This is a genomic window from Cytobacillus firmus (assembly GCF_023715565.1).
In the GTDB taxonomy this organism is placed as follows: Bacteria; Bacillota; Bacilli; order Bacillales; family Cytobacillaceae; genus Cytobacillus; species Cytobacillus firmus_C.
Genome location: NZ_JAMBOJ010000011.1, coordinates 1 through 57,671 on the forward strand (window position 1 = coordinate 1; position 57,671 = coordinate 57,671).

Annotated in this window: 56 protein-coding genes and 2 riboswitches (1 of these 58 running past the window's edge); of the genes, 9 read left to right on the top strand and 47 right to left on the bottom strand. The window is 40.3% G+C overall.

The genetic code is table 11. The features are described 5' to 3' along the window. The first annotated feature begins 2 nt into the window (after nucleotides 1-2). Complete coding sequence (locus M3205_RS25890; protein WP_396105258.1) at nucleotides 3-89, top strand: IS3 family transposase; 87 nt, start codon at nucleotides 3-5, stop codon at nucleotides 87-89. Nucleotides 90-161: 72 nt separating this feature from the next. Here the strand turns inward: M3205_RS25890 and ptsG are convergent, their stop codons facing one another. The 8 genes from ptsG to M3205_RS05960 all read right to left on the bottom strand — a co-directional run bounded on the left by ptsG (nucleotide 162) and on the right by M3205_RS05960 (nucleotide 13,080). After that, nucleotides 162-2,222, bottom strand: a complete 2,061-nt coding sequence (gene ptsG, locus M3205_RS05925; RefSeq protein WP_251169066.1) for a glucose-specific PTS transporter subunit IIBC — start codon at nucleotides 2,220-2,222, stop codon at nucleotides 162-164. 217 nt (nucleotides 2,223-2,439) lie between these two features. Then, on the bottom strand, nucleotides 2,440-3,282 hold the full coding sequence (gene glcT, locus M3205_RS05930) for a glucose PTS transporter transcription antiterminator GlcT (RefSeq protein ID WP_251169067.1): 843 nt from the start codon (nucleotides 3,280-3,282) through the stop codon (nucleotides 2,440-2,442). A 122-nt stretch (nucleotides 3,283-3,404) separates the two neighbouring features. Then, nucleotides 3,405-4,733 carry an NCS2 family permease gene (locus tag M3205_RS05935; protein ID WP_251169068.1) on the bottom strand — a complete coding sequence of 443 codons (1,329 nt, stop codon included), beginning with the start codon at nucleotides 4,731-4,733 and terminating at the stop codon, nucleotides 3,405-3,407. Between the two features lie 128 nt (nucleotides 4,734-4,861). After that, nucleotides 4,862-4,963, bottom strand: a riboswitch (purine riboswitch). Between the two features lie 86 nt (nucleotides 4,964-5,049). Further along, entirely contained in the window at nucleotides 5,050-6,570 is a 1,521-nt protein-coding gene (gene guaA, locus M3205_RS05940; RefSeq protein ID WP_251169159.1) for a glutamine-hydrolyzing GMP synthase, read from the bottom strand. A 216-nt stretch (nucleotides 6,571-6,786) separates the two neighbouring features. Continuing rightward, nucleotides 6,787-6,888: riboswitch (purine riboswitch) on the bottom strand. 70 nt (nucleotides 6,889-6,958) lie between these two features. Next, the gene (locus tag M3205_RS05945; protein ID WP_251169069.1) at nucleotides 6,959-9,163 is read right to left on the bottom strand and encodes a transglutaminase TgpA family protein; all 2,205 of its coding nucleotides are present in this window, start codon (nucleotides 9,161-9,163) and stop codon (nucleotides 6,959-6,961) included. Then, nucleotides 9,163-10,377 (bottom strand): DUF58 domain-containing protein, encoded by a 1,215-nt coding sequence (locus tag M3205_RS05950; protein WP_251169070.1) that lies wholly within the window; start codon nucleotides 10,375-10,377, stop codon nucleotides 9,163-9,165. Before M3205_RS05950 ends, M3205_RS05945 begins: the two co-directional genes overlap by 1 nt. A gap of 1 nt (nucleotide 10,378) precedes the next feature. Continuing rightward, nucleotides 10,379-11,335, bottom strand: coding sequence for an AAA family ATPase (locus M3205_RS05955; protein WP_251169071.1), 957 nt, complete (start codon nucleotides 11,333-11,335; stop codon nucleotides 10,379-10,381). A 284-nt stretch (nucleotides 11,336-11,619) separates the two neighbouring features. Then, nucleotides 11,620-13,080 (bottom strand): esterase/lipase family protein, encoded by a 1,461-nt coding sequence (locus tag M3205_RS05960; RefSeq protein WP_251169072.1) that lies wholly within the window; start codon nucleotides 13,078-13,080, stop codon nucleotides 11,620-11,622. Between the two features lie 167 nt (nucleotides 13,081-13,247). Between M3205_RS05960 and M3205_RS05965 the strand changes: the two genes are divergently transcribed. Next, nucleotides 13,248-15,161 (top strand): DUF2207 domain-containing protein, encoded by a 1,914-nt coding sequence (locus M3205_RS05965; RefSeq protein ID WP_251169073.1) that lies wholly within the window; start codon nucleotides 13,248-13,250, stop codon nucleotides 15,159-15,161. Between the two features lie 41 nt (nucleotides 15,162-15,202). Here M3205_RS05965 and M3205_RS05970 read toward each other — a convergent pair whose 3' ends face one another. The 20 genes from M3205_RS05970 to M3205_RS06065 all read right to left on the bottom strand — a co-directional run bounded on the left by M3205_RS05970 (nucleotide 15,203) and on the right by M3205_RS06065 (nucleotide 39,430). Continuing rightward, entirely contained in the window at nucleotides 15,203-16,885 is a 1,683-nt protein-coding gene (locus M3205_RS05970) for a transglutaminase domain-containing protein (RefSeq protein WP_251169074.1), read from the bottom strand. 109 nt (nucleotides 16,886-16,994) lie between these two features. Continuing rightward, nucleotides 16,995-17,552, bottom strand: a complete 558-nt coding sequence (locus M3205_RS05975) for a DUF5381 family protein (protein WP_251169075.1) — start codon at nucleotides 17,550-17,552, stop codon at nucleotides 16,995-16,997. A gap of 177 nt (nucleotides 17,553-17,729) precedes the next feature. Continuing rightward, on the bottom strand, nucleotides 17,730-18,287 hold the full coding sequence (locus tag M3205_RS05980) for a DUF5381 family protein (protein WP_251169076.1): 558 nt from the start codon (nucleotides 18,285-18,287) through the stop codon (nucleotides 17,730-17,732). 98 nt (nucleotides 18,288-18,385) lie between these two features. Beyond that, nucleotides 18,386-19,405 (bottom strand): hypothetical protein, encoded by a 1,020-nt coding sequence (locus M3205_RS05985; protein WP_251169077.1) that lies wholly within the window; start codon nucleotides 19,403-19,405, stop codon nucleotides 18,386-18,388. Nucleotides 19,406-19,447: 42 nt separating this feature from the next. Next, on the bottom strand, nucleotides 19,448-19,816 hold the full coding sequence (locus M3205_RS05990) for a hypothetical protein (RefSeq protein WP_251169078.1): 369 nt from the start codon (nucleotides 19,814-19,816) through the stop codon (nucleotides 19,448-19,450). 28 nt (nucleotides 19,817-19,844) lie between these two features. Continuing rightward, the gene (locus M3205_RS05995; RefSeq protein WP_251169079.1) at nucleotides 19,845-20,633 is read right to left on the bottom strand and encodes a hypothetical protein; all 789 of its coding nucleotides are present in this window, start codon (nucleotides 20,631-20,633) and stop codon (nucleotides 19,845-19,847) included. A 26-nt stretch (nucleotides 20,634-20,659) separates the two neighbouring features. Beyond that, nucleotides 20,660-22,231 (bottom strand): T7SS effector LXG polymorphic toxin, encoded by a 1,572-nt coding sequence (locus tag M3205_RS06000; RefSeq protein WP_251169080.1) that lies wholly within the window; start codon nucleotides 22,229-22,231, stop codon nucleotides 20,660-20,662. Between the two features lie 12 nt (nucleotides 22,232-22,243). Then, the gene (locus M3205_RS06005) at nucleotides 22,244-22,513 is read right to left on the bottom strand and encodes a DUF5344 family protein (protein WP_251169081.1); all 270 of its coding nucleotides are present in this window, start codon (nucleotides 22,511-22,513) and stop codon (nucleotides 22,244-22,246) included. A gap of 26 nt (nucleotides 22,514-22,539) precedes the next feature. After that, a complete protein-coding gene (locus M3205_RS06010; protein WP_251169082.1) occupies nucleotides 22,540-22,932 on the bottom strand; it encodes a YwqH-like family protein in 393 nt (130 codons plus the stop codon). 146 nt (nucleotides 22,933-23,078) lie between these two features. Then, on the bottom strand, nucleotides 23,079-23,558 hold the full coding sequence (gene essA, locus M3205_RS06015; protein ID WP_251169083.1) for a type VII secretion protein EssA: 480 nt from the start codon (nucleotides 23,556-23,558) through the stop codon (nucleotides 23,079-23,081). Beyond that, nucleotides 23,548-26,400 (bottom strand): type VII secretion protein EsaA, encoded by a 2,853-nt coding sequence (gene esaA, locus M3205_RS06020; protein WP_251169084.1) that lies wholly within the window; start codon nucleotides 26,398-26,400, stop codon nucleotides 23,548-23,550. Before esaA ends, essA begins: the two co-directional genes overlap by 11 nt. Beyond that, nucleotides 26,397-30,869, bottom strand: coding sequence for a type VII secretion protein EssC (essC, locus tag M3205_RS06025; protein ID WP_251169085.1), 4,473 nt, complete (start codon nucleotides 30,867-30,869; stop codon nucleotides 26,397-26,399). Before essC ends, esaA begins: the two co-directional genes overlap by 4 nt. Nucleotides 30,870-30,890: 21 nt before the next feature. After that, nucleotides 30,891-32,216, bottom strand: a complete 1,326-nt coding sequence (essB, locus tag M3205_RS06030) for a type VII secretion protein EssB (protein WP_251169086.1) — start codon at nucleotides 32,214-32,216, stop codon at nucleotides 30,891-30,893. 15 nt (nucleotides 32,217-32,231) lie between these two features. After that, nucleotides 32,232-32,471 (bottom strand): ESX secretion system protein YukD, encoded by a 240-nt coding sequence (gene yukD / locus M3205_RS06035; RefSeq protein WP_251169087.1) that lies wholly within the window; start codon nucleotides 32,469-32,471, stop codon nucleotides 32,232-32,234. Nucleotides 32,472-32,551: 80 nt separating this feature from the next. Next, entirely contained in the window at nucleotides 32,552-32,845 is a 294-nt protein-coding gene (locus M3205_RS06040) for a WXG100 family type VII secretion target (protein ID WP_076262160.1), read from the bottom strand. 474 nt (nucleotides 32,846-33,319) lie between these two features. Continuing rightward, a complete protein-coding gene (locus tag M3205_RS06045) occupies nucleotides 33,320-34,318 on the bottom strand; it encodes an ABC transporter substrate-binding protein (protein WP_251169088.1) in 999 nt (332 codons plus the stop codon). Nucleotides 34,319-34,476: 158 nt separating this feature from the next. Next, a complete protein-coding gene (locus tag M3205_RS06050) occupies nucleotides 34,477-35,667 on the bottom strand; it encodes a M14 family zinc carboxypeptidase (RefSeq protein ID WP_251169089.1) in 1,191 nt (396 codons plus the stop codon). A 184-nt stretch (nucleotides 35,668-35,851) separates the two neighbouring features. Beyond that, complete coding sequence (locus M3205_RS06055; protein ID WP_251169090.1) at nucleotides 35,852-37,351, bottom strand: glycine betaine ABC transporter substrate-binding protein; 1,500 nt, start codon at nucleotides 37,349-37,351, stop codon at nucleotides 35,852-35,854. Between the two features lie 99 nt (nucleotides 37,352-37,450). Next, a complete protein-coding gene (locus M3205_RS06060; protein ID WP_251169091.1) occupies nucleotides 37,451-38,572 on the bottom strand; it encodes an ABC transporter ATP-binding protein in 1,122 nt (373 codons plus the stop codon). Between the two features lie 225 nt (nucleotides 38,573-38,797). Further along, nucleotides 38,798-39,430: a hypothetical protein gene (locus M3205_RS06065; protein WP_251169092.1), complete on the bottom strand. Its 633-nt coding sequence runs from the start codon at nucleotides 39,428-39,430 to the stop codon at nucleotides 38,798-38,800. An 83-nt stretch (nucleotides 39,431-39,513) separates the two neighbouring features. Between M3205_RS06065 and M3205_RS06070 the strand changes: the two genes are divergently transcribed. Next, complete coding sequence (locus M3205_RS06070; RefSeq protein ID WP_251169093.1) at nucleotides 39,514-39,747, top strand: hypothetical protein; 234 nt, start codon at nucleotides 39,514-39,516, stop codon at nucleotides 39,745-39,747. On the opposite strand, the gene M3205_RS06075 is transcribed toward M3205_RS06070, so the two are convergent. From M3205_RS06075 to M3205_RS06100, 6 genes are all read right to left on the bottom strand, one after another. After that, on the bottom strand, nucleotides 39,744-39,932 hold the full coding sequence (locus tag M3205_RS06075) for a hypothetical protein (protein WP_251169094.1): 189 nt from the start codon (nucleotides 39,930-39,932) through the stop codon (nucleotides 39,744-39,746). The two genes, M3205_RS06070 and M3205_RS06075, sit on opposite strands and share 4 nt — an antisense overlap. 190 nt (nucleotides 39,933-40,122) lie before the next feature. After that, entirely contained in the window at nucleotides 40,123-40,374 is a 252-nt protein-coding gene (locus tag M3205_RS06080) for a hypothetical protein (protein ID WP_251169095.1), read from the bottom strand. 20 nt (nucleotides 40,375-40,394) lie between these two features. Further along, nucleotides 40,395-40,652: a hypothetical protein gene (locus tag M3205_RS06085; RefSeq protein WP_311315716.1), complete on the bottom strand. Its 258-nt coding sequence runs from the start codon at nucleotides 40,650-40,652 to the stop codon at nucleotides 40,395-40,397. A gap of 105 nt (nucleotides 40,653-40,757) precedes the next feature. Next, complete coding sequence (locus M3205_RS06090) at nucleotides 40,758-40,961, bottom strand: hypothetical protein (RefSeq protein WP_251169096.1); 204 nt, start codon at nucleotides 40,959-40,961, stop codon at nucleotides 40,758-40,760. 165 nt (nucleotides 40,962-41,126) lie between these two features. Then, nucleotides 41,127-41,615 carry a YxiF family protein gene (locus M3205_RS06095; RefSeq protein WP_251169097.1) on the bottom strand — a complete coding sequence of 163 codons (489 nt, stop codon included), beginning with the start codon at nucleotides 41,613-41,615 and terminating at the stop codon, nucleotides 41,127-41,129. After that, nucleotides 41,608-42,375 carry an HNH/endonuclease VII fold putative polymorphic toxin gene (locus tag M3205_RS06100; RefSeq protein ID WP_251169098.1) on the bottom strand — a complete coding sequence of 256 codons (768 nt, stop codon included), beginning with the start codon at nucleotides 42,373-42,375 and terminating at the stop codon, nucleotides 41,608-41,610. Before M3205_RS06100 ends, M3205_RS06095 begins: the two co-directional genes overlap by 8 nt. A gap of 366 nt (nucleotides 42,376-42,741) precedes the next feature. Between M3205_RS06100 and M3205_RS06105 the strand changes: the two genes are divergently transcribed. The 3 genes from M3205_RS06105 to M3205_RS06115 all read left to right on the top strand — a co-directional run bounded on the left by M3205_RS06105 (nucleotide 42,742) and on the right by M3205_RS06115 (nucleotide 44,821). Continuing rightward, on the top strand, nucleotides 42,742-43,101 hold the full coding sequence (locus tag M3205_RS06105; RefSeq protein ID WP_251169099.1) for a YwqH-like family protein: 360 nt from the start codon (nucleotides 42,742-42,744) through the stop codon (nucleotides 43,099-43,101). Nucleotides 43,102-43,114: 13 nt separating this feature from the next. Beyond that, on the top strand, nucleotides 43,115-43,402 hold the full coding sequence (locus M3205_RS06110; RefSeq protein WP_251169100.1) for a YwqI/YxiC family protein: 288 nt from the start codon (nucleotides 43,115-43,117) through the stop codon (nucleotides 43,400-43,402). Nucleotides 43,403-43,636: 234 nt separating this feature from the next. After that, nucleotides 43,637-44,821, top strand: coding sequence for a DUF4317 domain-containing protein (locus tag M3205_RS06115; RefSeq protein WP_251169101.1), 1,185 nt, complete (start codon nucleotides 43,637-43,639; stop codon nucleotides 44,819-44,821). Nucleotides 44,822-44,982: 161 nt separating this feature from the next. Here the strand turns inward: M3205_RS06115 and M3205_RS06120 are convergent, their stop codons facing one another. From M3205_RS06120 to M3205_RS06135, 4 genes are all read right to left on the bottom strand, one after another. Then, on the bottom strand, nucleotides 44,983-45,306 hold the full coding sequence (locus M3205_RS06120) for a VOC family protein (protein WP_251169160.1): 324 nt from the start codon (nucleotides 45,304-45,306) through the stop codon (nucleotides 44,983-44,985). A 792-nt stretch (nucleotides 45,307-46,098) separates the two neighbouring features. After that, entirely contained in the window at nucleotides 46,099-46,641 is a 543-nt protein-coding gene (locus M3205_RS06125) for a ribonuclease FAU-1 family protein (RefSeq protein WP_251169102.1), read from the bottom strand. A gap of 151 nt (nucleotides 46,642-46,792) precedes the next feature. After that, nucleotides 46,793-47,251: a GNAT family N-acetyltransferase gene (locus M3205_RS06130; protein ID WP_251169161.1), complete on the bottom strand. Its 459-nt coding sequence runs from the start codon at nucleotides 47,249-47,251 to the stop codon at nucleotides 46,793-46,795. A gap of 158 nt (nucleotides 47,252-47,409) precedes the next feature. Next, nucleotides 47,410-47,622 (bottom strand): DUF6366 family protein, encoded by a 213-nt coding sequence (locus tag M3205_RS06135; protein ID WP_113884113.1) that lies wholly within the window; start codon nucleotides 47,620-47,622, stop codon nucleotides 47,410-47,412. A 169-nt stretch (nucleotides 47,623-47,791) separates the two neighbouring features. On the opposite strand from M3205_RS06135, the gene M3205_RS06140 reads away from it, so the two are divergent. Then, nucleotides 47,792-48,055 (top strand): hypothetical protein, encoded by a 264-nt coding sequence (locus M3205_RS06140; RefSeq protein WP_251169103.1) that lies wholly within the window; start codon nucleotides 47,792-47,794, stop codon nucleotides 48,053-48,055. Nucleotides 48,056-48,105: 50 nt separating this feature from the next. Here the strand turns inward: M3205_RS06140 and M3205_RS06145 are convergent, their stop codons facing one another. The 3 genes from M3205_RS06145 to M3205_RS06155 all read right to left on the bottom strand — a co-directional run bounded on the left by M3205_RS06145 (nucleotide 48,106) and on the right by M3205_RS06155 (nucleotide 49,922). Beyond that, nucleotides 48,106-48,420 carry a hypothetical protein gene (locus tag M3205_RS06145; RefSeq protein WP_251169104.1) on the bottom strand — a complete coding sequence of 105 codons (315 nt, stop codon included), beginning with the start codon at nucleotides 48,418-48,420 and terminating at the stop codon, nucleotides 48,106-48,108. Nucleotides 48,421-48,530: 110 nt separating this feature from the next. Continuing rightward, nucleotides 48,531-48,902: a hypothetical protein gene (locus M3205_RS06150; protein ID WP_251169105.1), complete on the bottom strand. Its 372-nt coding sequence runs from the start codon at nucleotides 48,900-48,902 to the stop codon at nucleotides 48,531-48,533. Between the two features lie 18 nt (nucleotides 48,903-48,920). Further along, complete coding sequence (locus M3205_RS06155) at nucleotides 48,921-49,922, bottom strand: hypothetical protein (RefSeq protein ID WP_251169106.1); 1,002 nt, start codon at nucleotides 49,920-49,922, stop codon at nucleotides 48,921-48,923. A 250-nt stretch (nucleotides 49,923-50,172) separates the two neighbouring features. Here M3205_RS06155 and M3205_RS06160 point away from each other — a divergent pair, with 250 nt between their 5' ends. Further along, a complete protein-coding gene (locus M3205_RS06160) occupies nucleotides 50,173-50,367 on the top strand; it encodes a hypothetical protein (RefSeq protein WP_251169107.1) in 195 nt (64 codons plus the stop codon). A gap of 144 nt (nucleotides 50,368-50,511) precedes the next feature. Further along, the gene (locus M3205_RS06165) at nucleotides 50,512-50,967 is read left to right on the top strand and encodes a hypothetical protein (RefSeq protein ID WP_251169108.1); all 456 of its coding nucleotides are present in this window, start codon (nucleotides 50,512-50,514) and stop codon (nucleotides 50,965-50,967) included. Nucleotides 50,968-50,976: 9 nt separating this feature from the next. On the opposite strand, the gene M3205_RS06170 is transcribed toward M3205_RS06165, so the two are convergent. From M3205_RS06170 to M3205_RS25805, 6 genes are all read right to left on the bottom strand, one after another. Next, the gene (locus tag M3205_RS06170; RefSeq protein ID WP_251169109.1) at nucleotides 50,977-51,180 is read right to left on the bottom strand and encodes a hypothetical protein; all 204 of its coding nucleotides are present in this window, start codon (nucleotides 51,178-51,180) and stop codon (nucleotides 50,977-50,979) included. Between the two features lie 252 nt (nucleotides 51,181-51,432). Continuing rightward, a complete protein-coding gene (locus M3205_RS06175; RefSeq protein ID WP_251169110.1) occupies nucleotides 51,433-52,122 on the bottom strand; it encodes an N-acetylmuramoyl-L-alanine amidase family protein in 690 nt (229 codons plus the stop codon). A 123-nt stretch (nucleotides 52,123-52,245) separates the two neighbouring features. Continuing rightward, entirely contained in the window at nucleotides 52,246-52,662 is a 417-nt protein-coding gene (locus M3205_RS06180) for a phage holin family protein (RefSeq protein ID WP_251169111.1), read from the bottom strand. A gap of 69 nt (nucleotides 52,663-52,731) precedes the next feature. Further along, nucleotides 52,732-52,887, bottom strand: a complete 156-nt coding sequence (locus M3205_RS06185) for a hypothetical protein (protein ID WP_251169112.1) — start codon at nucleotides 52,885-52,887, stop codon at nucleotides 52,732-52,734. A gap of 25 nt (nucleotides 52,888-52,912) precedes the next feature. Beyond that, nucleotides 52,913-56,563 (bottom strand): phage tail spike protein, encoded by a 3,651-nt coding sequence (locus M3205_RS06190; protein ID WP_251169113.1) that lies wholly within the window; start codon nucleotides 56,561-56,563, stop codon nucleotides 52,913-52,915. Further along, nucleotides 56,564-57,671, bottom strand: partial view of a distal tail protein Dit gene (locus tag M3205_RS25805; protein ID WP_251169114.1) — the 3' portion only. 827 nt of this gene lie beyond the right edge of the window; 1,108 of the gene's 1,935 nt are visible here — the last part of the coding sequence; the start codon falls outside the window, past its right edge — the gene reads right to left on this strand; the stop codon is at nucleotides 56,564-56,566.

A 57,671-nucleotide genomic window follows, 5' to 3' on the forward strand; every position in this document is an offset into this window, starting at 1 on the left:
TGATCGAGGAATATAACCAGCATCGTTATCAATGGGGCTTAAATAAAATGACCCCGGTGCAATACCGGGGTCATTTACTAGCCGCATAGGCGCTTTTTAAACTGTCCGTAAATCGGGGCACAGTTCATTTAAACTTCAGCTGGTTTCTTCTATTTTATATATTATTGTTTTGAGATGACGATGATATCTTTTTCTTTAAGGTCAACAGCGCCCGGTTTATTAATCTGGATTGCTTCACCCTGCTGAAGGTTTGTGAATACAATCGGTGTAATAGTAGAAGTCGCGTTTTCCCCGATATAATCCAGGTCCACTTTCAATAGAGGCTGTCCCGCTTCTACACGATCATTCTCTGCAACTAATGCTTCAAAGCCTTGCCCCTTAAGATTAACCGTATCAATACCCACATGAATGAGGATCTCGCGGCCAGAATCTGAAAGGATTCCAATCGCATGCTTTGTCGGGAACATATTAACGATTTTCCCGTCTACCGGGGACACTACAGTTCCTTCTGAAGGTTCAATCGCAAAACCATCACCCATCATCTTGCCTGAGAATACAGCGTCAGGCACTTCTGTGATTGGTTTGATTTCACCTTTTAGCGGAGCAATGAATGAGTCTTCCTTATGTTCAGTCTGAAGAGCCTCAGGATTTACTTCCTCAATTTGCTGTTCAACTCCGCCTTCTGGAGCTTTTTCAACCGCGCGAGGTCTTTTGCCGCTCATAATATCTTTCATTTGACCTTTGATTGTTTCAGATCTTGGTCCAAAGATAGCCTGAATGTTGTTTCCAACTTCCAGTACTCCAGAAGCACCCAGTTTCTTTAAGCGGTCTTTATCTACATTCTTAATATCATTTACAGATACACGGAGTCGAGTAATACATGCATCGAGATGAGCGATGTTTTCCTGTCCGCCCATAGCATCAAGAACTTCATAAGGCAGGTCTCCGCCTTTACCTGAAGTAGCAGTTTCTTCATCTTCTACTTCTTCACGGCCCGGAGTCATTAAATTAAATTTGCGGATAGCAAATCGGAAACCAAAGTAATAGATCACAGCAAACACTAATCCAACCGGAATGACAATCCATGCATTTGTCTGAGGGTTGATTAAACCAAATAAGATGTAATCAATTAAACCTCCTGAGAAAGTCATGCCGATTTTTACATTCAAGAGATGCATAGTCATGAATGAAAGACCTGCAAACACCGCGTGAACCGCAAACAGTATCGGAGCTACGAATAAGAATGAAAACTCCAGCGGCTCAGTAATACCCGTTAAGAAAGAAGTTAACGCAGCAGATGCCATAAGGCCGCCGACTACCACTTTCTTCTCCGGGCGTGCTTCGTGATAAATAGCTAATGCAGCTGCAGGAAGTCCAAACATCATGAACGGGAACTTACCAGTCATGAATGTACCTGCAGTAAGATTCTGTACATTGTCACTGATCTGCGCCATAAAGATTCGCTGGTCACCACGAACAGTTTCACCTGCATTTGTTACATACTGTCCAAACTCATACCAGAATGGAGAGTAGAAAATATGATGAAGACCAAAAGGAATCAACGAGCGTTCAATTAATCCAAAGATAAACGCTGATAAAGTTAAGTTCGCATGAACCATGTTTTGAGAGAAAGCATTTAACCCTTCCTGAATCGGCGGCCAGATAACGAGCATCAGAAGACCTAGCACTACCGATGCTGCAGCCGTGATAATCGGAACAAAACGCTTTCCGGCAAAGAATCCTAAATAGGATGGAAGTTCGATTTCATAAAACCTGTTATATAATGCTGCAGCGATAATACCAACAATGATACCGCCAAACACGCCTGTCTGCAGAGTCGGGATGCCTAGGATATTCGCATAATTAAGCCCATTTACATCCTCTGCCGTTATTCCGGCAGCCGTCCCCATTGTCACGTTCATAATCAAATAACCGATAATGGCAGCAAGTGCGGCTACACCTTCACCGCCTGCCAAACCAACAGCTACACCAACCGCAAATAGCACCGGCAGGTTGGCAAAGACGATATCCCCTGCTTTTTGCATAACCTGGGCAACGATCTCAACCCCGCTGTTATCCAGGAATGGAGCCAGTTCAAGAAGCGCCGGATTCTGCAGAGCCGCGCCAAGAGCAAGCAGGATTCCCGCTGCAGGCAGTAAGGCTACAGGAAGCATCAAGGCTTTTCCGACCTTTTGCAGGACGCCAAATACTTTTTTAAACATATGTTAACCCCCTAAAATTTTTACTCATTAAGCGTTTTTATTTAATAGCGGCAACCATTAAAAAACAAAAAAGGCATGAGGAAAAAAGGATAGAATTCAGGTGTACACAAGGGTATCATACCCTATTTACCTAAATTCAATTACCTTTCTTCACTCATGCCTGATCGAATCAGTAACACGTAAAGACTCGCCATTTCTGGACAAGATACTATCGTAATTAATTTATTTTCTTTTGAAGCCTTTGCAGATGCATCGTCAGATAAACGGCTTCTGCGTTATAGACTGGTTTTTTTAATGTTTGCTGCATTACTTTAATGAGCTTCCAAGAGAGATTGTAGCATACCGGGTATTCTTCTTTCAAGAGTGAAGTTATTTTTTCCGGTTCTTCAACGACCTCGCCTTTATTAACCCTTTCAATGGTGAAGCGGATATGGCGGACAAGCCTCATATAATCGATGCTGTCTTTATCAATCTGAATATCCAGCTGGTCTTCAATCATGTTAACGAGAAGGGTCACCAGCTGAGAATGCTGATTCACTTCGGATAAATTTCGATTCATTACCGCACTATGCACGTGCAAGGCAATAAATCCAATCTCTCCTTCCGGCAAATAAATACCTGTCCGATGCCCTATAAGGTTAACAACTTCCTGTGCGATTTCGAATTCAAATGGGTAGAGTGTCTTCGTTTCCACAAGGAAAGGGTTTTTCATTTCCATCCCTTTCTTCATGCGGGTTATCGCAAACATCAAGTGATCAGTCAGCGCAACATGGATATGTTCATTAAGCAAGGAATTCGCCCTCTGTTTTATCAATTGGATCGAGGAGATAATTGCTTCATGCAATTGATTATCCACATAGGGCATGAGCTTCAGATAATTCTCCTGCTCTTTTTCGTTTTTAACCACAAAGAGCTTTTCAACCAAATCAGAATCGATTGGCTGGCCCGATTTCCGATTAAAGCCAATTCCCTTACCAATCAGAACGACTTCCCCTAATGACTCATGACTGCCAATAAGGACGTTATTATTCAGTACTTTTTTTACCTTATACTCACCCATTCTTTTCTCCCCGCTCATTAAACAAAATGTACTCTCATGGTATAAAAGCCTGTAAAGGAAGTCAACGTATCGGCACTTAAAATAAAAAGAGACCCGCATCCCAGCGGGCCCCACACATCCTGTTACTTCAGGAAAATGAAATACATAACAAATATGACGAACAGCACATACATGATTGGGTGGATCTCTTTGATTCTTCCTTTTACAATCATGGTGATTGGATAGAAGATAAATCCGATTGCGATTCCTGTTGCGATGCTGTAAGTCAATGGCATTGCAATAATTGTCAGGAATGCCGGAACAGCAATTTCAAATTTCTTCCAGTCAATGTTACCTAATGATGCAACCATTAATACACCGACAATGATCAGTGCCGGAGCCGTCACCGCAGAAGTAATGACTTCTAATAGCGGGAAGAAAAATAATGAAAGCAGGAAGAACCCAGCTGTGACTACCGATGCAAATCCTGTTCTCGCACCTGCCGCAACCCCTGAGGAAGACTCAATAAAGGAAGTTGTTGTAGATGTTCCGAATATCGCACCAACGACTGTTGCTGTTGAGTCTGCCAGAAGCGCTTTACCTGCACGAGGCAATTTATTTTCCTTCATTAAGCCAGCCTGGTTGGCAACACCTACTAACGTTCCTGCTGTATCAAAGAAGTCGACGAACAGGAATGTCAGAACAACGACCAGCATGCTTGTTGAGAAGAATGAAGGGTCACTGTATGCCCCGAATGCCGCTCCGAACGTTGGAGCCACACTTGGCACGGAATCAACAACCTTTCCTGGAACATCAATTAAGCCTGCAATCATCCCGGCAATAGTAGTGATTACCATACCAATGAAAATTCCGCCATTAATTCCTTTTGTCATCAGGATCACTGTTATGACGATGCCGAAAATGGCCAGGAGCACATTCCCGTCAGTAAAATCCCCTAATCCAACAAGGACCGCATCATTATTGACAATCAGCCCTGCACTTTGAGCGCCTACAAATGTAATAAACAAACCGATACCCGCACTGACCGCATACTTCAATTCTGAAGGAATCGAGTTAATGATTTTTTCACGCAAACCTGATAGTGATAAAAAAATAAAGATAATCCCTGAGATCAAAACCCCGCCTAGTGCATGCTGCCAAGGAATTCCCATCGTTAACACAACGGTATAAGCAAAAAATGCATTCAATCCCATACCTGGAGCAAGTGCAATCGGATATCTGGCCAGCACACCCATCAATAGGGATCCAATTGCCGCAGCCACTGCTGTTGCCACAAATACTGCCCCATAGTCCATTCTCATGGCATCCGGCAAATCAGGGATATCCATTAACGATAAAGTAATCGGATTAACGACTAAAATATATGCCATTGCTAAAAATGTTGTGAGTCCGCCGATGAATTCACGGCGATAGTTAGTACCAAGCTCTTCAAACTGGAAGTACTTCTTCATTTCTTTTCCCCCTATTGGCTATCTTTATTTTCACAATAAAAAAACTCCGGTATTTGAGTACCGGAGCATTGACAACTGGGTTCGTGCTAGCCATAGGGAAAAACAAAGAAGAATAAAGACAAAAACATCCCTATTTGCACTTACCTCGTAGTCAAGCTATTTACGGCAGCTCGGTAGAAACTTTTGGGCCATATCCCCAAGATTATACGACGTAAAACGACATATTTAATTCTTCTTTATCATACCACCTCAAAAAGTCCCAGTCAATATAAAAAAGCGAACATTTTCATGTCCGCTTTTTATTAATGTTCGTATTTTATTCCCACTCTATCGTAGCAGGCGGCTTGCTTGTAATATCATACACAACCCGGTTTACATGCGATACTTCATTGACGATTCTAGTTGAAATAATCTCGAGTACATCCCAAGGGATACGTGCCCAGTCAGATGTCATGCCATCAATTGAAGTAACGGCACGAATTCCAATCGTATAATCATACGTCCGGGCATCACCCATTACCCCCACACTGCGGATATCAGGCAGGACAGTGAAGTATTGCCAAATATCACGGTCAAGACCTGCCTTTTTAATTTCCTCGCGCAAAATGGCATCAGACTCACGTACAATCTCCAGCTTGTCTTCTGAAATCTCTCCCAGCACGCGGATCCCTAATCCCGGACCAGGGAATGGCTGCCTCCACACGATTTCATCAGGAATGCCAAGCTCTGTACCTAATGCACGCACCTCGTCTTTAAACAGCGTGTTCAGCGGCTCGATCAGCTTAAACTGCATATCTTCTGGAAGCCCGCCTACATTGTGATGAGATTTAATCGTCTGGGCAGTAGCGGTTCCACTTTCAATAATATCTGTATAAAGTGTTCCTTGAGCAAGGAAATCAATGCCTTCAAGCTTAGCAGCTTCATCATCGAATACATATATGAATTCATTGCCGATGATTTTACGTTTTTGTTCAGGGTCGCTTACACCTCTAAGCTTATTCATAAAGCGGTCCTGAGCATCCACTTTAATTACATTCATATTAAAGCCATCAGAAAAAGTTTTCATGACTCCTTCTGCTTCATCTTTTCTAAGCAGGCCGTGATCAACAAAAATACAAGTCAGCTGGTCGCCGATTGCTTTATGGATCAGTACGGCAACAACAGACGAATCAACACCGCCGCTCAAGGCACAAAGAACTTTTTTATCTCCAACTTCCTGGCGGATCTTTTCCATTTCAATTTCAATGAAGTTCTCCATTGACCAATCGCCAGTACAGCCGCAAACGCCGAACACAAAGTTTTTCAGGATATCATTTCCATGAACAGAGTGGCGCACCTCCGGATGGAATTGAACAGCGTATAAACCGCGCTCTTCATTGCTCATAGCCGCAATTGGGCATGATGGATTCGTACCATCCACTGTAAAACCAGCCGGAGCCTCTACGACAAGATCGCCATGGCTCATCCAGACAGTCTGTTCCCGCGGGAGATCTGCAAACAATTTGGACTCATTTTCAATCTTCATGATTGCCTTCCCGTATTCTCGGTGCTTGGCAGGTTCTACTTTACCATCAAAATGCATGGTCATCAGCTGCATGCCATAGCAGATTCCAAAAATCGGCAATCCCAGTTCAAATATTTCCTCATCACAGCGGAAGGCATTTTCGCCATATACACTGTTAGGCCCGCCAGAGAAAATAATTCCTTTCGGATTCATTTCCTTGATTTCTGCAGCTGTAATGGTATGCGGATGCAGCTCACTGTAAACACCAAATTCACGAATTCTGCGTGTGATTAACTGATTGTACTGGCTTCCAAAGTCCAGCACTACGATCATTTCCTGATTTTGAAGTTCTGTTTTCCCCGTCACACTGTTCACCTCATTAAATTTGTTATATTGCCTATAGTCTTCTCTCTTGCAGATAAAATATCTAGTAAAAATATAATTTTTCAAGCATTTCATATATATCAGCAGGTAGCTGGACAATAAAAAAACCGAAACTCTTTCTCCACAAAAAAAGTGAAGGCAGAATTCCGGTTCTCACGTATAGCAAAAAACTTCTTCTGCCTTCATAGTCAGATCATTTACGGCGATCCGGTAGAGACTTTCGAACCATATTATCGAGGATATATGAAGGTGCATGATTTAATTGTGTAAAACGGCAAAATCCGAACAATATGCCGCTGTCTTATTTGCCTATTGTAACAACAGCCGCAAATCCCGGTCAAGCTATTGTCCTTTTAATTAAATTTTCCCACAATTCCTTCGTGTCATTCCAGCTTCCTTCTTTCAGGACGCCCCTGTAGACAAGCTCTTCGTAGCGGGCCGTCAGCCTGGTCATTTCCCTTGTTGAGAAGAAGGTGTCAACATACTTAGCATAATCCCCTAAGGTTTGTCCGCTTTTCCGTTTTAACCCGTATCGGTCCAATTCCTTTAAAAGAATCAGGTAAGCCTTGGCGAATTGCTCATCATTCTTTGTTCTTTTAAATCTCCAGATGAAATAATGAGGAAGCCATTTACCCCGTTGTTGAAAAATCACGACAACAAGCAAAGCACCTGCCAATACGCCTGCTCCGATGACTTTCCAATGTTCTTTCAAGTAAGCCTCTATGTTGCCCCACAGCTTTTCTAAAGTAAAAGGCGATTCTTTTGATGATGTTCCTTCAGGCTTGTCCGGCTTGACAGGAGGCTCAGTCTCTTTTGGCTTTTCTGCCTCCGGCTGGCTCGTATTTTCACCGGCAGTGTCAAAGTTAAACTGAACATTATTACTAAAGCCCTGAGTTGGTTCAAATGGAACCCATCCCATATCAGGAAAATAAATTTCCACCCATGAATGGGCATTGTTATTGGTTACCTCAAACAAGCGAAGACCAGACCCGAGTGATTGCTTGAATTCTCCTTCTGTATAGCCCTTTACCCATCTTGCCGGCAATCCAATCGACCTCGCCAGAACCACCATGGAGGAAGAGAAATTGTCGCAATACCCCTGCTTGGCATCAAATAAAAATTGGTCCACATAATCTTCATTTTCATCCGGAACCGCTACATCTGTCTGGCTGTAGCTATACTCCGCCCTTCGGAAATACCTCTCAAGCTCTCTGGCTTTTTCAAACCAATCCGGCTGATCCTGAGTTATTTCCTGCGCTAACTCCCTGACTCGTTCAGGTAACTCTTCAGGCAGCTGTGTATACCGGGACAAAAACCCCTCAGGAAGCGATTCTGCTTTTGCTCCCGATGCCTTCATGGCAGTCACACTGTATTCAGGCACCGCAAACTCCAATTTATAATCTTCCAATGCAAACGGCCGACCTCTATCCAATGTCCGGATCTTTTCTGTGGCCGTTTCCAGCTCATAGGTAATGAAAGGCGAGGCTTCGATATTTTTTAACCCTAATGGATACACCACATGAGGGTAATTCATAAAAGTATAAACCGAACTTACTTCATCCTTGGTTTCAATTGCTTCGTTATCCACGAACGAAGTAACCGGGATTTCTTCTCCCATTCCGAACGGAAGATATTCCCTTTCTGGCTGGGAGGTTACCCATCCCTTGCCTGTATACGTATCCTTCGTTTCCACCTTCCAGTAATGGCGGGACTCCACTTCCGCCCTGAAGACGACAGCGTTATCTCCTATAAAAGGGCCGCCAAGGCGGGAATCGTCTTCACCATAGCCGATTTTCTGAATACCCGGTCCATCACTGCCGCTGTTCTGCCCATAAGACTTTATAAACGGAACTGGATCAGGCCAAATCGGTTCTGCCTTTGGGGCAGCAAATCCCAAGCCGGTGCTTAGCGTGATCAGAGCCGTCAGCGGAATCATCCATTTGCGCGACAGGGAGGCTCCTTTCTTCAGCCCTTCCTGCTCCAGAAGACGGTTAAACGTTAAGATACCCATAACTGCAAAGCCCGCAATAACTGTCCTGACAATCGCTGCGTCTGCCGTGTATGGCGTAAAAGTGTCGAGGACCGTTATATAAATGAGTGTCATGAAAAGGAATATGAAGATCTGCCTTCGATTAATCAGCCAGTACTGAATCAAATAGGTCATCAGCCACAGCAGTATAAAAAATAGCATACTTCTGAAAAGATTGGTTATGGCGGGCCAGTCTCTCCCAGCCAGCAAGCCAAAGTTATGCCACACATCCGATGCAAACGCGGCTATCCATGAAAGCTGAAAAAAAGAGCCTTCAAAATACAAATAATGCAGCTCATATAAAATATAAAGCACCTTAATAGTACTGCTCATTACTGGGCTTATCCCGAAGAAAGCCATAAGGAGTGACAATACAAGGAACAAAAGGAAAACGATAATATTCGATGTATCTGTCAGCTCTTCAATCGGGCGCAGCCATTCCCATAATAAGAAAAAGCCAAGAACATATAGAAGAAAGGTGGCAAAATCTTTTTGAACCCGCTGATAGCCCATCACTTTCCCACCCCCGAAAACACATCTGCAAAATGTCCGTTATGAACCAAAACGACCCGGATTCCCCTGGCATTCGCAGAGGCTTTAAGCGCCAGTTCATCACCGGAAGGAGATTCATGCTCATTTTTGATTAAAAATATTGTCAAGGCCCCGTTTTTGGAAGTAAAAAATCCGGCTTTCTCGATAAGTGCTTTTGTTAATCGTGCTGTAACAATCATCAGCTGACTGTTCTGCTGCAAAAGAAAATGCTCTGCCTCAAGAATCCGGTCCACTGATGCTGCCGAATCATCTTTTATTTTTGCCAAATGATGGAACAGCTGGAGCTGGTGCGCCTCTCCGCCTCTGATCGGAAATGCTGTCCGGTCAGCTGCAGAGGTCAGAAATCCAACCTGTGCTCCTTTACGGAGAATCGATCTTACAATGGAAGCAGCAAAGGAAACAATGGCTTCAAATCGACTATCCGGTGCGCAGTCCATTAGAATGTAGACATCGTGAGATTGCCTTTGTTCAAATTCTTTGGTCATAATCTCATTTCGCTTAGCGCTGGCTTTCCAGTTAATCCACGAAAATCTGTCTCCCGGCTGATACTCCCTGATGCCGATTGCCATGGAAGTATCTCTTTGCACCCGTTCTTTTGAAGCGGTCATTCCCTGGTCATAATGATGTGCCATGGGCTTATAGACCATTTCTTCATACGCCGGGTAGACAATCATCCTGCTCTCAGCGGGGGCTTGTCTTTCTTTTTCTATTAAGCCGAGAAGATCACCCGTCTTAAAGCGGACTGAGGCAAAAAAATGCTCTCCCCTCGGCAGACTGTTAATCTTATATTGTATGGACATTTCCTTTTGGAATCCCGGAAACAGAAGCCGCTTTGCCTCATTTGACTTCCCGGCATGCAGGAGCTGTTCGCTCATTTCATCCTCAATGACGAGGTACAATAAAGGAAATATTGAATCTCTGCTTACCTTTAAAGTTATTACTGCCTGCTCACCCGCTTTGTATTCTGTTTTCGGCAGGATCCGCTCCACTTTAATGCCGTTTAATGAATAAAATGACAGACCAAGAGCGTATAAAGCAAACGGCACAAAGCTGTAAAACAAAAACCAGCTGACAAAGCCGCCCTGGAACATGGCATACGAGAAGGTGAACAAAATAAGCAGAAATAGCACAATCAGCTTCCAGACACCTTTCAGTGTATTTAACAGCTGTTTCATTTTACTTCACTAGCCTTTGTACAGGGACAGGCACCCTGGCAATGACCCGTCCCACCACTTCTTCGGCGGTAATGCCTTCAAATTTCGCCTCTGACCTTAGAATAATTCTGTGGACAAAAACAGCAGGCGCCAAATACTGAATGTCATCCGGAAGAACATAATCGCGTCCATACATGAATGCATAAGCCTGTGCTGCTTTCATCAAAGCAATCGAACCGCGTGGACTGGCCCCTAAATATACACTGCTGTGGTTACGGGTTCCACCCGCAATCTCCACAATATAGCGTTTAATTGTTTGATCCACATGTACTTCTTTAATTTCTGTCTGCAGGGAGCGCAATTCATCCAGATCCATTACTGTTTCCAGATCTTCTATCGGCGGAATGCGCTGTGCCCGGTTCAAGACCTCCATTTCATCCTCTATATCCGGATAGCCCATTTTCATTTTTAAAAGGAATCTGTCCAGCTGCGCTTCCGGAAGAGGATAGGTTCCCTCATACTCAATGGGGTTTTGCGTTGCCATAACGAAGAAGGGTCTTTCAAGGCGATGCGTCACTCCATCGATGGTCACACTGCTTTCTTCCATCCCTTCAAGAAGAGCGGATTGCGTCTTGGGAGAGGTCCGGTTGATTTCGTCTGCTAAAATAATATGGCCCATAATGGGACCAGGCCTGAACTGAAACTCCATTTCCTTTGGATTATAGATGGATACACCCGTCACATCTGAAGGCAGCAAATCTGGCGTGAACTGGATGCGTTTAAATGCGGCTCCGACTGATTTAGCCAGCGCACGAACCATCATCGTTTTCCCGACACCCGGAACATCTTCAAGCAATACATGACCTTCCGCTAAAAGCGCCACTAGGCTTAACTCTGCGACATCCCGTTTGCCGATCATAACTTTTTCAATATTCCCCAATACTCTCTCAATTGCTGGGTGCATCTGATTTCGTTCCATGTGAAATCTCTCCCCTTTTTCTATATCTATAATTCCACTAATTTACAATTCCCTGAATTTAATTCTAACCTATTATATATTCGCTGTCGCGCAGGAAACTCCTGTGTTTTTCCCGGGATGGTTCTATCTTCTAAATGGTCGTTGAACAAGGCTTTATTAGCATTTTCGAGGATCTCGCACCTTCCGCTCCAATCAACTCTGCAAATATAATCCCAAAAGCCGCAAACCTTGAGAAAACAGCCTAAAACAAAAATAAAGGCTGCTTCTCAGCAGCCATAGACCAGTTAATAATGTCGTTTTCCATCCTGATCTATATAAAAAGATTCGATAATTGTTCTTTCATATGGCTTTCCACTTTCGGTAAGTCCATTTATTTCCGTTGTCACATTGTAGACGCCTTCCTGTGAAAAATCGCTGTCGGTCATGAGGCCGGGCTTTTCCCCTTTCGCTTTTTGCAGCAGCTTTTTCCCTGAAGAATCAAACCCGAAGCGGATCCATTTTGTTTTAAGGGCTTTATGGCTTTTCTCAGACATGCCCTGAATTTTATCATTTAACGGGCTATTTAGTGTAACGGTGTAAAGATACGATGCATTTGCCGGAGCCTTTAACAGCCAGCTTCCTGCTTCAGGATACTCGATTTCAAACTGATGAATCCACGCGTCTTTGAAAAAATCGGATTCTTCTTTATACGCTTTTCCCGTTTTATATTCTTTTCCGTCCGGACTGATTAATTTTAAGGAAGACAGGTTCTTTTCGCTTAAAAAAGAAACGGTTATGGAGTTTACATTATCCTCCACAGTAAACTGCTCACTTATTGCACTGACAGCTTTCCCGCCTTTTACAATGGAATGGATGCCAGGCCGGCTGGAAGCAGCTTCTGGTTCTGGACACGAGAAAACTGCAGCAGGCTGAGTAATAGTAGTAAAGGGTTTGAATACAAGGAATGTATGGGATCCTTCCCGAATGGTTGTATGATTCCACCCGCCTTCCTGAACAATGGAAGCACCAGGCAGTCGGGAATTAACCGCTGTCACAACACCATCGTTTTTTCCGTACACACTCAGGTATAACCCTCCCCAGTAGGAAGCACTGCCAAATGAACCCCATTTGGTGCCGCCAAGTGTATAATAACGGTTTTTTCCGGCATTCTGATGGGAATCTGTCAGGCTTCGAAAGTATTGCATATTGCCTGTCTGCAGGGATTCAGTTGCTTCATTATTGTTTCCGAGAAGAGCAGCAAGCCACCAGGCGGCGCTGCTGTGCGCAAGATCTGCAAGCTGGGTGCCATGATGAGGAGAGGATAAAGAGATGACATTTGATACATAAGGGTGGGCATTGTAATGTACAAGGGCTGTCTGAATATCCACACCGCCTTTACTATAGCCGATAACCACCAGCTTCTTACCATCGAAATGATGGAATATTTCCTGGAGCTTATCAGCAAGAATAGCACCATTCGTCCACATATCACGATCATGATGAAGATCAATGAAGGCTGTTTCATATCCATTTGCCAAAGCCACTTCGTACATATCATTACCTTCATGCCAGACTGCTGATGAATTATTATAGCCGTGTACAAACACAAGAGGTGATTTGGAAGGGTCAATGTTTGAAGGTGTTTCTCCGGCATACCAGTAACCCGGAGTTCCCCTGTCGTCACCGCCAAAACCGCCAGCTTTCACCATACCACCAGGAAAAATCAGCATCATACAAAAGATCACTCCTGCCAATTGTTTTATCAAGCCATTCCCCCCTAAACAGAAATCCGGACGGTAGCCCAGTCAATTAGATTTTATAATTTTCAGAATATATATTGAAGGGTATTTCGGATTAAATTTCCATTCAATTGGCAAAAACAGCCCGGCTTTCCGTTATAATGACCTTATGGAAGACTGGAGGTAAAATCACATTGAAACTGCATTCATTTATTTTTCTTATATCAATATTTCTGCTGCTGCCATTCCCGGCGGAGGCTAAGGCAGAATCCTTTTCCATTGACCAGGCAGAAATACGGACACTAATTTTAGATAATGGGGATATCTACACAGAAGAGTTATTCACATACTCCTTCGATGGATCATTTAATGGAACCACGAGAACAATCGGAGACGATGATCATGGGGGAGTGGAACTTTTTGAAGGCTACCTTGCTCCGGATGATGCCAAGCTTGAAACGATTAATCCCCAAAGCTTACAGAAGCTGAAGGTAGAGAGAGATGATTTAACTTATAAAATATATACAGCTTCTAAAAGGGAAACTAAGAAAGTGTTTTATCGCTACCGCATTAAGGACGCAGCCAGCAAGTATGGGGATACAGGTCAGCTTTATTGGCGTTTTTTTGATGAAATGAATGAAAGTGATATACACAACCTTCGTATTCAAATTGCTTTATATAATGATTCATCAGCTTTAAACAAGGGTTATGCCTTTTTACATGACTTGACTGGCGGATCGATGAAAAAATCCAGACAGGATGGAATTCTTTATGAAAATAAGCTTCTTCCTGCAGGAAAAAAGGCCGAAATCCGTTTTTTGTTTCCTGAGACTTACTTGAAGAATGCTGCATATACAGAAAATACCGCTAAGCTTGCTGAATTTCTTGCCGAGGAGGAACAGTATCAGCAAAAAAGTGAGAGCCGTCAAGGCTGGATCAAACCTCTTGATACATTGAATTCGATCATTATCCTTATTTTGCTGATATTACTGATTTATTTGGTACTCTATCCCCGCAGACTATACAGGTGGTTTAATAAAGGAACTTCTCCGGAAGAATTAAAGAATCTGGATTCTTTTCTGCTTGCTGCCATCTACAGAAAGGGAAGGCTTCGGCATTTCGATATTATCATTGTTCTGTTTCGCATGCAGCAAAGAGGGTTTCTATCCATGGAACGCCTCACCGCCAGACCTGCTTATTTGGAAGATAAAACAGCACCTGATTATACCTATCTATTTACGGTTATCAGTGAAAATAAAAGTTTAACAGAATACGAGCAAAAACTGATCGATTGGCTTTTTACCCCGGATGAAACAGGCCGTAAAACCTTTTCCCTGGATCAGCTTCCCTTTCCAACAGCTCAGGAAAAAAAGAGCAACTGGAGAACGGAGGATGAATATAAGCGAATGGAAAAAGAGTTTAATAAGGCATTTACAGTCTGGCGCAAAACGGTACTGAAAGATCCTGAGATAAACGAGTATGTAAGATTAAATTTTATAAGAGAGAGCTTTCTAAAATGGGGAATTCCTTTTTGGATTCTATTGTCATTATTCAATGCCTATACAGGGCTGTCTGACTTATTCGACTTAGCTTCCATATTGGTTTTATTAACAATCGGTTGGGCCATCGTGCTGATTCAAAAGAAAAAGCGGCTGGCATTGCCAATCTATTTTGGCTTAGGATCTGTTTTCGCGGAAGCTTTAGCATACGAAATGCCGGATGCCTTTCTTCCTTTAAACATTATCCTTTTTCTCATTAGCGTCTTCTTGCCTATGTCGGATGTCACCTTTAAAGGAGCCCCTTATCATAAGGCAATCAGGGAATTTAGAAATAGCATAAAAACAGGCAGCTTTCACTTTCAGGATTCACAAAAGTGGATACAGCACGCCCTGTCACTCGACCTATTTACCGAGCTGACTGTGCATTATGCCGAAGAATTTACAGAAGATGCCAAAACTTTTTCGGCGCTTCTCCTGTCTTCTGCAGATACTAAAATATTTTCATATCCAAATTATTATTATCACCAGACTTACTATACAAGGTCCGGTTCCTCCGGAAGCGGATCAAGCGGCGGTTCCGGCGGAGGCGGAGGTGCAGGAGCATTTTAATCATAAAAAAGGTGCTATTCCCTGAGAATAGCACCTTTTTATTAGTATGATACACCTGTGCGGCTATGTGTTTTTTTTAACTCAGCCTGATTCGGATCAAAGTATTTTTCGTTGAAAGCGGCTACGAATTTATCATCCTTAATGTATCCCGCTCCCCATGTCGGATCCATCGTAAGCCAGTTTCCATCCACCTTCACTTCAACCCAGGCATGCTTCTGCGGCCAGAATCCGCCGAAAGCAGTTCCTTCAATAAAGCGGGCTTCCATGTCGCTCGCCCGAAGCAGAGCAATGGCCAGATACGAATAATCCTGGCAGACGCCCGTTTTGGAATCAAGTGTCTTGAGTGCACTATCATCCCAGCTGAAGTCATCTGTTTCAAGCTTATTCACATCATATGAAACGTTCTTCGCTACATAATCATAGATGGCCTTCGCCTTAACCCTATCCCCACTTTTGTCTTCTGTCAGCTCTTTCGCCAATTCAGTAATTTGCGATGCATCCGACTGAATACCTCTTGATGGGAGCAGATCCCGCTTATCCTCACCTGTTGACTCCACCTCAAATTTGGCAAACCCATAAAAGCGGAAATAATCACTGTTCTCTTCCTTAATTTCCGGCACACTTAGTGTGATTTCATATGTGCCTGGCCCAAACCTTAAATAAAATGAATCATCAAATGTGAAGTCCTTTACAGGGATTACATCCAGTGCCTCGTCTTCACCTTTTTTTGTAGTAATGTAAATATGATCTGTTTCAGGACCAAATTCTGCCTGCGGATCAATTTTGCCTCTTACAGAAAAGACACCGTCAGACTTCTCACCGCCAAATTGCGGGTATTCGAGCGCCACTCCCCTCTCCTCATATGTTTTAGAGTATTCAATTGGGCTCATCTTCCTATCAGACTCATTGTCTATTAAAATAGTTGTGGCTGTCTGATAGTAATTTCCCCTCTCTTTGTCAGGAACGAGCACCTCAAGCTCATGCAGGCCTTTTCCGTAAAATAAAGGCACATCATAAGCAAACTTGCCATTCTTAAGCTTGATGACGTGCTTCCACATTTCCGAATCCTTTTTCAGCTGCAGCATGATTGTTTCGCTGTCTGTCAGGCTTCCGGCTTCCCCTTGCAAACTGAAGACCTCATTGCCTTTTACAAAGCTCGATTCTATATCTAGGGCGAGATCTGCTTCCTGCCCAAATGGAGTATACGTCACATCGCGCTCCGCATCCGGACTTACATTATGTACATTGAACGAGGCAAGATCATAATAATAATTTTCACTATCCGTGCTTGGAAGCTGTACCGTTATCTTATACTCACCTTCCCCATTAAATAAACGGATATCCAGCTTGAACTTTCCTTCTTCGATGGGTGCGTAGTATTCCAGATCGTTCCCTGCCGGCCCATCCTCTGTGGAACGAACCTTGATCCAGGCATAGTCTGATTTGAGATCAGAGTACTTCTCAACCTCTCCTTGCACAGCTACCTTGCCATTCGCAGCAAACTCCTTATACTTCGGATTTTTCAAAGCTGCCCCGACTTCCTCGCTGTAAGAAGTCAGCTCAAGGGGTTCAAGCTCAAGTTCCTTGTTTTTCTCTTTAACCAGCTTTACATATTTGTCTTCTTCCTTTTTCTCCGCTTTTGCTTCTGAATTGCTTTCAGTGCTGCTGCAGGCTGAGAGGAAGAGGAAGCTGGATAGTAATACTATTAGGCTTTTCTTCGGCATTGGGTCCTCCTTTTTAATGTTCGTAACTTTATTACGTTCGAATGCCTTCCGGTTTCGGAAATTGAGTTTTAATAATAAGATTCATAGAAAATTGAAAGGATCCTGCCATTTAATCTATCTTTTGTTCCTTCCGATCATACTTTAACTCTGCTCGCAGTAGTTCCAGATTTACTTTTCGATCCCAAACCTTCCTTGAATTTTCAATCATATAAGGATATAGATACTTATCTACAATCATTTCATAGTCCATTTCAGCAAGAAGGTTATAAGTGCGAATCTTGAACTTATTATCATTAAACGTTACTACGATGATGTCATTTATTAGGTTTAACGGATTTCTTACCAGGTTAATATCTTTTATATTTTTGATTGAAATATCCTTTTTATTCATAATTAACTTCCCATCTTCTCCTGGAATGATGGAGAACAGCACTTTTCCAGGAATTAAGCCGGGCAAACTCCAAAGAGTGAGATATAGATAGAAAGGTGTTAAGATAATTCCTCCCCCTAGATAGAATAAAGAATATTTAGAGTTAAATTTAAATCCTTGTATAATGAGGAAAATGCATGCAATTAAGAACCCTGCTGTGGCCAGGAACATTAATACATAATAAAACTTAGAACCCTTTATAATTACTGCATCCTCCTTTTCCTGAACCATCGACATACATTACTCCCTCCTTTGTATCTGATAGTGAGAACCAGCAGAAAACAAGATATTTACCTAATTTAAATACCTTATTACTCATTTGATTCACAGATCCCCCACATGCCTCTTTACGAAAATAAAAGGGCTCGTTATAAACTCGCCCCTTAAAAAAGCCCTCTCTTATAAGAGGATATATTAATCAAATTTCGTCTCTTTTCTCTCGTATCTCGCCACATCTCGAAGACGTTCAAGGTTCACTTTTCGATCCCAAACTTTTTTTGCGTTTTCTGTCATATACGGATGTATATATTGATCAACAATGATCTGATAGCGCAAATCACCAATCAGGTTATAGGTGCGAATTTTATATTTTTTATCATTGAAGGTTTCAATTACAATATCATTTATTAAATTTAATGGATTCCTTACAAGGTCAATGTTTCGTATATCCTTAATTGGAATCATCCCTTTTTTTGATTTAATCACACCATTTTCTCCGAGTTTTATGGAAAGCAAGGTTTTGCCCGGAATTAGACCTGGTATATTCCAAAGTGTAATATAGAGATAAAAAGGGGTGAATATGATCCCGCCGCCAAGATAAAGGAAAGAATATTTAGAGTCAAACTTCAAACCGTGAACAATTAGAAAGATACAAGCTATTAAAAAACCTGCAGTAGCCAGAAACACCAAAACATACATGATGTTTGAACCTTTAACGATAATTTCATCATTTTTCTTCTGAACAAGTGGCAAGAAGAATCACACTCTCCTTAGATTAAGAGAATCTAAAGTAAATTGTCTTTGATATATCTTCTTCTCTTTATTTATTAGATTCCCAGGTATTTGTCTCATTATGAAGCTGACTTGGCCCTCTTAACAGGAAAAGGTTCCTCCCTCTCTTTTAAGCAAGCAAAAATTGATAATAAGATAATCATAACTTCACAAAAAGCGGCAAATCCTACCACCATAGGTCCGCTTCCTTCACTCCAGCCGGACTTGTTAATATAAAGGAATAAAACGGTTATTAACAGCACGAAATTACTTTTCCAAAAGAATGAGAATCCTCTTTTAAAGGAAAATCCCTCTACCTCTTGCTCAGCTTTTCTGGCCTTTTTCTCTGCAAGAAAACCCTCAATATGCAGAAAATCATCTAAAATCCTTTGTAATACAGCAAAGTAGTTATTGATACTATTACTCATTAAGAAGATTCTATTATTACTCGACTCTTCGTAGTTGATATGCCAAATATAGTCTTCACCCGGAACAAATAACATCACAAAGTCTTCCTGCATAGGATTCTTTATGGTCCTTCTTTTTTTAAAAACCAGCTTGCATACCTGCTGATTATTCTGATAAAAATCACGCAGGAATTGCCGGATTTTCACATCAAACTTTTCATCGTCTATCATTTTTTCCAATTCGGCAGGGTCCATATAATGAATTTGATCATATAAATCATTGGTTAACTCTATGTTAATCTTTATAGGATCCTCTGTGAGCCTGGAATCCAGGCCGTAAAAATCACTAATAAGATTATTTAACATTGTTAGAGAATCATATTTTTTAAATTCATAAAGGCCATTATGTATATACTCCACAATACCTTCGGTCTTGCGAGCACGATAAACTAGCAGATACTGATTTCCATTTTCAATCCTAATCATTTTGCTGGCATCTAAAGCTGTGTTCACCATTTCTTTTAGTGAATTCGATATATTTGATTCTGGCTGTGTTTCATTTATCTGTCCGATCTCTTTTTTTGATAAGTTATTTTCATAGGCAAACTCTCTTGCTCTCTTTACTGATTCTGATTGAGCAAGAACTGCTATAAGGTCTTGTGCGGATACACTTATCTTCTGGTCCTGTTCCATATTTGTACTTCCTCCAACTAGCTTAGTAGAATATTAAGACCATTAATTAAAAATAGTCATGATACTGAATCCTGCCACCATAAGAAAGGCAAAAAAAAGTATACTCGCTAACTTATTCACAATTAAAGGTAGACGATTTAACACATTCTGAACATAATAATTCACGCCAGATGTAATAATGGCAATATACTTAAAGAAAAAACCAGATATACTCTTTGGTTCTTCAAATACATTTACCTCATACAGCGTAACGACCAGGCGCTGAACAAATATGGAGAAGAAAGCAAAAATAGCATTAGTTGTAATCATCAAAGAAATATAAGAGCTTGGAATTGGAATATCAATACCATTCAGAAATAACGCAATAATTGTCCATACGGCCACCGCTAATACTAAGCCAATAATTTTCATAATAAATTTTACCTTTCATAGTAGATTACTATTCATTAAAGAAAAGTGCTATAGCATCACTTAATCTTTTGCTGTACTCGTCTACACTGGATGGAACTACAAAAACTTCTTTTTCTTGAATCCTATCATAGTCAAGATGCCAAATAAAATTCAAGCTGGGCAGCAGAAAGATGACTTGTTTCAACTCCATATAATCTTTAGCATAATCCATCTCCATCAGTGATACATTAGCAAATTCCTGTTCATTATTTTTGAAATCAGACAAGAACTGCTTTAGAGGAACCTCTATTTTCTCATCGTTAATCATGGCTTCTAAAACAGCGGGATCCATCTGATGGAGCTGATCATAAATAGCCTCTGAAAGCTGCAATGTCGGCAAATCGTTTACAGTTTGTTCTGATTTACCCACTAATTCATAATGGTTCAATAAAATGTGCTCGAATCCTTTTTCCATTGAATAAATCGAGAAAAAATGAGTATTATTTCTTATTTCTTGCAGAAGGGTCCTTGTTTCACCTTTTATAAAATGAATAAATAGCACCCTGTCTTTTATTATACATCTGGCTTTTCTCTTTGACTGTACAAGAACATGCAAAAGATTTTCCAGACCTTCGACAAGGGTTGAACTTCTATTTTCGTCTAATAGTCCTTTAGATTTTAGGGAGAGCCCTGTATCCTCTATAAAACGATCAAGCTCCCTTGTTTCTCCATTAATATCTAAGCTGTTAAGGATTTGACTGGCCATGCTTTCATAACCGCATAACGCAAGCACAGATGCCAACTCATTAGTAGTTAAAGATATCCCCGTCGCTTCCATTCTTCAACCTCACCCCATATTTGATTTTATTTAAACAAACCTGTTACAAAACTTCCTGCATCTGATATTGCCTCACCAACATTGCTAAAAGCCTCTTTAATATCCTTAGATTTTTCCTCAGCCCATTTCCCAGCTTTCTCTCCGATATCTTTGATACTGTCTTCAAATGCGATCGATCCTGCTATCCCAATTGTTGCTCCTACAAGCCCACCAATGAGTGTTCCAGGTCCAGGACAAATCATGGTCCCTATAGCAGCTCCGCCTGTAGTAAGCCCAGCAACACCAACATCCATTCCTATTCCCGCGGCAGCTCTCCCTGTTTTTTCCCAGTTGGATTTATATTTATTTTTATCACTGATATATTCTCCCGCATTGGTTCCTACAGAAAACAGGATTCCTGCATATGGAATTTTCTTTGCAATTGCCGTAAAAGAGCGTTTATCTGTCAGCTGCCCAAGTGTAGACTTAACATCAATTGAAGTCCTTTTATATAATTCAGCTTGAGCTGCATCAAATTTTAAATATGGATGCTGATGTTCTAATAATTTGAGGTAGCTCTTCACATTCGACCCGGGATTAAGGCCAACAAGGCTTCTTAAAAGCCTGCTAGGTGAGTTCTGATATTTAGAAAAGTAATTCTTAATACCATTATAGCTGCTTGAACTTCCATTTTTTAATATCTTATGAATTGAATCAGCAAGCTTCGAACCATAAACCCCATTCTTTTTCAGCCAATCAGGATGCGCCTTAATCTTGAAATTTCCTGATCCATCTTTCACCAGAACTAATCTCTTAGTTAGAAGAATAGTTGCAGCTAAGGTACCTTTCACAATTTCCATTCCACCGTTAAGTTTCCCTATTTTATCCAGCCAATCTGCCACATTCCCCATTAAGGTGGAATCACCTTCTTTTATAGCCAGCTCCATAGCAGAATCGATGAGCTTTCCGATCGTATCATTCTCAGCGAAATACTTTTCAATCTCCCTAATTGTACTTTCATTTAATGCTGCACCATTTGATGCCCAGGCCTCAATTTTATTGATAAAGTCTGCAATTCTCGTAAGATCTTCAGTCGACTCCTTCAAGACCTTTAAACTATCTTTATCCAAATCCTCTAAACCATCTGTGGTCTTCTTAATATGACGCCTTGCTTTATCAAAATTCTGCCTTAAATGCGCTAAGGAAATGGTTGAACCTCCAACAATATCACTAACCTTTAAGAATTCCTGATTGATATCATTAATAGTGTCTTCTGACATTTGTTCAATTTTCTCAATTCCGGACTTAGCCTCATGCTCTACGAAGTCCTGTCTGACTAGCCCACTTTTAATTTCATAATCACTTATTAAGTTTTTTACTTGTTTTAGCCTATTAACATATTCATTAATAAATTGATTCAACAACAAGACTGCCGGAATATGCAGAACAGTAAGATGTTCCTTGATTGCTTCTGCTCCCTTCCCTTTTAAAGCATCATCCAAATTGATTAAGTTATTGATTGAAGCTCGCACATCCTGCAGCTGGTCCTTTTCAGCTTCTTTCTTTTTTATGGATTCATCCAATTCAGGAATGATTTCGGAAACTTTAATCACCTTCATCTGATCACTCCCCTATTTCATTTTTTGAGATAGCTCTTTATCTTTTTGAGCAAGCTGATCTATTAGGGTTCTCATATCTTGTTCTGTTTTAATCAGCAAATTTTGATATTGTTTAAGGGTTGAATAATACTTTTGCTCAATTTTAGTTATTTCAGACAGCAGTTCCAATCTGCTTTCCGGGAATGTAATAGAAGGATTACTGACATCAACCCCTTCGGCCTTGCTTTTGAGTTCATTTAGGGCATTTTCCACTTCACTTTGAATTAATTTAATTTCGGTCATTTTTTCACCTCAATAGTCATGCCGTATTAATTGCTTAATTGTGTGATGCGATTACGTTTAGAAGCAATCGTGCTTGAAAGAGATTTATTTAATCCTTCGTAATGGGTAATCTTTACTTCAATATTGTTTAACATTCCTTCAATTTCACTGTTTCCGATTCTCATATAAGTATCTTCAATTTCACCACGTATATGATCAAAATCATTAGCATGTGTTCCAGCCCAAACCGACTGGTTTAAGTTGGGCTGATGAATAAAACGCTTATTAAGCATGAATTCTTCTTGGCCTGATGAGATTTCCTGCTGTGCCTTTCTCAATCGAACCAACATCTCATTATTCTTACTAATTTCACTATTCAAAAAGGAAATATCTCTATACAGCTGGCTTATTAAAATGGAATTGTCATCCACAGTGGTCACCCCGCGTTAACTTTTAATTTTGGAAGGCTTCTAAGTTGGAGTATTAATCGGAAGATATTAATTGTATTACAATTGATAGAAGTTGAAATTAATAGTTTTATTTAGTTGCATGTTCAAGTAAACGAACATGCAACTAAATAAAATTTTCAATTATCAGGCTGCTTCGCCATCCTCGGTATGAGCAATCCCATAATCACACCAATGGCAATGAGAAGCAAAATAATATAAAGAATCATTAATTTGTTATCTTTTTCAACGGGTTCCTGATTCTCCGTTTTGAAAAAGCTTTCCTGTTTCGAATCGGAAAAAAGCTGAAGCTGGTCTGCTTTTGCAGTGATGGTATTATTAGTAGTTTCACTGCCGTCGAACAGCTTCTCCTTCACTTCCTTCAAAGGATCCAGGCTCTTTTGGGTAAAAGTAAGATCCTTTTGTTCTTCCGAGATCTGCTTTTTATTTTCATAAAGTGATTTTTCATGGAGGTAATCCGTATTCTCTTTGAATTTCTTTTTTTCATAAGTATTCGGCGTTACGTCATTAAAATCAGGGGTTGCCCCGGCAGAGTGGCAGGCTAGAAGCCATAGCGCCGGGAGCAGAATTATTACTTTAAGGAATCTATTAAGCTTCATAAGCCTGGTCCTCATCCCTCTTTGTACGCAGGTCCTTTATAGAACGGACTGCAAATGGAATGATCGCAAGGAAGGCAATAATGCCAAGCAGTATGAGGATGGCCGGAATAAACAGGGTCTGTGAGTCATACTGAATAGACATATATACCTTGGACATTGGGTCTTCATAGTTAATATTCGGTGCTGTAAGAGCAAGGAACGGACTGATGAAGAAGGCGATAAGCCCTACACTCAGAATCCATCCTGCCAAATTGCCGATCTTGAACCCTGCCAGAACAATGGCTGAGGCTGCCGTCAGCAGCAATATGGTGAAAATGGTCCACTCTATTGCGCGATCCTGTTCCATTGAGTAAATATTGAGGCCGAATATGCTGATAATCAGACCAACAATAAGATTAAGCAGTACAAACATGGAAGCATGGACAAGCATTGGCGCATTTTTGAAATAATGGCTGAAGTATCCGATCATTAAGCTGCTGAGCAGGACAATGGCCAATACGACAACCGGCGGCAGCTTGCTCTCCTCTTTCTTGGCAGATGTTTCTCCGCTGATTTGAAGCGGGCTGGATAATTGCTCGTATACCGGGCCATTCTTTTGGCCATTCACATAAGTGTTTCCAAGAAGGTTATAAATATCATCCCGGAACATCTGAGTTGTCTCTACGTTCGAGCCCCACTTGGAATTCAGTGTATCTGCATCCTGCTGGACACTTTGCACCTTTTGTTCAAGCTCGTTTGTATAGGATACGATATTGCTCTGATTTTCTCCGATGGATCCAACAAGATCATTGATCATCAGCATTCTTTGGCTGATTCCCTCTTGTTTGGCCATGACGGAAGATCCATCAATACTATCTACAGGAACTGGTGTATTCGTTGAGGATGTTTGAATTTGCTCCCTAACTGCATTTGCATTTTCCTGCAGAGCAGACAGATCTGTCTCGATAGCTGCTTGCTGTTCTTCAATTTTCTTATTGTATTCTGTGAAGAATGCCGTAAACTGACCTTCGAGGTCTGACAGCTTTTGCTGAGATGATGGTATGGCTGTATTCAGGTTATCCCACACCTTTTGTTCTTCCTCTTTCACAGCAACAATAGAATTTAATTTCTGTACAAGCTCTTCCACCTTTTCAGGATTTTGACTGTATGAATTTTTTATTAAATCTTCATATTGAATGAGTGAGGCATAATACTCCATCATTTTTACAGGTTTAGTATTGGTAATTTCATCATCAAAAGCACCCAAATGATATTTAATTCCAAGTTCTATAATTTGCTGTTCTTTCTCCTCTATAAGGTTGATCATAGAAGAGAAACTCATTGAAGCTCCAAGCTGATCTAAAAGGCTATTCTTTTCTTCCTCTAAACTTTTGTATGCTGCATCCAGACTGGTAAGGTCTTCAATTAATTTGGCATTCTCAGCATGAAGTTCCTCAACTACTTTTTGCAGCGGGTTTTCTCCTGAACCTTTCGCTGCCAGCTTTTGCTCAACAGCTATTAAACGCTGGGATAAACCTGGTAAGACATTCAAGGCGGAAACAACCTGTTCGGGCTTGGTACCTTCAATCGTCTCTAAAGAGGTTGTTAAATTAGCAATCTCTTTTTCAACGCTTAAAATCTCATTTCTTTCCTCTTCCATACCAGGTAAAGCTGGAGCTTCTAAACTGGCTGCTGTAATGGAATTAGGTTTGACTCTACCGTTATTCTTATTAGATGCCGACCCTGCCCCTGAACCTGGATTCCCCGTTTGTTGTCCGTTTGATAGCTCTCCTTTTAACAAACCAATAGTTTTAGCTGCTTTCTTAAAAGAAGATTCTTCTTGCTTATTGAAATATTCATCTAGTTCCTTATATTGCTCTTTAATTTGCCGATCTACCTCATTTTTTCGGATAGCTGACAAATCTTCAAACTCTTCACTATTCTCTTCAAGCTGTTTTTCCACACTCGCAATTCCACTATCCAATTCCTGTTTACCCTCAGACAAATCTCCACTAAGGGCATCCATACGAGCTGGCATTTTTTGTCCCGCAACAGCTTGAATTTCAACTACATTTTCATCCTGCATTTTTTGAAGGACACTTTGCTGATTATCCTGGTATTCTTTGTATTGATCTACAAACTGTACAAACGAGCCAAGGTTCTCTTCAAATTGGCGGAGGTTGCTTTCTCCCTCCTCAGTGCTTTCTGCCGTAGTCTTCACTGTAGAGTGAATACTCTCAAGCATATTGCGCTGCTGTTCGATTTCCGCTGCCAGGTTCTTTGAGCTGGGCTTATAGAAAGCGAGCATGGCATTCTGGAAGTCTATTTCCTTTTGTAAAATGGTATCGAACTGGGATTTCACATTTTCAAGGTCCTGTGACACATAGGTCCAGTATAAGGTTGAAATCTTTCCATTCACACGGTTGGTGGCTGATTGAATCTCGCGCAAAACCTTTTCCCGGTTCAGTGAGTTCAGCTGGTTCTGTACCGTATATTCAAAATTTGCTTTTTCAGGCTGCTGGCTTTCATAGGACATGATGTTCTTTGAAAAATTGGAAGGTATATAAACAACTGCATCGTATTTGGTATTTCTCAAGCCATTTTCTGCAGCACTCCTGCCGATGACAGTCCACTCATATTGTGAACCGTTGGAGAGGATCGAAGTAATTTCCTTACCAAAATCAAGAGATTTATCTTCCTTGTCAGCCCCTGTATCTTCATTTACAACTGCTATGGTTCTTGTGGCATTCTCCCTGACTAGCAGAGGATTATCGCCAATGGATCCAAAAAAGATGGCTGGCGCGGCGATAATCAGAAGCATCACCAAAACCATTTTCAAGATGTATTTTGTTTTGGCTGTCATGCTAAGACCTTCCTTTCAGTGGCACATAAAGGAATTTGAATTTTTAATTCCTTTCCGTTTATAACGTAATAACCATATCCCGGCTGAATCTCTGCCTCTTTCCGGTCATATGGAAGGGTAAAGAGTGTCTGCTCTGATTTTTTCATCAGAACGACCGCCTGGCGGATCTGTTTGATTTCTGCCGTTAAGGAATCGTATCCTTTCGTCAGTTCATTATTGCTGCCTGTCACGATGACACTAAAGCCAAGATGGCTTCCATTTTTCATCAGCCTTGCCATTCTCTCCTGCAGGCTGTTATCCAATGTCTGTGCAAAACGGGAGTATCCATCCACAGCCAGCACGATTGGCGAAAACGCTATATCTGTATTGCCATGCTGGATTGCATTAAGATATTCCTTTTCCCTTTGGGATAATAGTTCTTCCGCCTTTGCTGCCCAATCGCTGATCTGTTCCTTTGTCTCGATATAAACAGAGTTTTCTTCACTCGCATAAGATGATAATGCTCTATCAAAGGAATCGAAAATACCAATAGATTCAGCACCCTGAGCCAGCATTTGATTGATCATGAGCTTAAGAACATTTGTTTTTCCTTTTTGGGCCTGCCCAAGAATAATGCAATGCTTCGTTTTATTAAAGTTTGCATAGACAGGTTTGACGGATTCCTCATCAAGGCCAATTGGAATAAGCCCCGGCTGAGTTTCACCAGCAGTGTAGCGGGTAAAGTTGATCGTACTAAGCTCTGCCGGAAGCATCGGCACCTCTTCAGGCTGACTGCAGTCTTTGTATTTCTCCTTCAGTTCCTGAATGTCGGCCCGGATTGATTCCATGATCTCGAAATCATCTTTGCCTTCTGCAGGCAGGAATACCTGTGAAAAATAGGCCTCTTCCATTTTAATAATGGCTCTTCCCGGTATTGGCTCAGGTGCGAAAGGAACCCTTCCCAGAACGGAGTAAGCCTCGCTGCTGTCCATCAGATAATGGACCACTTTTGTTTTGAGGTTATTCATAAGCGATTGCCGGATTGAATTGATCCGTGTCGCCGCGAAAATCATATAGATGCCGAGTGACTGTCCATCCCTGGCAATCTGATTTATTTGCGTTTCTAGCTCCTGCATCTCTTCTTTTACTAAGTCGAAGTTATCAAATGTGATGTAGACGAGCGGCAGCTTTTCACTGCTCATCGAATTGTACATCTTAATTCCGCTGACTTCCTGCTGCTGGAATAAAAGCTTTCTGCGGGCAATTTCATCCTTAATCAGATTCATGAACTTTTCAATTTTACGTTCTTCATCCATCAGGAAGAAATCGGCCGTATGCGGCAGCTGCCTTAACGGAAGGAGTGAACCATTGCCAAAATCGAAAATATAATAATGCGCTTCTTCAGGAGAACGCTTTTCGGCAATGCTTAGCAACAAGGTCATAATCGTATGGGATTTTCCATAACCGGAGGAGCCAAACACGCCTACATTCCCATCCTCTATAATTTGATAGCTTAATGGATACTGGCTCTGCTTCTCAGGCTCATCCACCATTCCTAAATGAATTTCATTATTCTCCTCAGCGCGGTAAAGCTTCCTGTTTAAACGCCCTTCAAGAGGAGGAAGCCATGGACTTCTAAGTTTCTTAATGCCCATCGAGGACTGTGCTGCTTCAATTTCTTCCACAACGGCTTCAATTTCTGTTTTCCCGCCTTTTTTCTTCCCTTGGCGTGAATTCACATCCGATAATGGAACAAGACCCAGGTCGGTTACAATAGCAATCTCATCCTCTGTCTCAGAAGAGTCTTCCAGGTAAGGGGCTCCGCTCCATGCAGATTGGAACAGTTCATAGACTTCATTATTGCCGACCTGCAGATAGCCACGCCCGGTTACAGTAATAGCAGCGGCATCTCCGTTTTTAATGATCTCCCGGCTGTCATCTGTGTCCTGAACTTTTAAAGCCACCCGGAAACGGGCATTACTCCATATCTGCTCGTCAATGACACCGCCCGGCTTTTGGGTGGCCAGAATTAAATGAACTCCCAGGCTACGGCCAATTCGCGCGGCACTGACGAGCTCTCTGATAAATTCGGGTTCTTCACTCTTAAGCTCTGCAAACTCATCGGAAATCAAAAACAGATGAGGAAGCGGCTCCTTTGCCATATTGTTTTTATAAAGTTCTGTGTAATCGTTGATATGATTTACCTGATATTGATCAAAAAGCCTTTGCCGCCTTTTCAATTCACTTTTGATGGAGGCAAGTGCTCTTGAACTGAAGTTCTTGCTGCCTTCAATATTCGTAATGGTGCCTAAAAGATGCGGCATATTTTTAAACGGCTGGGCCATTCCCCCGCCTTTATAGTCAATCAGCAGGAAAGCGACCTCGTGGGGATGGAAGTGAACAGCAAGCGAAAGAATATACGTCTGCAGAAATTCACTCTTACCTGATCCCGTAGTACCAGCCAGCAATCCGTGCGGGCCATGCGCCTTTTCATGAAGGTTCAATAACGACAGGTCTTCCTTTCCTTTAAATCCAATTGGAACTGCAAGTGATTTGGAAGACTCTTTTGTAAGCCAGTTCTCTTTAATCGGAAGTTTCCCTACTTCTTTCACCTTCATCATTTCCAGGAATGAAACGCTATTTGGAATGGAATTGGTCATGCCAACCTGGTGATCCAGCGTTCTTAACAGACGGGAAAATTCCTCATTCCCCTTCTTCTGATGAGCATCAAGCCTAAATGGGATGCTGACCGCTTTTTTATCCTGAATCAGAATGTCTCCTTCTTCCTGATTGATATATCTGACTAGGGTTTGGATATTATCATGAAGGTTTTCCTTTGAGTCTGCTGCAAAGATAACAGATATTCCTATGTCGGAATGGTCCCCCTCCAAATATTCCAGAATCACGTGATCCGCAATTAACTGGTGATTGGCTATAATGAACACGAGATGAGGAGAATACACCCGCTTCTCCTTATCTTCAACTAAATCCCTTTCACGCAGAATCTCATATAAGGACGATAGAAGCTGATCTCTCGTTTGTTCGTTATAGATCATCCCTTTTGCATGTGAATGCGGCATCTGAAAATGCGGAAGCCATTTGAGCCATTCCCATTTCTTATATTCTTTTTCGTTAAAAATAAATACAAACCGCACATCATGGTAGCTATGAAAAAAGGCCAGCTGCCCAATAATCTGGTGAATTTCATTTTTTACAACCTGCTCTTTTCCGATTAGCCCGATTGGCCCTTTGGCCAAATCAGCTACTACAGGTACATTTCTAACTTCCTTATAGACTTTTTCCATTTGGCGTGATTGTTCAAGCAGGTCATCAATTTCACGGTTTGCCAAATCTCCTGAGCTTACCTTGACCTCATAGTTCGCAGGCACATTTCCAGTACCCAGTCTGAATTGAAGAAAGTCAAAGCTCTGAAGTGGCCGCTCCCAGATCCGGTCGGATATATGGCCCGTAAAATATTTCATTTTCTCAAAAGACGGAAAGTGGAATTCCAGAACATGCTTCTGCTGATCAGACAATGCCTGCAGCTCTTTTCGCTTCTCTTCCAGATAGGCAGTATAAACTCGATGCCTGCGCTCTTTCCGCTTCTTTTGATTGCTTTTATCCTTAAAGTATTGCACTGTGGATGTCACCAAAGTGGTCATGAACATGACCATTGAAATGATAATAAAAATCCCTCTTGGCTGAATTAAGGCCACGATGCCCATTACAACCAGCATAATCAGCGGCGGCATGATAATCAGCCATAATCCTCTGCCTGAATCATCCGGCTCCTGTGAAGGAAAGGATAGGGAAACCTTCTCATTCGGCATTTCATAGATCATTCTTGGCGTTCTTCGGTAGAGCGGATATTTCTTTGCCATTTCAGATTGCGGCCTGATGGTAACGGGAAGCTTTGATTCATAGTATTCAAAACTATCAATCTGGAAAAGATCCTCATCTATTATTCTTAAAGACATAAAGGGGAAGAACAGCACATCTCCTATTTCAAGGAAGGTCCTCTCTTCAACTCTTTTTCCGTTTATATAAAGCTTTCCTGAACCCGGTTCTGCCATCCAGCCCTTATTTGTTCTTATCAGATCAAAAGACTGACTGGCTTCCATTAGAATACCGTTCTTTTTATAAATGGAAGCATTCGGGTTATCAGACGAAATCTCTATTTCCCTTTGATAGCCGGAGTAGTAGGTTTGGCTTTTAAGGGCTTCAGAGGTTACTATTATCGTCAGGATTTCCCCCGCATCATTTATCTGAAAGGGTTCTCCATCGTTCAGCCTTCCGAGAACCGACTCATTTTGCCTAACTTCATAGAATTTGTCGTGTTTTTCTATAGACACAATTCCTTTTGTAAAAGGAAGTTCCCTTATTGTCACCAGCTGTTCGAGCTCAGGACCAATGGTGATCCTGCCGTTCTTTTCAATTGGCATAGACAGCTGCTGGCAGTAATCGCTGTAAAACAACCATAACTGTTCCATCTCTCCCACCTCCTGTCTATCTTAATTAGGTTTTTTCTTTTCAGCCTCTTCCTTCTTATCGGCAGGCTTTTCAGCAGAAGTCCCAGCATCCTTTTTATCAGCAGGCTTTGTCTCTTTTTCAGCCTCTTTTGCAGTCTCTTGTTCTACAGCCTGCTCATTATCTTCGCTCTTCCTCCGCTCTTCTTCCTCCTGAGCTTTCTGTTCCTCTAAATACTCGTCAATCTCAGCTTGAATTTCGTCGATTTTCTGCTGTTTTTCTTCAGATTTAAGCTTATCATCTGCTTTGACAACTTCACGGTATTTCAGCAATGCGAATAGGATTAAATCTCTATCTTCAAGGTCACGGGAGATATCGAGTGCTTCCTTGGCATCTCCCCTTCCGATGTGAATCCAGTAGTGATAGTAAAGGGGATCCGTCTGCAGGGTAATCGTATTTTGGACATTCTCTTTTTGGTCTTCTGTCAATGCTTCATTTATTATGTAGGACTGTGCCAGTTCATACTGTACCACTTTGGGCATCTGATCAATCTCATAATTGGATAACTTGGAAACGACTTCGCTATACTGGCTTTTCAGGAAATGCTCCTGACTATTTATAAATGCAGCCTGTTTTGGCTGAGTAAAGATAAGAGAATATAGGCTGAAAGCAACGAAAGGCACTAAAGCAATCAGCAGACCCCATGCCGAATATCTTGTGGCTTTCCACTTTTTTTGCGGAATCTTGGCATATTCCTTATCCTTCTTTTCAAGCATTTCTATATTAGTCCGGATGACTTCTGACAATTCATTTTCATCCTTGGCCTTTATGACACTTGCTGCTGCAGGCGACAATTCAATGGTCTCATGGAGGCTAAGGTATTCCCGGAAGGAGCGATTTCCATCTACAGCGGAAGCGATGGTCGCTTTCAATTCCATCCAAAGTTTTTCCTGATTGGTTTCATAGGGCGGAAGGCTCTCGCTTACACCATAATGAAGCAAATGCGGTGACAGGCTTTCATCTGCCACAATGTTTTCTGGACAGATGATGAGATGCAGCCTGGAATACGGATGACTTTTCACAAGCTTCAGGAGCTGCGAAGAGAAAATCCATCTGCTTCTTTGGTCTTTCTTTTTTAATTTGGAAAAGGTTAAGTAATTTGAGGGAATTTGCAGGACGAGGCGCAGTTCATCCTCTGTTAAATGGATATCCCTTTTAATAGCTGATTCCATCGCCTGGAGCAATTCCAATTCCGCAGCAGCATCAGCTTTAATTTTCTCTTTTTGAAAAAGAATGGTAAGGGATTGATGATCTGTTTCGACAACCGCTTCAAGCTGCTCTTCAAGGTAGGTTTGACTCTTTACTGACATTTTTAAATACTCCCTTTATAAAATTTCGAAACGGTCCCCAGTGGTAATCCCCTTTTCTGCCAGTTTATCGTTTCCTGACAGGATCATGTGCTTGTTGGGAATTCTGACCCAATATCCTTCACGGGGAGGCTGAGGAATAGACTTAGCTTGCCAAACAATATCAACTACTTTTTTAACAGAGTGATAGTTAGATAGACGGAGATCAAAAGGTTCAACTTCATAATTTTTCAAATCAATTGTTAATTCTATGTACATGTTCAACACCTCATAAAAAAAGAGCGCTTTTCATCTGGTGAATGCAGCGCTCCTTCTCCACTTAATTAATTCAGATCTAATTAACCGCGAATTTGGCCAGCAATCTGGTTATCAGCATCTTCAAGAGCTCTTGCAGTATTATTAAGCTGAGCAGAAATATCCTCTAATAATTGCTGCATTTGAACAAATGAAGGTCTTAAAGATTGGTATTGTTCAGCAAACGCTCTGCTTGCTTCCCCTTCCCATGCACCTTCCAGTTCACGAATCATATTATCCAAACGGACAATCTGATCCCCAACCTGGCTGCTTTCTCCATTATAACGGTTAGACATGCCTACTAATTCTGCTGGTGTAACGCGAATAACTCCTGACATTCAAATCTCTCCTTTTCAATAGGTTACTATTATTGTAAAAATACACAATACAAAGGTCAATTACTTACTTGCAAAAAATAACAAAACAGTTATTTATACCCACCATTACCCGCCTTTTATATACTTAAACCATAATTGGTATTTTTTTCATAGTTTTTTTCTATTTATTTGATTTTCAAATTCAAATTTTCTACCTATTTATTACTATCATGGCAGTCAAAACTCGTCAAATTGCTTATAAGTCCATGTCGAATTATGTCTGTGGTTTTATTCCTATAAATCTATAAACCCCCACTTGTATTTTTTAGGTAAAATTACCTCATCATAGAGAATTTAATCAAACATTCTTGAACCCCATTTTTCCCTAAAAACATCCAAACGGATTATGTAGTTCTTTGGAATCATTTTCCGGAATAAATTTCGGGGTTCAGCAAAAAAAGATACAGCAGAATCGCTGTATCTTTTAACAACTATTTATTCCCCAACCACCTTAGCATCCTTAAGCATGTCCTCTGTCAAAGTAATCCCCTGTTCCTCAGCTGCTTTCTTGTTAATCACAAGCTCAAGGCTTTCCGGATAGCCGACAGGAATTTCATTCGGCTTTTTGCCCTCCAGGATTTCAACAGCCATTTGGCCTGTGGAGTATCCCAGATCATGATATTCAAATCCGTAGGAGGCAAAGCCGCCCCGTTTAACCGAATCACTTTCTCCCACAAAAGCCGGAATGTCTTTTTCGTTGGCGACGTTCAGCACAGATTCAAGGGCAGATACGACTGTATTGTCTTTAGGGATGTAGAACACGTCAGCACGCCCCACTAAAGATTCTGCAGCCTGTTTTACCTCTGAACTTGTTGAAATCGTTGTTTCAACTGCTTCAAGCCCAGCTGCCTCGATAGCTTCTTTCGCATGCTTAACATTTACTACTGAATTTGGTTCCCCATCATTGTAAATAATGCCCACCCTTTTGGCATCAGGTACAAATGTCTTAATAGAATCAATTGTATTTTTGATGGCATCCGGATGTGTATCAGATGTACCCGTGGCATTCCCTCCCGGTTTTTCCAGGCTTTCCACAAGCTCAGCTCCAACAGGATCAGTGATGGCTGTAAAAAGGATCGGAATATCCTTTGTGGATTGCACAACTGATTGGGCACTCGCAGTAGCAATCGCCAGGATCAAATCATTCTTGTCAGCGACCAGGTTCTGGGCAATGGACATATTGTTATTCATATCCCCCTGTGCATTCTGGAAGTCGATTTTAAGATTCTTTCCTTCTTCATATCCAGCATCTTTGAGTGCGGCAATAAATCCTTCTCTTGCAGAATCCAGTGATGGATGCTCCACAATTTGCGTGATGCCAATTTTAACAGTCTTCTTTTCTGACGCTTCCCCGCTGGTCTCCTCATTTCCTGAACCACAGGCAGCAAGCATCAGCAATGCACTGCTTGCCAGGATGGCCAATATCTTTTTCATAGAAATACCCCCAAGATATAAATTTTATAATTTTTTTAATATTTTGATATTACCACGGTAATACATTTGTAACAATAGCTAATCCACCTTTTGTAGACAATTTGTCATTCAGAACAAAACAAAGCTGGTTCCAATCGGAACCAGCCTCTGCTTTTCTATTAACGAATTGGTACTCTATTAGGGATTTCATTATATTCTTCCGGATTCAAATCATAAACACTGCCATCTGCAACTCCATGAATGATTCCCATAACACCTGTTTCTACTGTCTTAACGAGCTGCCCTTTCATCTTTTGTCCATAGTTCTGTGTCTGCCCTTTCACTTCAAATAAGACAACCCCACTCCCGTTCAGAGCAAAAGAGCCCAAGGCAGTTCCAGGCAAGTCTAAGTCCTGATCATATAACGAAATATTGGTAAAAATTGAATTTCCTTTTTGCTGAAGAGCATCATAAAGGGCTACGTTTAGCTGACGTGAGAAGTCAAAACGGTAATTCTCTGCATATTTACTATACTTTGCCCCCTCAGGAGAGTTTGGATCCGGAATAAAGTCTGCTGAAATCGACATGGTTACATCTTCATCTGTTCCTTCAATCTTATAAAAGCCCTGGTGATGCAGATCTAAAAAGACTTCAACACTTCCAAACTCCTCTTGAAGCCCTTTGTATACATCCCTGACTGTTTGCGATTCAGGTGTGATATACCATCCCGGAGTGCTTGAATTGCCCGGGAAGTCCTCCGCCTTTGGAACATAGTTTAAGTCAGGGTTAAAGTCACGGTTTACATCGAAGCCTGGCGCTTGAGAATAGTCGTCCCCCTGAAGGCTGCGTGTGTAATAATTCCAGGTTGGCTGTGCATTCTGTAATTGAGGAAACAGTTCCTGAACCTCTTCCCAGTTCATAACATTGCCGCGCCGGTCCAATTCAGAACCATCGGCATTCATCATGGGAATCGCTACAATCGTTAGTTCTTCCCTAATTTTTTTTGCTTCTGCTGATTGACTTGAACCTAGCTTCTGAAGAATATTTAACAATGCGACAGTACCTGTCTTCTCATTGCCATGAATTTCACTCTGTATAAGAACTACTTTATCCCCATGGCCTACCCGTGCTGTAAAGATATCTCTCCCCTGATTTGTTTTCCCCGCTGCCTCAACCTGTACCTGGCCATTAGATGACTTTTCAAGCTGGCTCAGCTTTTTCTTCAATTCTTCATAATCTACAAATCCATTGATTGATACATTTTCTTCTGTCACAGGCTTTGCTCCTTCCGCAAAGCTAACTTGAGGCGCGAGAATCGTTGCTGCCAGTGCTGCTGAACTAAGTGCTTTCCATAATGACTTTTTCTTCATTTTTTTGCCTCCCCCTAATCTATTAATTCGTTATACGAACTATTTTTATCATGCCTTTTCAACAGGAGGATGTAAATCTACTAAAAGAATTAATATTCTGAATAATTTTATCCTACATTTTCCTTAGTTGGTAAGACTTTCTTCACATCAAAAAGGACTGCGAAAAATCGCAGTCCTAGCAGCATCAATCAATTAATCCCTCTTCTTTCAGGAAATCAACCGCCACATCTTCATATTGCTCTTTATCAATATCAACTCTTGCATTAAGCTCCTGCATTTTTTCATTATCAATTTTACCAACAAGCATCTTCAATGCTTCTTCAATTTCAGGATGTTCTTTCAGTGTATCAGCCCTAATAATAGGGGTTGCATAATACGGAGGGAAGAATTCCTTATCATCCTCAAGGACCTGCAGATTGAATGCCGGGATGCGGCCATCAGTTGAAAAGGCGTCAATGACATCCACTTCGCCATTCTTGATGGCACTGTACATAATACCGGAGTCCATGGCCTGTGTTCCGCCAAATTCAAATCCGTAGGTATCTGCAAGGCCGGGATATCCATCTGGACGCTCCAGGAATTCCGGCTCCGAGCCTAGAGTCAGCTCTGATGATTTCTTGCCTAAATCTGAAATTGTTTTAACACCCCAGTTTTCAGCGTCTTCTTTTCTTATAGTCAGTGTATAGGTGTTATTAAAGCCAAATGGTTCAAGCCAGACCATATCATATTCTTCCTTAAAGCGCTCTTTTACAAGTTCATACACTTTATCAGGATCACTGATCATTTCTTCTTTTAAAATACTCAGCAAGGCTGTCCCCGTGTATTCCATATACAAATCATAATTTCCGCTATTAACACCTTCAAATGCAGGTGCGGTACCACCCAGGAAGGATTCATATTTCACATTTAAATCTGTGTGTTCTTCTATCAGATGGCCCATTATATACACCATGATTTCCTGCTCTGTGAAGTTTTTGCCGGTAATGGTGATTGTATCCTTGCCGCCGGCTGTTTCGCCGAGCTGGGCAGCAAAGGCGGAAAGAGGAAGGATTAATATTAATGCAGTTACCACCCATTTTCTCCAGCGGCTCAAAGTTGGGTTAGTTTTCTGCCCTTGTTTAAGTCCCTGCGGAGTCACATCTGTCTCCAGCAGCTTCAGTAAATAGTCAAAAATAATCGCTAATAGAGCAGAGGGAATTGCACCTGCCAGAATTAGGCCCGTATTATAAGTCTGAAGCCCGCGGAAAATCAGATCTCCCAGACCGCCAGCCCCAATAAGGCCTGCAATTGTCGCTACACCGATAATTAATACAGTCGCCGTACGAATCCCGCCCATGATCACACTCAGGGACAGCGGAAGCTCCACCATCCAAAGGACCTGGCGATTCGTCATTCCCATTCCGACTCCGGCGTTGATAGCAGACTTTTCAACACCAGTAATGCCTAAATATGTATTCCGGAGAATGGGCAATAAGCCATATACGGTTAATGCAATAATGGCAGGAGCTTGTCCTGTTCCGATGAATGGGACTAAAAATACCAGAAGTGCGAGACTTGGAATCGTCTGAAAAACTCCTGCAATCCCAATAATTGAATCGGCAATTTTCCGATGCCTGGTTAAATAAATGCCCAAAGGAACAGATATTAAAATGGCAATGGCGATCGAAATAAGCGAAAGATACATATGTTCTAAAATTAAGTTCCATATTGTAGGCCAGCGGTTTACAAAAACGTCAGCCGTGCTGCTGATTAAATTAAGAATCGTCTACACCCCCTATCCTGTTTATTCGACGATCTCGTCGACCATATATTCTACAAGACTCGATCGGGTCACAATGCCCAAAAGTTTTCTATGTTCATCCAAAACCGGAACAAAACCGTAAACAGATTCGTTCACAAGCTGAAAGGCTTTTTCCGCCGGATCATGTTGCTGAAGTGTCACGACGCTTGAATCCATAATATCTTTAAGCCTCAACTCTTCATCTTTGTAATTTCTCTGGACGTCCCATACGGTGGCAATTCCCTGAAAAATATTTTGATTATCCACAACCACGAGACTGTTAACCCGTTTGCTGCGAATCATCTTCAGGGATTCAGCCAGCCTGCGGTTTTCAAATGCTGTGACAGCCTGAACCATTAATTTGTTCAGTTTAGGGAATGAGATGCTGTCATTTTCCTGAAGACGGTCTTCTCCAATAAAGCTTCGGACAAACTCATTAGCCGGCCTGCGGATGATGTTTTCCGGCGTATCCAGCTGCACCACCTCCCCATCTTTCATAATACAGATACGGTCCGCGATTTTAAGTGCCTCATCCATGTCATGGGTGACGAATACAATCGTTTTCTGGATATCCCGCTGAAGACGGACTAACTCATCCTGCAGCTGCTCCCGGCTGATTGGATCCAATGCACTGAACGGTTCATCCATTAAGATGATCTTTGGCTCAGCTGCCAGTGCACGGATCACACCGATCCTCTGCTGCTGCCCACCGCTCAGTTCTGAAGGGTAACGTTCGCCAAACACCTCCGGATCCAGTCCTACCATATTCATCAGCTCGTCCACTTTATCTATGTATTTTTCCTTCTTCCATTTCATCAACCTTGGAACAAGCGATACATTTTCTTTAATCGTCATATGCGGAAGCAGTCCTATCTGCTGGATCACATAGCCGATCGTCCGGCGAAGCTTGACTGGATCTTCTTTTGAAATATCTTTTCCTTCAATGGTAATTGTCCCTTTTGTCGGTTCAATCAGACGGTTGATCATCCTCATGGTTGTGGTTTTTCCAGATCCGCTTGGTCCAATCAGAACCAGCAGTTCACCTTCCTCCACTTTAAAGGTAATATCCTTTAGAGCATGGAATCCATCCTGAAAGACTTTGTTTACTTCTTTAAACTCAATCAACTTTTCAGCACCTCCTATACAAAAATGTTAAATTATGGAACATCCTATCCGCAGATGCGTGTTTCAGGATAACATAAGCAGTCTGATCATGCAAAAACAGATAAATTAGTTATCCCACCATAATTCCATAATATTCATATTTAACCTTTATCTTCTTTAATTAAACCAAAAAGGTTCTCCATCTGAACAACCTGATGAAAAACCCTTTCTAAATCTCATATTTCATTAATGTGCATCATCCTCATTTTCAGCTTCCTGAGCCCATGAAGGTTCCCGGCCATCCTGATGTTCATTATAAACCTCTGTCGCCTCTCTTTCTTTCATGAAGGTCTTCATATCGTGAATATCGTTATGATCCCCAATAATATTTCCAAACCCCTGATTATGTTTCTTATGGCTCCTGAAATCAGTAGGAAAGTTGTTGCCGAAATTGACCGCGGAGGCGTCTTCAATAGTGCCGATATGAATATCTCCAATCTTAAACTCAGAATCGAAGGGTGAAATCTTCTTCGCTTTTGCCGGCTTCTCTTCGTTAGTACGATAGGGAATCTGTTTTCCATTAATTTTTATGATTATATCCTCATTACCCGCTTTCCTCTGATTCTGCCCCATGGCAGTCTCTTCAGGAGAATGAAGATCACCAGTCTGAAAGGTATTCCCAATGTTTAAGGCACCGCTTAGTTCTTTAATATCCACTTTATCCAACTTATAGATTAGCTTATCTAAATTTAAGGTCTGTATATTTTTGATATCAAGGTGCACATTTTTATTGTCTTCCGTGATGATTTTTTCCAGCCGGGCCATTCGCATTTCTATATCCTGGAGCAATTTTAAAAGTGTATCTTCGTTTAGGTTCATGCCTTTCATCCTTTATCTAAATTGGCACTCTCTATGATCAGTTGCATATTATATTGTTATTTCATACATGCTGGAGGAAAAAAATGAGGAGAAAACCCAAATCTCCTAAGATTATCTTCAATAATCTTAATGTAGATCTGTTGGAAAACAACTCAGGCATTTTTATGGGAAAGAACCGGCAGTTTTATTGGAGTTCTGCTGGTAAAACTCATTCGGGCTTTGGAGCAATATATGGACAAGAAAATGAAATTTCCCATAACACCCATTTTGTCCTGAAAGAAACAGCGGAAAATCAGAAGGAGGGGAAAGAGATCTAAGATTCTTTTTTTGATGCCGCTGTAATATTATTAGTTATCCTACTGCGGCTTCCCTTTATATTTCCAAACCCGTCCGATTTTCTTGCCTTACTGCGCCATTTATATTGAATATTGTCCCCGTAAAAAATACCGGAGCTATTATGAACAGCCTTTACTTTAATAGAGTTATACTGGATTTTAGCCATCTAGAGCCCCCCTATCCTTATTGCCATTATTACTATGAGTATTGATCAATTTAGAGAAGTATGCCCTTTAATTCCCAAGGATTGTTGGCATGCTTCTCAGCGCCTACTGCTTCGTTATTTCTCTTTCGCTTTATAAGTATGAGTAAACGCAAAATAAACCACCTTGGAGAAGATGGCCGCATGTTCGTCGTTAACTTTGTGTAACAGACTGATTATTACTCTGTTGACGCTGTGAAAAGTCCGCATCAATCCAGTCATTATCGTTAATAATGTTTACAATATTGGCAGCCATGTTTTGATAACCTGCGATTTTACCTAAACCGTAGTTATTTTTCCTGTTCACCTGCCAATTTGTCTGATTGTTCTCTCCAGTAAAGATGCCTGAATTCGAAGACATCGTAGTGATATTGATATTGCTGAATTGTATATCGATGCATTTCATTTATATATACACTTCTTTTCCTATATTTGCGAAGTTGGCTGCGGGTTGATATTTTCAGGCTGCGTAATAGGGTTATCAATCCCATCAGGATCATTAATAATATTGGTACAGCCCAGCACAAGCGAATTCACAAAATTCCCATTGCCGGAATTAAATTTCCCCTGGGCATTCCAGTCAGGCTGGCTGTTTTGGCCAGAACCAATTATGGAATTCGAGGACATGCTCAGCACATTAATCTGATTAAACACGACAGAAACAGGCAAGAATATTTCCTCCATTCCTTGAAAGGTTTATGTTACTATATGCCCTTTTCTTTTCATTGTGACTCCGGTGCTTTAAGGCTTAAAAAGGGAAGCGTTATAAAGAGCTCCCCCTGACAGCTATTAATAAGGATATCCAAATCCCGGTCCACAGCAAGGCCGCTGGTAATAATAAGGCGGCGGTGGTGGCGGATACCCATAATATGGACGCGGATAGAATAAAGCAGTGCCCAATAAACCTCCTGCTAACCCGCCTAAAAAAGGCAGGCCAAAGAATCCAATAAACCGCTGATTCTGCGGCTGATAAGGGCCTCTGTAAGGGTACATTCATTCATACCTCCATTTCCTCTGTATATGCCTACATTATTGTATATGCGTGGAAATGGGTTTGGCTTGGGCAAATGCACTACATTTGGCGGGGGAATGTTGGGGGATATGTTAAATGAAAAACCTTGAAAGGCATTAAGCCATTCAAGGTTCTAATGTTTTTCCTTATGATAGTCCCCAAACACTTAACTCATAAAAATATTCCGTTCGTTCAATGCACAAACCAAAATTAAAATCTTCTGCCACTAGAATAAAATCTCCATATCCAACTGAAAAATTTGTTAATTCAATAATTTCATTTAAATGACTAAATACTTCAGTAACATTAACCAACAATGCTTCTATTTCATTTTCTCTAAAAACTAATAGTCTTCCTTGTTTTGGTATTACTTCGATATTATCAACAGTATCTTTTAACAATTGTATTGATTTTTGAATATGTTCTTTATAGTTTTCTCCTTGCAATTGAATCTTATATTCCTTTGTATTAAGTAGCGAAAACACATTCTTACAAAATAAATCATTATCTTCAATATCTAAAAAAGGTTCCTCTGTAAGATTCATGAAGTTTATTTCTTTTACCAAATTCCTTCTTCTACTTTGTCTTTTTAACAGCTTCATCTTTGTTTTTCTTTCGTCAGTCAAATTAATCACCTTTCCATGGTCGACCTTTCTTTTTATAACCAACAAAATCTTCCGGGGAATGTCCAGGGTACTGATTATATCTTCCTTTTTCCAATGGGCTTCCCTTCAAATCGTCAGCACCATGAAAGTGTGGCCCTCTCCCGAATTTATCCTCTCGGTGCTCTATGATATATTTTTTCTTACCATCTACTTCAAATTCATATACTCTTCTATTTTCAGTTGTTCCATCATAAACATCGATAGGTTTCTTGTGCTGAATAGAGTTAGGTATTCCCGCCCTTCTCTTTGCATCCCTAAATCCTCCATTTTTTGTTAATACCCTATCTATATCATCCGTACCCTTACCAGCCTTCTTCCCCGGCAAGACCACATTGCCCTTTTCCTCTTTCAATATCCTGACAAGCGCATCAAAGTCGGCCTTATTGATGCTTTTCCGTATGATCTTAGTTCCTTGTTTCCGAACCACTGCCGCAAGCGACAGGTATTCAAGTATTTCAAGCGGGGTTCCGTCAGCTATGGAGTCCAGTTCACGCACTCCTCCCAAACGGTCTTCTGGAATGGAGTCGACAAACTTGTAGCCTGTTCCTTTTTCTCCATAGAATTCCCGCACAATCCGGCCGTCCTCGTATAGATGAAATTTTCCGCCCTGATTCTCGTTGCCGATGCCATACTCGTCTATGACATCAACAGTCAGGATTTCTCGGCCGCTTAGGGAGGCGAATTCCTCCGGGCTGATTTCGTTACTGTTCAGTTCTGCTAAAGCTTTCAAAGCTCTTAACTGATAGTGGATGGTCTTTCTTTCGTAGGTATTCTGCCAGACAGCCCAAATGGAATAAGCGCCTGGCGGCAGAATCTGGCCTAGTGCAGTTAGGCCGAGTTCTTTAAAGAATTCCGGAGAGTGTATGGAATTTCCTGCTTTATGCCTGATGCCTTCTAAAAGCTCTCCATGGATTGGGCTTTATTACGAATAGGATTTTTTTACACCTTTGTATAAAACAGCAACAAATACCCATCGACAGAAAGTTTAAAATAAGAAAATCACCATTATTACATTATTTCCCTGTGATATAGTAAAATAGATTCTTTCTACCCGATTTATTAATATGAAATTGGCAGGATATAGAGGTGAATATTCATGGCTTTAGGATATTACTACAGTTTATTGGCGAAGAAACAAAATGATTTGCAGAGACTGCTGGCCAGTGAGGGAGAACTCCAAGGAAAACAGCAGGAGTTTAACCACTATCGGCATACCGTCACAAAGCCGGGTCTTTCCCCTTTTACCTGGCAGGGAAAGCTGGCAGATGAATTTGAGGATATCCGGTTTGAACAAATGCTTACGAGTTACACTGACATTGAGTCAAATCATTTTCATGATGTGTTTTCAGCCATAAGCCGGAAGCTGCAGCAGATTCAGCAGGAAATCGATTCTATCAAACAAACAATCGCTTCCCTCGAAGCACAGCTTGCAGCAGAGAGGTCAAATATAAAATGAGGAGGTATTGAGAATGAATACTGAGATTAAGCTAAGGATAAGCGATATAGAACAGGCACTTTCTAAACTTCAGTCCTCCGCTAACGGGCTCCAGCCATCCCTTCCACCCACTATTGGGCAGAATAATGTCCTTGATTTCATCAATAAATTGAACGCTTTAAATAACCAGCTTCAACAAGTTACAGAAGCCTATAAATCTCTATTGCTCCAAAATGAAGAAGCAACACGGCAATCAGTACAATTCTTAGATGAATCGGATCGGCTGCTATCCAGGGATATACATGGGGTGCAGAAAAAATAATCCCATAGCAAACATTTCATAGAATATAAGTGGCTTCCCTAAGTTTTGTCCAGCTTATGGGGAGCCTCTTTTTATACCCTCAATGCTGGCAGAATACGAGAATTTCACTGACACCTCCCCTCTTCTAAATCTCCCATTTTAAAAAAACAAAAATAAATAATAATTTATAGAGCGGATGTATTTTGTTATTCTAGTAGATATGCATATTGGGCAGTTTAGGAGTGGATTTTAACCATGAACAAAAAAGACATTGCACAGATTCGGAAACAATTTAAATTAAATAATGACTTACTAAAGATCACAGATATTTTTAACGTCTATATTATGAAGGAATCAAGTGAGATTTATCATTATGAAAGCCAGCCTTTTGAAATGCTCGATCAGGATCAGCAGGAACTCTTTATGGACAACTTCAAAAAGATGCTTGGCGGCCAATTGGATGAGAAGCTGTTTGAATTAAAGTTTCGGCGAGATGCAGAAAACAGCAGTCAGCTTATCCTTCACCAAGGATTGTTGACGAATGATGCTGAGGGCTGGACGGAACAAATGCTTCAGATTGTCGGCAAAATGCTGGAAGTCCGGCAATATGAAAAGGATATTGTCGTTACATTCATTCGCGGGGAGTATCTTAAACCCATGAAGCGCCGCAATCCAGAAGCCGAGGAAAGTGAACGGGATGCCGTTTATTCTCATCCCTTTATTCTCTGCAGCATTAATAACACGCAGGAACCGAAGAAAGAACTGCTTTTTGACTATGTCGAAAGGGAATTTAAATACCATTTTACCGTTGATCCGATTATCAACCTCAAGTCTCCCATTTCAGGGTTTCTATTTCCTTGCTTTACTGATCACGCTGCTGATGTCAATCATGTCCTGTATTCTGCAGGCAAGGTCCATGAGCCCGACCACCAGTTCATTGAGGATGTGCTAAACGGAGAAGAAACAATGACGGCGCAGGATGATAAAATCGTTTTTGAAGAAATTATTAAAGACGTAACAGGAGATCAGCTTAGCACATCTACACTTTCAAGCGTATATGAAGAGATAAACCGTATGATTGTGGAAAACGAAGAGGATGAACCCCCGAAGCTGGATTCCAAAGACGTAGAACATGTTTTAAAGGTAAGCGGCATCGAAGACATTGATTCTGAAAAGGTCCAATCCGCTTATCAAAAGATCATTGATGATGACAAATATGAAATAAAGGCAAGCAGCGTCCTGCCTAAATACAATTCTAAATCAATTAAGATCAGCACCAAAGCAGCCAACATATCCATTTGTCCGCAGGATCTTAGATATGTAAGACAAATTAATTTTGACGGCAAGCGTTACCTGATGATCGAGGTGGAAGAAGATACCGTAATTGAAGGCTTTACGATGATTCCGGAAGCATTTGGCGGGGGGCAGGATAAAGAATAAAGCAGCAGTGCTGCCTTTCGAAAGAAGTATACTATTTAAAAAAGGAATTTCCAGATAGGAATTCCTTTTTTGGCGTTATAAGCAGTTTAGGGGTTGGGACAATGTGCCTGTCCCTATGTCTCTTGTTTTTAAATACGCTATTTCTCCCAAAGCTCGACGAGTCAGCCATCAGGATCTTCAATCCAAATAAATTTTCCAAACTCACTAACTTCTTTTTCCTTAACAAGAGGTACACCAATTTGTTCAAGATGTGTAATCATCTCGTCTAAATTATGTACTTGAAAATTTAACATCACTTGTTGTTCTGCAGGAAAATAACTGTCATCCTCAGAAAAGAAAGAAAAGATCGTCTCATTTTCTAATTGGGAAGTAATCACAGTCCCATTCCAATTATCTATTTCTATCTTTAACACTTCACTGTACCATTTTTTCACCGCATCCAGGTTCTTTGTTCTCCAAAATATCCCGCCGATACCTTTTATCATTGTAACCAGCTCCTGTCTCTTTTCGTATAAATTGTTGTTTTTCACTTATCAATGTTGTCAGTTGATTTCCGCTTCAGGATGCTCGCTTTCCACGGGGCGGGCGGTGAGAGCCTCCTCGACGCTGCGCTTCTGTGGGGTCTCACCTGTCCCGCTACTCCCGTAGGACGTTGAATAAGCTACCTTGAGTAAACACCGCACGAAGAGAATGCGAATGCATTTTCGAGGATCTCGCACCTTCCGCTACAATCAACTCAGTAACTATAATATAAATAGCAACAAACATTGGGAAAACAGCCTTATTTTTCAATTACATTAGAGGTTCGAGATGTAATGTTAAGCTCCTTCTTCAACTGGAAGAGAGGAGTTATGACGGGATAACAAAAACAAACGAAATGAAAAAAGAGGCTTCTCACGAGTTTGAACAACTCATGAGAAACCTCTTTTTTTAGGTGAGAAATATTAGCATTTCTCTTTTCCCTTACATATCAAGGGGTTTGGGCGATGATTACATCATGCCGCCCATCTTTTGTGCCATTTTCGCTACTTTTCAAAACCTTTCATATACCTAGTTCTTTCTATAATATACGTTTATTATTTTTCGCGTTTTTTTGCATCCTATTACTTCATTTGTGATTTTTATGTGATTTTACATAGACTAATTCAATAATAAAATTTTACTTCCTAACTAAAATAATTAAACAGCATAAACTCCTTATTTAACTGAAGCACCCTATAGTTTAAGTGCATTTAATCACAAACTTTCCCTATAACAAGCAAAGAAATCAAATTAATTTAATTTAATTTATCGACTAAAATTTCTTTATGGCGATTAGACAGATTAACCAGTCGAAATTCACCTCTGTTTATTTGTTTTTTTATAATGTTTAGTTCACCCCAAGCCAAATCATAAAGTGACCTATCAATAATACCTTTTTTATATGCCTCTTCAAGTTCTTCAGCATCTTTTTCAATTAACTCACCTGATGGTAACAAGACAAGATCCAAAAATAAATCATCCATCCAAGGGACATTATTTTCAATTGAGTTTTTATAACAAATATCGATATACCATTGAACTATTTCTCCTTTTGCATTAAACATTGTTGTTACCGAATGGTTTTTCTCTAGAGGAAATTGTTGCAACCACATATAACTATCATCAACTATACATATATTTTTTTTCCCGTAACTAACTGATAAAGGTTCTGTTACTTTTATTGTATTTAATAATGTTATATACCCCTTAAATTCCTTAGTATCAAGATATGACTGTGCATATTTTCTTTTTATGACTCGTTTCCATTCAGAACGGTCTCCAAACTTCCTTTTTAGCATATCCATCCCCCTAAGATCATTCTCCTAAATTATACCATTCGTTTATTTGAATTAGATTTCTTATTAAACAAAACTGCGCCGTTTGTTCAATAAGAAAAAGCCACCTGGTTGGCAACTGGATCATATAACACACCATTTTCTTAATAACACTTCACATATTAAATAGGCTTAAATTATGTGTTGAATTTGGATAAATATTTTCCTTTGAAAATCCAAGGGAGGTATAAAATTTATCTCCTTGTTCTGTATCTGTATGAAGTACTAAAACATTATAAAAGTGTTTTGCATCGTTAATTATTTGAGTTAACAAAAGTCTTCCAAGACCTTTCCTTCGATAATCCTTAGAAACATAGAACCTTCTCAACCGTCCAACTTTTTCATCATTTGAAAATGGATCTATATTAAGCCCTCCAATAGCAATTAGTACACCTTCTTTGTTAAACAAACCATATAAAGATTCCCCAGGCTTATTAAATTTATTAGTGCCATTTTTATAATCATTAACTAATCTTTCAAGAAACCTAAAGCCCTCTTCTTTGCTTTCCTTAACTAAATGGGTTATATCAATATAAAACAATTTTTTTAATTGCTTCACTTTAAAATCTTCCATATCTTCCTCCGAAAAAAGGTTTATTTGATTAAGACTTTCTCGTAAATATATTAAAAATCCTTCTACCACAAAACTGCCCCTTTTTTAAATAAGAAAAAAGCTGCCTGATTAGCAGCTGGTCTTGAAAATAAGCTACTTATAGATGTATATGCTTAACTTCAAAAAATCAGTTTATATAAAACAAATCCACCTATTAATACAACAATTAATACTCCTGTACCTTTCCAGCCCATACCACCAGTTAAATCATTTAGATTCCCATTACTTCCTCTATTTAATGAATCTTGTAAGGAACCAGTTGGATTATTTTTTAATTCACTTTGTCTTATTCGTTCTCTTTTTTCTTCAGGTGTTTCATCGTGATTATTCAAATTAAACACCCCCTACGAATAGTTTCTAATGTGAATATATTCTATATTTCATCTTCTATACCTTTTTCCACACCTGCCCCATTTGTTGAATAAGGCATAAGTGTTTTACATATATTGAATACAGAACACTAGTTCGAATATAATTAAATCAAAAAAGGAAGTTACTAAAATGAGGGTAGTAATCCAAATCATACTGAATATTGAAGGGAACAGAGGTTTAAGAAATGGAGAGTTTTTTGTCCCGGACCGAGAGTTTAAGAATGATTCTAACTTTGCTGTTTCAGTTGTGGCCTATGAATGGATCCAGCAGCAATGGAGAGAAACCGGATGCAGGGATATGGTTATTGAAAAGGTTACTTGGAACGTGGAAAATGATATTACTGAAGATGTAAAAAAGATTAAGCCAATAGTAATGGACGATTTACCCTTTTGAAGACCAAAATTAAATAAAAGCCCTCTTCTTTAGTAAGAAGGGGCATTTTTTCAAAAAACCGATGCAATAGTAATTAATGAACTTGCTGTTCCTAAAATTCCATTCAAAAACTTTATCATTTGTTTCCCTGTGATCTTATCATCTTTTTCAGTAGCTAATTTTAATTGTTGTGCAAAAAATTCCGCTTGTTCTCTTTTTTGGTCGTCTTTTATCTCAGAGATTTTAGTAGCAAGTTCGTTGAATGCATTATCCAATTCTCCTGAATTTACTACTTTAGATTGCTGTACATTCTCGGATTGGATAACTGTATTATCACCAAAATTATTTCCAAAAAAATCTCCCATTTTTTTGCTTTGGTCCGTCATGATATCTCCCTTGTGTTCGTAATTAATATTAATTGATAAGTTTTCAATGTTTACCTTGGCTTCAAAAAGGTCCGCTAGAGTTGTACCTCTAGATCCAAGTAGCGATTGATTTAAACTAATGCTAGGTTTCTTGCTAACGGATTTAAATTCCGCTTTTTTTTTACATATTGTTTATATTCGGGTAAAAAGTCAAAAGCTACCCATATTCTTTCGGGGTTAGGTATATATTCAACTCCACATATGTGGCATATTCTTTTTTCATTAGATAATTCATGAGGAGACTCTACCGCGAAATCGCTATCACCTTCAGGACATTCCACTTCAAAGGTAACTCTGAGCTTTTGTCCAACTAATTGTATAAGATATTCAGTAACGGCTTTTAAGTCATGTATACCAGATCGGTTACATATATAACGGGGTGAAAAATGACTTTTGTTTTCTAGAGCCATTTCCTCTAATATTTCATCAATTATAAATAGCACGGTGGGTCACCTCACTTTTTAAATATCTATGGCCAATTGTTCCTCAATATTCTCATGTTCTTCTTCTGGTAATACTTCGTAATTTTCATCTAAAAATTCATCAATGTCAACATCAGAAGGATATCTTATCTGGATTATTTGGTCTAAAACATATGAAATAACTTCTTCTCCCGCCTTTGATCTAATCCATAAACCTTCATCTGTAATAACATAAGAAATGCTATCCTCATAACCAAAACTATACCTATAATTAAAAACTAATGTTTTTTTCTTCATTGGTTGATTACTAAATTCTTGTTTATATTGTTCATCACTTTCTAAATCATCGATTTGGGTATGTGCTGTAACTTCTTTAGTAGCATAGGGACCCTCAATCATTTTATGTTTTGCTGCACGCAGTCTTGCTTGCAGTCTTTGAGCAAGATCATTAGCTTGCTCTTCAGTAAGCTTGGTAGCCTTTTCCCATACAATATCATTTGGATCAATATCCATTATTTCAATTACTGAATCTCTAAAGACCTTATTTTGCTCGTGACCGGCTCTTACTTCAACAGCAAATGGTGAAAAATGGATTATTACATATTCTACTATTTGAGGGCTTCGCGATACTATTTGAAAGTCTTCTAGGTATCTTCTCGGTGTCCCGAGGAATGAAAACGCTAACACTAACTTCGTTCCAAGATCATGTGCACTTATTAATTTAGGTGTTTTATCTAAAGTAGGTCGGATCCCAGACGAAAAGATTGCTGGGGTATATTTATTACCCAACCTGGTTTTAAAGTAATCCTTATTATGCCAATCTGGTGAAATACCTTTCATAGCAATATTCAAATTTACAGCAGTGCTTCCTGCAAATTTAAATTCATTAGCTAATTCCATTCCAGTTGGTGCATCCTGATCAGCAATTGCTGAGGCCATATCCTCAGTAGAATTTAATTTAGTATTAATTCCTTTATTTCGAATTACTTTTTTTAATGCACCTGAAGGTACTTCCATAACCAATACATCTTTTAGCTGCAATTAGAACCCTCCTTAACTAAGAAACATCTAAATTCGACATTATTCTATTTTACATAAACTGTCAATATTTTGTTTCTTTTAGATCAAGGATTATTTAGTTTTATATTCTTCTTAAAAGGTATTTTTCCTTCTAAATTATAGAATAAAAAATCTAGCTAGCTTTCTTTCAGACGAATATTGAATTCACAAATTAGACACAAGGACTTTTATCCTACTTAGATGAATTATTTAGCTGAAGGGAGGGAGTTTAATGGGGGATGTATATTGCTGTAACTGTGATAATGTCATAGAAGAGCATGATGAAGTTATTTTAAGTTCCATACTTTTAGGAGTTGTGTGCCATCGCATTTGCAATCTCTGGCATGAGCCTGCCATATTCGATAAAGGATTGTACTGGTATATGAGAGAAAAGCATCCAGATTACTTTTATTTTGTAGAACAATAAGACGAGAGCCCCTCTCATCGTGAGAAGGGCTTTTTTATTACGAATAAAAAAATTACATAAAAGTGGGATATTTTTATTGTTTGGGGACAATTTAAGATTGTTTAAACATGGAGGTGAGTAAATGAACAAATTATTGTAGCCCTGTTGTTTGTAAGTGTATGGTTTTTGCCACTTCATCCAAAAGCAGAATTTCAAGTCCCTACTTTAAAAGAAACTGATCAATGGAAAGTTGAGTTACTGGCACCATCAAAAGACAAAAAATTAGCACAAGGTGAAAAGGGAAGATACGAGGTATATAGTCTAATAGTAACAAATAAAAATGAAAAGGCTCAGAATGTTAGTGTTCGCGGTTTTAGAAACGAACCAGGTACAAGTAAAATGTATGGTTTAGCGCCGCAAATGGAAAGTGATTCAATTAAAAAAGGACAAACCTTTAGTTTTAAAAATTTTCCTGTAAAAGCAGGAACAGAAAAATTAGAGTTTATTATTATGTGGGAGGAGGAGCCCTATACCTATAAAGACGGAACCAAGGCTACTTCCGGAAGAGCATATAAAGAAACATTTGTCTTCACCCCAAATAAACGAGCCCCTCTCGATTGAGAAGGGCTTTTAATATGGACTACCAAATAGTGAACTATCGTTTCCCTTTTTTTCTCTTTCTACCATGGTCAAGAAGCCGACAATAAACCCAAACCATATATTCGAAGCAACTACCCCAACTCCAGCTGCACCTATATTGATTAAATACCAAACCAAAACGCTAAAGAACGTTGTAACTGCCAGACAAGTAACTGTATATAAAAGATTTAACATCTGTCATTCCTCCTTTATAAACAACTAATACGCTAAAAATAACACAAAGGGTTCTTGATTAAATTAGATGTTCCAAAGTGGAACTTTTTTTGTTTATGCAAAAAAATAATGCCCCGGATTTTTCATCCAGGGCTGATTTTTCACTATCTTTTTAAACATTTTGTACCAAGTATTCCTGCCTACGATACCATCACTTAACAACGGCGGGCCTGATGTTCTATAATCCTTCTCGATTGAAAAGGGCTTTGTTTATTATTTGACACGCAAGCGTTGACCAACATAAATGGTATAGTTTGCATCAAGGTTGTTCCAATCTTGGATCTGCTGGACTGTGCTTCCATAGGTTCTGCTTAACGAATATACTGTATCTCCAGATACAACAGTGTGGTATACTGCTGAGCTCTTCTTAGGAAGATTAAAACTTTTCACAATCCCATTTACATGACCGCGAGCAAGGTTTTCAATAAAGGTGCTTGATTTTAACTTAGCTGCATCATTGGCATTATCTATAAAGCCATTTTCGGTCAAAATTGCTGGCATGCTTGTTTCCCTCAGAACATGGAAGTTCGCTTGCTTTTTACCACGATCATAAAAATCAACCAGCTTAATTATTTCAGCATGGATATTGTTTTGATATGTGGTTGTAGGAGTCCCAACTCCTGGATAAACATAATCTTCATATCCAGTTCCTCCGCCTGCATTAATGTGGACTGACAAGTAAAAATCAGCTGCCCATGCATTAGCAGCGTTAGTACGCTCAGATAAGGAAACAGTCTGATCTCCAGTACGGCTCATCCGGATAGAAACATTATCATATTCTAGCGTCAAAATATCTTTTATACGTGTTGCAATTTGAAGTGTTAGATTTTTCTCCAGAAGTCCGTTTCCGACTGCACCTGGATCTGTTCCGCCATGTCCTGGATCGATAAATACTTTTACCATATTTAATCACCTCTAATATTATTTTTATACCCGTTTAAATTTAACTGCTTGTACTCCTGTCCTTCATTCCTACATAACAATCACCCCCTTCAAGGCATAAGAAAAGCCACCCCGGAGGGCAGCTTATTTAACAAATTTGTCGTGATCATCTTTCAACTGAATAAACTTTTCTGATAAAAATTTCGGTAGCTTCACATCAAGCCTTCCAAGATTCTCTATTAAACTAATGCCTTCTGTCCCAATTAAAAACATAAGCATCGCATAACGGATGAACTGTCCCTCATTTCCTAAAACAATATCTAGTTGTGTAGCAACGATCACTAAAGTAAACATTGCTCCTTTTTTCATTAAACCTTTAAAAGCATTTTTTGAAGAAACTTTATTTGTATAAAGCGCAGCAGTAATACCTGTCAAGTAATCCAACGACATCAAAATAACAAAAGCTATAAGTAGTTTATCGATTCCTCCAAGTAAATAGGCGATGGAAGAAATTCCACCGCCTGTGATAGCTACCCATAAAGTATCTGTGTTATGTTTCATGTTCAATATTCCTCCTTAATTAAATAAAAACACCTTTAGTAAGGCGTTATTTTTAGATTTCCTATAAAATTAACGTCTCCGTTGTTTGTTTGAACCTTTTCCTTCCTTCGACTCAATTAGCTTTCCTTCAAGTTCCTGGACTTTGTCGAGCAGTTCATTGTTCAGCTTTGCAGCATGATCAAGCCGGGCTTTTAAGATGATATTTTCATAATTAAGCCTGCCCATTTCACTTTGAACAAAAGGATCTATGTTAATTTGTTGGTTCTGTTGGAGATTCTGTTGGTTCTGTTGGGTTTGTTGGTTCGTCTGATTCATTTGGATTCATCCCTTCAATTATTGTTTTAAGTTCATTTATTTCTGTTTTTGCATCCATCTGCATTGCATATAGTTCTTGAATACCTTTAAAGGATAGCGAGTTCATAGCATATCCATCAATGGCCTTTTGTGGTGTGACAATGTCAATGGAAGCTTCCTGATAAAGTATTCCAATCCGTTTCTGATCTACTCCCGGAACATCACCTTCTAAGTAATATCGCTTTATAGGAGTAGCAAGGATTTCTTGCAAGGCTGATTTTGTATACAGTTCAATTTCGCTCTTTAGATTTTCATCAGAAGTATAAGTGGTTGAACGTACTTTCAAATCATTTGAAGGAATGTTTACAATCCCGCCTGATCCTGCTGAAAGGGTTAGTTCCCCGCCTGATATTTCGTTTCTGAGTGTGAAACCGTTGCTTCCCGCGCTCCCAAATCCCATGTATGCTGTTCTTGTGGTTCCACCATTTTTAAAATACTCCACATATACATGGTCACTTCCATAAAGCTGAAGCAAGTCACTGTTGTTTTCAATTCTAAGTGTGCCTTTAAAAACAAAATCTCCTGAGTTCAGAATGTCGAACTTCATTCCGTTTGGAGAAGAAAGCAAAGTTCTGTACGCTGAAGGTGTATAAGATCCATCTTCTCTTATGTCAAGAAGTAGGCCTGTATGTTCTGGATCTGTCGAATTCTTTTTGCTTAATCCGATCCCTAGCCTGTCAGTGTAAATATACATAGGCCGTCCTGTTATATCTCCGTCTAATGAATCTTTAAGGCCAACAATATCAGTTGCAATAAGTCCTGCATCTATAATCGTGTTGGAGGGTTCGTATTTATATTCATAAGGTAAAAGGTTGCCCGGAACATTATATGCAATGAGATCTTCCCTTAAAGTTTTCTCTATCCCAGTTCCGACTTCGAGATTTAGCCTGCCAGATCTAAGAATTGTGGTTTTTACTTTTGCGGCATCTCCGGGAGTAAAATATTTGTTTTGATGAATAGCGCCATTATAAATAGTTGTACGTTCTGTTACAGCATCAGGATTATCCATAGTTTGGATAGTTGCGCTTGTTCCGTACATGTAAATGTTCCCGCCGTAAAAAGAACCCGCTTGGATTGTTGGCGAATTTATAGATACCCCCGCTTCAAGTGTTCCGGCAAATTTAACATTTCCGTTTGCGTCGACAACAAACTGATCATTGATGTTCAAACCTTCCCAAGCTTTAAGGTTCTTAGCTTCAATGTCACCTTGAACAATTAAGTTCCCTCTAAGCCTGATTCTTACATCTGTTTCCCGGACATAAAGCTTAGTGCCTGATGTTGAAGTGTAAAAATAAACTTCCCAATATGCAGGCTTCTTTCCTGAATACGCATTTTCAGGGATCTTTCTGGAAAATTGGCATCGTGTTACGGTATTTGCCGGAACTGAAACAATGCTGCTTAATACAAAAGTATCAAGCCAAGAAGTTCCATCTTCAAAGTACACCCGGATAGTCATGTTTAAAGATGGTGCTGTTCCTGTATTTTGCGCATACAGAAGGAAGTCAAAGGCAACTTCATCCCCATCATCAGGAACAGGCCTGTTATACTGTGCCGGATCAGTATCTTCCATAAGATAAATCCAGCTAGTTAAAGCGCTCCATTGATACCAAGTTTCACTGTTCAATGTTACAGCTTTCATATAGCCATATTTCAATTCTTCAGCAGTAGAAATATTGGCCCCAAGCTGCGCCCTTACGTCAATTCTGGCTACATTCAAATAGTCTGAAGTGATTTTATTAGCGCTTATATTTCCGATCTTGGCATTTGTTACAGCTAAATCAGCTATTTTGGCTGTGTCCACCGCTAAGTCGGCAATCTTCCCCCGGTTTACGGCAAGATCTTGTATATGTGCTGTACCAACCGCTAAGTTAGCAATGGCAGCTGATCCAACGGCAGCTTTCGCAATATCCGCTGAATCAATGACAAGCTTGTTTGCTGATGAACGATCAATTTTATTATTTCCTACGGATCCTGTAGCAAGCTTTTCAGCTGTTACCATCAGATCAGCAAGATCTGAAGAACCAATGCGCGCTGTTGTTGCTGTTCTTTGGTCTGAGAAAGGCCCGGCTGTTCCGGCCCGGTTTACTCCCCGGACTTTTACATAATATTGCTGATTAGGCGCTCCTTCATAAGTGAAAATGCTTGCTGCAGTTCTGGCAACTAAGTTTGAAGAATCAGGCGTGAAATTTGGAACAGTTGAAACATACACTTCATATTCCTTCAAGTAGCTTCTAAGGTCAGCATCCCATTCAATAATCACTTTGGAGAAAGCCCCTGTCGCCTTCACAATCGGCTTGGCAGGCGTTATATCTGCAAAGTCTGTGTCATCTATAGGATCCTGAACACCATCCCAAACACCCTCTTTTCCATCAAGCTTACTCTCTACACGTTTCAGCCTGGAAGAAAGATCTGTGAACATCGGGAGGAAGTTGCCCAAAATGACTTCTGTGTTTTCAGGCTCCGCTAAATCGCGCCTAATTTCAATTACCCGCGCTTCAATCCTTAAAGCAGGAGTGAACTCTTTATCAATCACAAAAACGGTATCACCCAGGCGAACTTTTTCATGAGAAAGGCCCGCTATATCTTCCAGATCCAAAACGGACATTTCATATGTTACCCTGAGAGTATTAATAGTTTGGAGATAATCCCATGTTTTCTGTAGCAAAACTTCAGGATCTGTTTCCTCTCCATCCTCAAACACTCCAACCCTGTGCTTTTTTTGTCCTGTTTCTGGATCAATGCGCCCAAACCGTTCAAGAGCTTCGGGATCCCCAACCCATTCCTGGCCTGCCGGCTTGTCTACTGGATCAATACCTGAACCATTCCAGACTACATCAGCAAAAGTTATACGCCTGGTGAATCCACCTGATTCCGTTTCTTCCCCTTTTCCGCGCCCATATAGTGCTGTTTTGGGCTGTGAAACAATAGTCCTTTTGATTGAAAGTAAATCTTTTCCTAACTCGAATCGTTTTCCTGTATCAGCTCCCCTCCGGGCAAGTAAATCAACAAAACGCCCTGTAATCTTACTTCCATCAAAATATATACGCTTCTTCAGTTCCCCGCCCCAGGTTTCAATTATCTTCTGGATAGAAGAAACAGCCGATTCATAATAAAAGTTTGTCGTTCTCAGGCCAAGATCTGCAACGGTTCCTTTCTTGAATCGGCTTTTGGATAAGGCATCAGTCATAGCGCTGTCTGCTGTGTCATTTATCGTCCTTAAATCCTCTATAATGTCGTCGACCATTTCAAAATAGGAATGCTCTGCATAAGCCTTGGTTGTTAATTGGGATCCACCATGTTCTTCTTCTGTTTTGTAAATCTGAAATAGCTGATATTCCCCATCAACATCTTTGAATAAGACTAGATTATTTCTCTTTACGTGTGCAGCTGCATCATGATCAGCCGGAACAGAGAATTCAAAGGTATGGTCTTTATTTAATTGTTCTGTGTGAACGGCATCAAAAAAAGGGCATTTCTTGCTGCTGTCATTTTGCAGAACAGCAAGAAGCCCTTCGGTTTGCCCATCCAATAGGAAAATCTTATTCATTTATAGCCACCTCTTTGTATATCTGACAGTTCCGTTCCCGCCCCCTACTGTCAGGGTACTGCTGCCTGATTTTATGGCGAAAAAGTCAGAATCAATGTCCAGGCTGCTGATTATGTCAGTTGTTCCGTTAAGTGTGATTGTTCCGCGCTCATTGTCAATCTTCACTTTATCCCCTGTGGCTAAACTCCGCTGAATGGCTATGAATTCGTCACCGTTTGACACCTTTATTCCTTCGGTTTTGGATAGCAATACTTTCAGTTCAATATAATCCGTTTCAATGGTTGAAGGTGATATTCCGTTTGACGGTTCAGCATAGGCCAAGAAGTGACAAAATCCATTTGAATCAATTCCGTCAGAAAGCGCTGAATTTGGCAAAGCATAAGAAATTAAGGCAATTCCATTTGTGTCATTACTCTGCGCGAATGTGTTCCAACTTCCTGTTGCTCTCCATCTTGTGAAATTCGCTTTATCCTGCCCCGCCTTCAATTCGACTTCCAACTCTACATAATCGGTTCTTATTTGACCGCTTGTCGTACCGTCAGAAGCTTCTGAATAGGCCACACAATGAAGGAAACCATCAACATCAATAAATACCGTTGTTGCTGTTGTGTCAAATTCAATAATTGCAACAGTTCCGCTTGTGTGGCTCCTTGGTGTAGAATACCAAGCTAAAGTATCCCCTCTCCAAAGGTTCAACCAAGCTGCATTTCCTGAAGGCCCAATTCCGTAACCATGCCAATTCACCCTGAGTAAAGAAATGTTGTCTTTTAACCACTGAATCTTATCAGCTGTTGTCGCTCCTGGAACCGTTACGCTGTACTTCCTTTGTACATACTCAATTAAATCAAAAGAGAACAGCATTTGTGCTATATTCCCGGCAGCAGAAGCACTTTGTGCAACAATGGTTCCATTTAAAGACTCAATAGTTCCATACCCTGTTGTACCTGTTCCTGTGTCAAGTTCAACAGTATGACTTGTAGGAGATACAGGAGCACTTGCAACACCATGCCTATAAGCTTTATGCGGATTTTCTACGGTACTTCCTTTAACCTTCCCGACAAAGTTCGCTATGCCTGTAGGGTTCGCCTGCTTATTCGTTCCCTTCCCC

Bases quoted from the DNA above. Each gene is read 5' to 3' on its own strand.
- guaA (WP_251169159.1), bottom strand. From the start codon at position 6,570: ATGATCGTAGTGCTGGACTTTGGAAGCCAGTACAATCAGTTAATCACA.
- M3205_RS06110 (WP_251169100.1), top strand. From the start codon at position 43,115: ATGAATACTGAGATTAAGCTAAGGATAAGCGATATAGAACAGGCACTT.
- M3205_RS05985 (WP_251169077.1), bottom strand. From the start codon at position 19,405: ATGGAACAGGACCAGAAGATAAGTGTATCCGCACAAGACCTTATAGCA.
- M3205_RS06130 (WP_251169161.1), bottom strand. From the start codon at position 47,251: ATGGAAGATTTTAAAGTGAAGCAATTAAAAAAATTGTTTTATATTGAT.
- M3205_RS05990 (WP_251169078.1), bottom strand. From the start codon at position 19,816: ATGAAAATTATTGGCTTAGTATTAGCGGTGGCCGTATGGACAATTATT.
- M3205_RS06070 (WP_251169093.1), top strand. From the start codon at position 39,514: ATGAGGAGAAAACCCAAATCTCCTAAGATTATCTTCAATAATCTTAAT.
- M3205_RS06005 (WP_251169081.1), bottom strand. From the start codon at position 22,513: ATGACCGAAATTAAATTAATTCAAAGTGAAGTGGAAAATGCCCTAAAT.
- M3205_RS06080 (WP_251169095.1), bottom strand. From the start codon at position 40,374: ATGAAATGCATCGATATACAATTCAGCAATATCAATATCACTACGATG.
- M3205_RS06105 (WP_251169099.1), top strand. From the start codon at position 42,742: ATGGCTTTAGGATATTACTACAGTTTATTGGCGAAGAAACAAAATGAT.
- M3205_RS06160 (WP_251169107.1), top strand. From the start codon at position 50,173: ATGGGGGATGTATATTGCTGTAACTGTGATAATGTCATAGAAGAGCAT.
- M3205_RS05970 (WP_251169074.1), bottom strand. From the start codon at position 16,885: ATGCCGAAGAAAAGCCTAATAGTATTACTATCCAGCTTCCTCTTCCTC.
- M3205_RS06065 (WP_251169092.1), bottom strand. From the start codon at position 39,430: ATGAACCTAAACGAAGATACACTTTTAAAATTGCTCCAGGATATAGAA.
- essB (WP_251169086.1), bottom strand. From the start codon at position 32,216: ATGTCAGTAAAGAGTCAAACCTACCTTGAAGAGCAGCTTGAAGCGGTT.
- M3205_RS06185 (WP_251169112.1), bottom strand. From the start codon at position 52,887: ATGGGCAGGCTTAATTATGAAAATATCATCTTAAAAGCCCGGCTTGAT.
- M3205_RS06055 (WP_251169090.1), bottom strand. From the start codon at position 37,351: ATGTATCTTTCGCTTATTTCGATCGCCATTGCCATTTTAATATCTGTT.
- M3205_RS06075 (WP_251169094.1), bottom strand. From the start codon at position 39,932: ATGGCTAAAATCCAGTATAACTCTATTAAAGTAAAGGCTGTTCATAAT.
- M3205_RS05995 (WP_251169079.1), bottom strand. From the start codon at position 20,633: ATGGAAGCGACGGGGATATCTTTAACTACTAATGAGTTGGCATCTGTG.
- M3205_RS05955 (WP_251169071.1), bottom strand. From the start codon at position 11,335: ATGGAACGAAATCAGATGCACCCAGCAATTGAGAGAGTATTGGGGAAT.
- essC (WP_251169085.1), bottom strand. From the start codon at position 30,869: ATGGAACAGTTATGGTTGTTTTACAGCGATTACTGCCAGCAGCTGTCT.
- glcT (WP_251169067.1), bottom strand. From the start codon at position 3,282: ATGGGTGAGTATAAGGTAAAAAAAGTACTGAATAATAACGTCCTTATT.
- M3205_RS06175 (WP_251169110.1), bottom strand. From the start codon at position 52,122: ATGGTAAAAGTATTTATCGATCCAGGACATGGCGGAACAGATCCAGGT.
- M3205_RS05945 (WP_251169069.1), bottom strand. From the start codon at position 9,163: ATGGGCTATCAGCGGGTTCAAAAAGATTTTGCCACCTTTCTTCTATAT.
- M3205_RS06045 (WP_251169088.1), bottom strand. From the start codon at position 34,318: ATGAAAAAGATATTGGCCATCCTGGCAAGCAGTGCATTGCTGATGCTT.
- M3205_RS06145 (WP_251169104.1), bottom strand. From the start codon at position 48,420: ATGACGGACCAAAGCAAAAAAATGGGAGATTTTTTTGGAAATAATTTT.
- M3205_RS06125 (WP_251169102.1), bottom strand. From the start codon at position 46,641: ATGCTAAAAAGGAAGTTTGGAGACCGTTCTGAATGGAAACGAGTCATA.
- M3205_RS06050 (WP_251169089.1), bottom strand. From the start codon at position 35,667: ATGAAGAAAAAGTCATTATGGAAAGCACTTAGTTCAGCAGCACTGGCA.
- M3205_RS06115 (WP_251169101.1), top strand. From the start codon at position 43,637: ATGAACAAAAAAGACATTGCACAGATTCGGAAACAATTTAAATTAAAT.
- ptsG (WP_251169066.1), bottom strand. From the start codon at position 2,222: ATGTTTAAAAAAGTATTTGGCGTCCTGCAAAAGGTCGGAAAAGCCTTG.
- esaA (WP_251169084.1), bottom strand. From the start codon at position 26,400: ATGACAGCCAAAACAAAATACATCTTGAAAATGGTTTTGGTGATGCTT.
- M3205_RS06180 (WP_251169111.1), bottom strand. From the start codon at position 52,662: ATGAAACATAACACAGATACTTTATGGGTAGCTATCACAGGCGGTGGA.
- M3205_RS06140 (WP_251169103.1), top strand. From the start codon at position 47,792: ATGAGGGTAGTAATCCAAATCATACTGAATATTGAAGGGAACAGAGGT.
- M3205_RS06190 (WP_251169113.1), bottom strand. From the start codon at position 56,563: ATGAATAAGATTTTCCTATTGGATGGGCAAACCGAAGGGCTTCTTGCT.
- M3205_RS06085 (WP_311315716.1), bottom strand. From the start codon at position 40,652: ATGGAGGAAATATTCTTGCCTGTTTCTGTCGTGTTTAATCAGATTAAT.
- M3205_RS06120 (WP_251169160.1), bottom strand. From the start codon at position 45,306: ATGATAAAAGGTATCGGCGGGATATTTTGGAGAACAAAGAACCTGGAT.
- M3205_RS06090 (WP_251169096.1), bottom strand. From the start codon at position 40,961: ATGTACCCTTACAGAGGCCCTTATCAGCCGCAGAATCAGCGGTTTATT.
- M3205_RS06170 (WP_251169109.1), bottom strand. From the start codon at position 51,180: ATGTTAAATCTTTTATATACAGTTACTTGTCTGGCAGTTACAACGTTC.
- M3205_RS06000 (WP_251169080.1), bottom strand. From the start codon at position 22,231: ATGAAGGTGATTAAAGTTTCCGAAATCATTCCTGAATTGGATGAATCC.
- yukD (WP_251169087.1), bottom strand. From the start codon at position 32,471: ATGTACATAGAATTAACAATTGATTTGAAAAATTATGAAGTTGAACCT.
- M3205_RS05950 (WP_251169070.1), bottom strand. From the start codon at position 10,377: ATGAAACAGCTGTTAAATACACTGAAAGGTGTCTGGAAGCTGATTGTG.
- M3205_RS05935 (WP_251169068.1), bottom strand. From the start codon at position 4,733: ATGAAGAAGTACTTCCAGTTTGAAGAGCTTGGTACTAACTATCGCCGT.
- M3205_RS05975 (WP_251169075.1), bottom strand. From the start codon at position 17,552: ATGTCGATGGTTCAGGAAAAGGAGGATGCAGTAATTATAAAGGGTTCT.
- essA (WP_251169083.1), bottom strand. From the start codon at position 23,558: ATGAAGCTTAATAGATTCCTTAAAGTAATAATTCTGCTCCCGGCGCTA.
- M3205_RS06040 (WP_076262160.1), bottom strand. From the start codon at position 32,845: ATGTCAGGAGTTATTCGCGTTACACCAGCAGAATTAGTAGGCATGTCT.